The 57,671-nt window shown below is 70.2% G+C and carries 44 protein-coding genes and 3 pseudogenes (1 of these 47 running past the window's edge); 35 read left to right on the top strand and 12 right to left on the bottom strand.

What is annotated here, in order from left to right; translation table 11 throughout:
- Positions 1-1,187 carry the 5' portion of a lactonase family protein gene (locus OHT57_RS00845; RefSeq protein ID WP_328743858.1) on the bottom strand. It extends 40 nt beyond the left edge of the window, so 1,187 of the gene's 1,227 nt are visible here — the first part of the coding sequence; the start codon lies at positions 1,185-1,187; the stop codon falls past the left edge of the window.
- A gap of 463 nt (positions 1,188-1,650) precedes the next feature.
- On the opposite strand from OHT57_RS00845, the gene OHT57_RS00840 reads away from it, so the two are divergent.
- From OHT57_RS00840 to OHT57_RS00820, 5 genes and pseudogenes are all read left to right on the top strand, one after another.
- Positions 1,651-2,847 carry an RNA-guided endonuclease InsQ/TnpB family protein gene (locus OHT57_RS00840; RefSeq protein ID WP_328743857.1) on the top strand — a complete coding sequence of 399 codons (1,197 nt, stop codon included), beginning with the start codon at positions 1,651-1,653 and terminating at the stop codon, positions 2,845-2,847.
- Between the two features lie 99 nt (positions 2,848-2,946).
- Positions 2,947-3,795, top strand: a pseudogene (locus OHT57_RS00835) (NAD-dependent epimerase/dehydratase family protein); the annotation flags it as partial.
- Between the two features lie 423 nt (positions 3,796-4,218).
- Positions 4,219-4,998 carry a glycosyltransferase family 2 protein gene (locus OHT57_RS00830; RefSeq protein WP_443053401.1) on the top strand — a complete coding sequence of 260 codons (780 nt, stop codon included), beginning with the start codon at positions 4,219-4,221 and terminating at the stop codon, positions 4,996-4,998.
- Entirely contained in the window at positions 4,995-5,612 is a 618-nt protein-coding gene (locus OHT57_RS00825; RefSeq protein WP_328743855.1) for a TIGR04282 family arsenosugar biosynthesis glycosyltransferase, read from the top strand. Before OHT57_RS00830 ends, OHT57_RS00825 begins: the two co-directional genes overlap by 4 nt.
- Entirely contained in the window at positions 5,609-6,442 is an 834-nt protein-coding gene (locus tag OHT57_RS00820; RefSeq protein WP_443053400.1) for a class I SAM-dependent methyltransferase, read from the top strand. Before OHT57_RS00825 ends, OHT57_RS00820 begins: the two co-directional genes overlap by 4 nt.
- 337 nt (positions 6,443-6,779) lie before the next feature.
- On the opposite strand, the gene OHT57_RS00815 is transcribed toward OHT57_RS00820, so the two are convergent.
- Positions 6,780-8,012, bottom strand: coding sequence for a molybdopterin-dependent oxidoreductase (locus tag OHT57_RS00815; RefSeq protein WP_328743854.1), 1,233 nt, complete (start codon positions 8,010-8,012; stop codon positions 6,780-6,782).
- Positions 8,013-8,125: 113 nt separating this feature from the next.
- Between OHT57_RS00815 and OHT57_RS00810 the strand changes: the two genes are divergently transcribed.
- From OHT57_RS00810 to OHT57_RS00800, 3 genes are all read left to right on the top strand, one after another.
- The gene (locus tag OHT57_RS00810) at positions 8,126-9,472 is read left to right on the top strand and encodes a hypothetical protein (protein WP_328743853.1); all 1,347 of its coding nucleotides are present in this window, start codon (positions 8,126-8,128) and stop codon (positions 9,470-9,472) included.
- A gap of 331 nt (positions 9,473-9,803) precedes the next feature.
- Positions 9,804-10,559, top strand: coding sequence for a response regulator transcription factor (locus OHT57_RS00805; protein WP_328743852.1), 756 nt, complete (start codon positions 9,804-9,806; stop codon positions 10,557-10,559).
- On the top strand, positions 10,556-11,668 hold the full coding sequence (locus tag OHT57_RS00800; RefSeq protein WP_328743851.1) for a sensor histidine kinase: 1,113 nt from the start codon (positions 10,556-10,558) through the stop codon (positions 11,666-11,668). The genes OHT57_RS00805 and OHT57_RS00800 overlap by 4 nt, the downstream gene beginning before the upstream one ends.
- A gap of 346 nt (positions 11,669-12,014) precedes the next feature.
- On the opposite strand, the gene OHT57_RS00795 is transcribed toward OHT57_RS00800, so the two are convergent.
- Both OHT57_RS00795 and OHT57_RS00790 read right to left on the bottom strand, forming a co-directional pair.
- Positions 12,015-12,545 (bottom strand): TerD family protein, encoded by a 531-nt coding sequence (locus tag OHT57_RS00795; protein WP_328753079.1) that lies wholly within the window; start codon positions 12,543-12,545, stop codon positions 12,015-12,017.
- Between the two features lie 19 nt (positions 12,546-12,564).
- A pseudogene (locus tag OHT57_RS00790) lies at positions 12,565-12,771 on the bottom strand (IS3 family transposase); the annotation flags it as partial.
- 47 nt (positions 12,772-12,818) lie between these two features.
- On the opposite strand from OHT57_RS00790, the gene OHT57_RS00785 reads away from it, so the two are divergent.
- From OHT57_RS00785 to OHT57_RS00770, 4 genes are all read left to right on the top strand, one after another.
- On the top strand, positions 12,819-13,097 hold the full coding sequence (locus OHT57_RS00785) for a DUF5372 family protein (RefSeq protein WP_328743850.1): 279 nt from the start codon (positions 12,819-12,821) through the stop codon (positions 13,095-13,097).
- Positions 13,098-13,271: 174 nt separating this feature from the next.
- On the top strand, positions 13,272-13,751 hold the full coding sequence (locus OHT57_RS00780; protein WP_328743849.1) for a helix-turn-helix domain containing protein: 480 nt from the start codon (positions 13,272-13,274) through the stop codon (positions 13,749-13,751).
- A gap of 31 nt (positions 13,752-13,782) precedes the next feature.
- Positions 13,783-14,028: a hypothetical protein gene (locus tag OHT57_RS00775; protein ID WP_328743848.1), complete on the top strand. Its 246-nt coding sequence runs from the start codon at positions 13,783-13,785 to the stop codon at positions 14,026-14,028.
- A 27-nt stretch (positions 14,029-14,055) separates the two neighbouring features.
- Positions 14,056-16,125, top strand: a complete 2,070-nt coding sequence (locus OHT57_RS00770) for a recombinase family protein (RefSeq protein ID WP_328743847.1) — start codon at positions 14,056-14,058, stop codon at positions 16,123-16,125.
- Between the two features lie 31 nt (positions 16,126-16,156).
- On the opposite strand, the pseudogene OHT57_RS00765 reads toward OHT57_RS00770, so the two are convergent.
- Positions 16,157-16,759, bottom strand: a pseudogene (locus tag OHT57_RS00765) (DDE-type integrase/transposase/recombinase); the annotation flags it as partial.
- A gap of 44 nt (positions 16,760-16,803) precedes the next feature.
- Positions 16,804-17,112 (bottom strand): transposase, encoded by a 309-nt coding sequence (locus OHT57_RS00760; protein ID WP_328743846.1) that lies wholly within the window; start codon positions 17,110-17,112, stop codon positions 16,804-16,806.
- 469 nt (positions 17,113-17,581) lie between these two features.
- On the opposite strand from OHT57_RS00760, the gene OHT57_RS00755 reads away from it, so the two are divergent.
- The gene (locus tag OHT57_RS00755) at positions 17,582-18,151 is read left to right on the top strand and encodes a DM13 domain-containing protein (RefSeq protein WP_328753078.1); all 570 of its coding nucleotides are present in this window, start codon (positions 17,582-17,584) and stop codon (positions 18,149-18,151) included.
- 33 nt (positions 18,152-18,184) lie between these two features.
- Here OHT57_RS00755 and OHT57_RS00750 read toward each other — a convergent pair whose 3' ends face one another.
- Complete coding sequence (locus OHT57_RS00750) at positions 18,185-18,832, bottom strand: peroxiredoxin-like family protein (RefSeq protein ID WP_328743845.1); 648 nt, start codon at positions 18,830-18,832, stop codon at positions 18,185-18,187.
- 120 nt (positions 18,833-18,952) lie between these two features.
- Here OHT57_RS00750 and OHT57_RS00745 point away from each other — a divergent pair, with 120 nt between their 5' ends.
- Positions 18,953-19,543 carry a TetR/AcrR family transcriptional regulator gene (locus OHT57_RS00745; protein WP_328743844.1) on the top strand — a complete coding sequence of 197 codons (591 nt, stop codon included), beginning with the start codon at positions 18,953-18,955 and terminating at the stop codon, positions 19,541-19,543.
- A gap of 122 nt (positions 19,544-19,665) precedes the next feature.
- Here the strand turns inward: OHT57_RS00745 and OHT57_RS00740 are convergent, their stop codons facing one another.
- The gene (locus OHT57_RS00740) at positions 19,666-20,724 is read right to left on the bottom strand and encodes a PucR family transcriptional regulator (protein WP_328743843.1); all 1,059 of its coding nucleotides are present in this window, start codon (positions 20,722-20,724) and stop codon (positions 19,666-19,668) included.
- A 248-nt stretch (positions 20,725-20,972) separates the two neighbouring features.
- On the opposite strand from OHT57_RS00740, the gene OHT57_RS00735 reads away from it, so the two are divergent.
- The 14 genes from OHT57_RS00735 to OHT57_RS00670 all read left to right on the top strand — a co-directional run bounded on the left by OHT57_RS00735 (position 20,973) and on the right by OHT57_RS00670 (position 41,346).
- A complete protein-coding gene (locus OHT57_RS00735; RefSeq protein WP_328743842.1) occupies positions 20,973-21,461 on the top strand; it encodes a hypothetical protein in 489 nt (162 codons plus the stop codon).
- Between the two features lie 77 nt (positions 21,462-21,538).
- On the top strand, positions 21,539-23,572 hold the full coding sequence (locus OHT57_RS00730; RefSeq protein ID WP_328743841.1) for a flotillin family protein: 2,034 nt from the start codon (positions 21,539-21,541) through the stop codon (positions 23,570-23,572).
- Between the two features lie 87 nt (positions 23,573-23,659).
- Positions 23,660-28,552 (top strand): DNA repair ATPase, encoded by a 4,893-nt coding sequence (locus tag OHT57_RS00725; protein WP_328743840.1) that lies wholly within the window; start codon positions 23,660-23,662, stop codon positions 28,550-28,552.
- 306 nt (positions 28,553-28,858) lie between these two features.
- A complete protein-coding gene (locus OHT57_RS00720) occupies positions 28,859-29,074 on the top strand; it encodes a hypothetical protein (protein WP_328743839.1) in 216 nt (71 codons plus the stop codon).
- Positions 29,071-29,160, top strand: a complete 90-nt coding sequence (kdpF, locus tag OHT57_RS00715; RefSeq protein ID WP_037659531.1) for a K(+)-transporting ATPase subunit F — start codon at positions 29,071-29,073, stop codon at positions 29,158-29,160. Before OHT57_RS00720 ends, kdpF begins: the two co-directional genes overlap by 4 nt.
- Before the next feature lie 9 nt (positions 29,161-29,169).
- On the top strand, positions 29,170-30,834 hold the full coding sequence (gene kdpA / locus OHT57_RS00710) for a potassium-transporting ATPase subunit KdpA (RefSeq protein ID WP_328743838.1): 1,665 nt from the start codon (positions 29,170-29,172) through the stop codon (positions 30,832-30,834).
- A complete protein-coding gene (kdpB, locus tag OHT57_RS00705) occupies positions 30,831-32,978 on the top strand; it encodes a potassium-transporting ATPase subunit KdpB (protein WP_328743837.1) in 2,148 nt (715 codons plus the stop codon). The genes kdpA and kdpB overlap by 4 nt, the downstream gene beginning before the upstream one ends.
- A gap of 5 nt (positions 32,979-32,983) precedes the next feature.
- The gene (gene kdpC / locus OHT57_RS00700) at positions 32,984-33,595 is read left to right on the top strand and encodes a potassium-transporting ATPase subunit KdpC (RefSeq protein ID WP_328743836.1); all 612 of its coding nucleotides are present in this window, start codon (positions 32,984-32,986) and stop codon (positions 33,593-33,595) included.
- Positions 33,596-33,716: 121 nt separating this feature from the next.
- On the top strand, positions 33,717-34,400 hold the full coding sequence (locus OHT57_RS00695) for a response regulator (RefSeq protein WP_328743835.1): 684 nt from the start codon (positions 33,717-33,719) through the stop codon (positions 34,398-34,400).
- 46 nt (positions 34,401-34,446) lie between these two features.
- Positions 34,447-36,999 carry a sensor histidine kinase KdpD gene (locus OHT57_RS00690; protein ID WP_328753077.1) on the top strand — a complete coding sequence of 851 codons (2,553 nt, stop codon included), beginning with the start codon at positions 34,447-34,449 and terminating at the stop codon, positions 36,997-36,999.
- Between the two features lie 168 nt (positions 37,000-37,167).
- Positions 37,168-38,412, top strand: a complete 1,245-nt coding sequence (locus OHT57_RS00685; RefSeq protein ID WP_328743834.1) for a cation:proton antiporter — start codon at positions 37,168-37,170, stop codon at positions 38,410-38,412.
- Positions 38,409-39,713 carry an ArsB/NhaD family transporter gene (locus tag OHT57_RS00680; protein WP_328743833.1) on the top strand — a complete coding sequence of 435 codons (1,305 nt, stop codon included), beginning with the start codon at positions 38,409-38,411 and terminating at the stop codon, positions 39,711-39,713. The genes OHT57_RS00685 and OHT57_RS00680 overlap by 4 nt, the downstream gene beginning before the upstream one ends.
- 94 nt (positions 39,714-39,807) lie before the next feature.
- A complete protein-coding gene (locus OHT57_RS00675; RefSeq protein WP_328743832.1) occupies positions 39,808-40,242 on the top strand; it encodes an Rv1733c family protein in 435 nt (144 codons plus the stop codon).
- A 354-nt stretch (positions 40,243-40,596) separates the two neighbouring features.
- Complete coding sequence (locus tag OHT57_RS00670) at positions 40,597-41,346, top strand: DUF4118 domain-containing protein (protein ID WP_328743831.1); 750 nt, start codon at positions 40,597-40,599, stop codon at positions 41,344-41,346.
- 11 nt (positions 41,347-41,357) lie between these two features.
- Here the strand turns inward: OHT57_RS00670 and OHT57_RS00665 are convergent, their stop codons facing one another.
- Both OHT57_RS00665 and OHT57_RS00660 read right to left on the bottom strand, forming a co-directional pair.
- Positions 41,358-41,843 (bottom strand): CBS domain-containing protein, encoded by a 486-nt coding sequence (locus OHT57_RS00665; RefSeq protein WP_328743830.1) that lies wholly within the window; start codon positions 41,841-41,843, stop codon positions 41,358-41,360.
- Positions 41,844-41,936: 93 nt separating this feature from the next.
- Positions 41,937-42,818 (bottom strand): alpha/beta fold hydrolase, encoded by an 882-nt coding sequence (locus OHT57_RS00660; RefSeq protein ID WP_328743829.1) that lies wholly within the window; start codon positions 42,816-42,818, stop codon positions 41,937-41,939.
- Positions 42,819-43,100: 282 nt separating this feature from the next.
- Here OHT57_RS00660 and OHT57_RS00655 point away from each other — a divergent pair, with 282 nt between their 5' ends.
- Entirely contained in the window at positions 43,101-44,501 is a 1,401-nt protein-coding gene (locus OHT57_RS00655; protein ID WP_328743828.1) for an amino acid permease, read from the top strand.
- A gap of 591 nt (positions 44,502-45,092) precedes the next feature.
- Here OHT57_RS00655 and OHT57_RS00650 read toward each other — a convergent pair.
- A complete protein-coding gene (locus OHT57_RS00650) occupies positions 45,093-45,692 on the bottom strand; it encodes a hypothetical protein (protein ID WP_328743827.1) in 600 nt (199 codons plus the stop codon).
- A gap of 169 nt (positions 45,693-45,861) precedes the next feature.
- Between OHT57_RS00650 and OHT57_RS00645 the strand changes: the two genes are divergently transcribed.
- From OHT57_RS00645 to OHT57_RS00620, 6 genes are all read left to right on the top strand, one after another.
- Positions 45,862-46,095: a hypothetical protein gene (locus tag OHT57_RS00645; RefSeq protein WP_328743826.1), complete on the top strand. Its 234-nt coding sequence runs from the start codon at positions 45,862-45,864 to the stop codon at positions 46,093-46,095.
- Positions 46,096-46,584: 489 nt separating this feature from the next.
- Positions 46,585-48,186 (top strand): acyl-CoA carboxylase subunit beta, encoded by a 1,602-nt coding sequence (locus tag OHT57_RS00640; protein ID WP_328743825.1) that lies wholly within the window; start codon positions 46,585-46,587, stop codon positions 48,184-48,186.
- A 66-nt stretch (positions 48,187-48,252) separates the two neighbouring features.
- A complete protein-coding gene (locus OHT57_RS00635) occupies positions 48,253-50,067 on the top strand; it encodes a fatty acyl-AMP ligase (protein WP_328743824.1) in 1,815 nt (604 codons plus the stop codon).
- Positions 50,064-54,146, top strand: coding sequence for a beta-ketoacyl synthase N-terminal-like domain-containing protein (locus OHT57_RS00630; protein WP_328743823.1), 4,083 nt, complete (start codon positions 50,064-50,066; stop codon positions 54,144-54,146). Before OHT57_RS00635 ends, OHT57_RS00630 begins: the two co-directional genes overlap by 4 nt.
- Before the next feature lie 42 nt (positions 54,147-54,188).
- Positions 54,189-55,190, top strand: a complete 1,002-nt coding sequence (locus tag OHT57_RS00625) for an alpha/beta hydrolase (RefSeq protein WP_328743822.1) — start codon at positions 54,189-54,191, stop codon at positions 55,188-55,190.
- Between the two features lie 144 nt (positions 55,191-55,334).
- Positions 55,335-56,591: a PucR family transcriptional regulator gene (locus tag OHT57_RS00620; protein WP_328743821.1), complete on the top strand. Its 1,257-nt coding sequence runs from the start codon at positions 55,335-55,337 to the stop codon at positions 56,589-56,591.
- Positions 56,592-56,803: 212 nt separating this feature from the next.
- On the opposite strand, the gene OHT57_RS00615 is transcribed toward OHT57_RS00620, so the two are convergent.
- Positions 56,804-57,547 carry a TetR/AcrR family transcriptional regulator gene (locus OHT57_RS00615; protein ID WP_328743820.1) on the bottom strand — a complete coding sequence of 248 codons (744 nt, stop codon included), beginning with the start codon at positions 57,545-57,547 and terminating at the stop codon, positions 56,804-56,806.
- Between the last annotated feature and the right edge of the window lie 124 nt (positions 57,548-57,671).

Raw genomic sequence — 57,671 nt, 5'->3', positions numbered from 1 at the left:
GGGGGCAGTCCGGTGGCCGTGGTGACCTTGGTGAGGGAGCCGTTCCTGCCGATGCGGAAGCCGTCGATGGTGCCGGAGGTCCCGTTCTGTACGTACAGGAACTTCTCGTCCTGCGTCACCGCCAGGTCGATGACGCCCTGGGACATCGCTGACGGCGGGGTGGCGATACCGACCTCGTTGGTCAGTACCAGCTTGCCGTGCTGGTTGGTGCGGTAGCCGGTGACGGTCGAGTTGCCGGTGTTGCCGCCGTAGAAGAAGTCACCGGCGCGTTCCAGCCAGCACAGCGTGTTCTGCCCGTTGGCCAGCGGCTTCTGGACGACCTTGAGGCGGCCGTCGGCGAGCACCTTGTACGTACTGACCGTCGATTTCTCCGCTTCGGCCACCAGCATCCGGCCCGCCTTGTCGAAGGTGATCGCGAACGGCACGCCGCCGGCCGAGTCGTTGACCGTCGCCCGGTGTGAAGGACGTCCGTCGCGCCGCATCGGGAACACCTCGATGGTGTTGGCGGACTTCGTGGTGACGACTAGCTCACGGCCACTCGGCGTAAACGCGACCTGTCCCGGCGAGCTGCTGAACAACGGCACCTTGTCGTTCTTCAGCCTCAGGGAGCGATACGAACCGCCCAGCGGTTCGAGTCCGTTGGCGGTGATCTTGAAGCCCTGGACGCTGCCCTCGCCGCCCGCGTTCATGACGTAGGCGAGGTTGCCGGACACCGCGATGGACGAGGGGAAGTCCCCGCCCGAGCGCACCACCCGCCGGTCCGTCAGTTTCTGCCCCTCGACGCGAAACGAGGTGACGGTGCCACTGCCCGCGTTGACTGCCAGCAGCAGATGCGAGCGCCGGTCGTAGAGGAGTGAACCCTGGGAGGCGAGGGAGTCGGTGGGGGCGTCGACTTGGTCCCCGCCCTTGCCGCCGGTCGCGTAGGTGCCACCGGGGGTCAGTTTGCCGTCGTCTCCGCGCTTGAAGACGTGGATGGTGTTTCCGGCGAGCTCGTTGCCCTGTACGAAGACGGCGTGATCAGCTCCCGCCTTGGCGCTCTTCGTCGTCACGCTGTCGCGTGCGCGGGGCGCTTCTCCCGCCGAGGCGATGGCCACCGTGGTGGCGACGGCCGCCGTGGCCAGGATGCCGGCTCCGGCGATGGTCATACGGACCTGCGACGTCGACCTGCGCCTGGTATGCCTGCTCACGCCTGACTCCTCGCACCTCGCCGCCACCGCCGGTCGGTGACGTGCAGAGCCAGAGTTGCCTGTGAGGCGGGTGGGATGAAGAAGTTTCGGTCCTGCGTCAGCTTCTCGTAAGAACTTCGGTCGTCGGCTGCGGGTTTGATCGGTAGCTTCGGCCACAGCCTGAGTTGGCCCCAAAGCGATGTGCCATGGGCTGCTGCACTGGCGAGGTCTTACGGACCCGTGACGTGATGGGCGCGGCGCTGCCGTGCGGGGTGCTCAAGCTCCTAGCGTTCGCGTATGCGAGTACTGGTCACCGGCGGAGCCGGGTTCATCGGATACCTCCGAGGAAACCGCGGCCTTCAGGCCGGGGAGGAATCGGACTCCTGCGGAGCAGGGCAGGGAGCTGGGATTCGCCGCCAGGGCGGATCGCAGTGCTCTGACCCGCAGATTTGGGCTTAACCAGTAGTGATGCTAGCTTGTGAGCATGACCGTGAAGCAGGTGAAGCGGGCGTTCAAGTACCGCTTCTATCCGACGGATGTGCAGGCGGCTGAGCTGTCGCGCACCTTTGGATGCGTGCGGAAGGTCTACAACCTGGCGCTGGCGGCCCGTACGCAAGCGTGGGCGCGGCAGGAGCGGGTCAACTACAACCAGACCTCCGCGATGCTGACCGCGTGGAAGCGGACGGAGGAGCTGGGCTACCTGGGTGAGGTGTCGTCGGTTCCGCTCCAGCAGACGCTGCGCCATCTGCAGGTGGCGTTCACCAGCTTCTTCGGCAAGCAGGCGCAGTACCCGCGCTTCAAGTCGAAGAAGAAGTCCCGCAGGAGTGCGGAGTACACCACCAGTGGTTTCCGCTTGCGTGAAGGCCGGCTGACCCTCGCCAAGATGGCGGATCCGCTGGACGTGGTGTGGTCGCGGCCGCTGCCTCGGGGGGCGCGGCCGTCCACGGTGACGGTGTCCCAGGACGCGGCGGGACGCTGGTTCGTGTCGCTGCTCTGCGACGACACCATCACACCCGCCCCGGCCACCGCGAACACGGTCGGTATTGACGCGGGGATCACGTCCCTGCTGACGCTGTCCACCGGGGAGAAGATCACCAACCCGCGGCATGAGCGCAGGGACCGCGCCCGCTTGGCCAAAGCCCAGCGGGAACTGTCCCGCAAGGCCAAGGGTGACGGTGCGAACCGGGCCAAGGCGGGCCGGAAGGTTGCCCGTGTCCATGCCCGGATCGCCGACCGGCGCCGGGACTTCCTGCACAAGCTGACCACTCGGCTCGTCCGTGAGAACCAAACGGTCGTGATCGAGGACCTCACCGTCCGCAACATGGTCAAGAACCACACGCTCGCCCGCGCGATCTCCGACGCCTCGTGGAGAGAACTGCGGACGATGCTGGAGTACAAGAGCGACTGGTACGGGCGGGAGCTGGTGGTCGTCGACCGTTTCTTCCCCAGCTCGAAACTGTGCGGTGTCTGCGGCACGATCCGGGCGGAGCTGCCGCTGAACGTCCGCGTGTGGACGTGTGAGTGCGGTGCGGTCCATGACCGGGACGTGAACGCGGCGAACAATCTTTTGGCCGCCGGGCTGGCGGTGTCTGTCTGGGGAGCTGGTGTAAGACCTCAACGGGAGTCCTCCCGGACGGGGCAGTCGGCGATGAAGCAGAAACCCCCACGGCGCGAGCCGTAGGAACTTCCCCTCGTTCACGAGGGGGAGGAAGTCAAGTCGTCGAAGCGCTGACCCGGCAGAACGGCCGCGACCGCCCCCGCGTCGAGTACGCCCAGGCCGTCACGCAGTGTGGACGCCGTGTGCCATCAGGCGGCGATGGTGGGTCTTGGGAAGGGGTTCGGCGACGCGGTCGAGTAGGTGTCGCGCAACGACCTGGGTACGGCGGTGCTGCTTTCCGCCATGGCCGACGCGGGGGTGGGGCGGCTCGTGCTGGCCGGGTCGATGGTCGTGTACGGCGAGGGCTCGTACGGGTGTGAGCGGCGCGGGGCGGTACGACCCGGCCCCCGGGCCGTGGCCGATCTGGCTGCCGGGCGTTTCGAGCCCCGGTGCCCGCAGTGCGAGAAGCCGCTGACGCCGGGGCTGGGCGGCGAGGACGCTCCGGTCGACCCCCGGAACGTGTACGCGACGACCAAGTTGGCCCAGGAGCATCTGGCTTCGGCCTGGGCCCGGTCGACGGGCGGCTCGGCGGTTTCGCTGCGGCACCACAACGTGTACGGGCCGGGCATGCCACTCGACACCCCGTACGCGGGAGTCGCGTCCTTCTTCCGGTCCGCGCTGGCCTGCGGTGAGGCACCGCGTGTCTTCGAGGACGGCGGCCAGCGGCGGGACTTCGTGCACGTACGGGACGTGGTGGCGGCCAACGTGGCGGCGCTTGAGGCCGAGTCCCCGGCCGGAGCGCTGGGGGCGTACAACACCGGCAGCGGAGAGCCACACACGGTCGGCGAGATGGCGCGGGCGCTGGCGTCCGCGTACGGCGGGCCCGAGCCCGTGGTGACGGGGGAGTACCGCCTGGGGGACGTACGGCACATCACGGTGGACTCGTCGCGGTTGCGGGGCGAGCTGGGCTGGAAGGCCGAGGCCGGCTTCGAGGAGGGTATGTGGGAATTCGCGAGCGCAGGGCTGCGAGGAGTAGTGCTTGACCGGTCCTGGCGCGGCAGAGCGGGAGGCGGACGGCGCCCCGCCGAGGGATCGGCGGCCGAGCAGCAGCGCGGTCGCCGGAGAGATACCGGCTGCCACCGCGACGGCTGGGGTCGAAGCGGTGTGGGCCGGCAAGGTCGTCGCCTGCACCACGGCCGCCCGGCTCCGCGGGCATCGCGGTGACCTTGACAGCGACGGCGGATGAGGGAGACGGGCAGCATTCGCACGTCGGGTCTCTGTGTCCGGTATGCCGGTGACCCCGTGTGCGGTACAGCCGGTTGAGCATCGGAGGCGCGTGGCGCTCACACACGCAACCGGACTCCTGCCGACCGCACTTCGGTGCTCTGCTCCCTCCCTCGACGTCCGCGTTTCGTAAGGAGCCGAAGTCCCTTACATACCTTTTGTCTTCGTAGGGTGAAAGCCGTGACGACTTCTCCCGCAACGCAATCGGAAGCGGAGACGACCGCGGCGACCGTCGACGTGGTGCTCCCCTGTCTGAACGAGGCCGAGGCCCTGCCCGGGGTCCTCGCCCGTATCCCGCCCACCTGGCGCGCGCTGGTGGTGGACAACGGATCCACGGACGGCTCGCCGGTACTGGCCCGCGACCTCGGCGCGACGGTCGTGCGTGAGACGCGCCGCGGCTTCGGCGCCGCCTGTCACGCCGGGCTGACGGCGGGTACCGCGGACATCGTGTGCTTCTGTGACTGCGACGCCTCCCTCGACCCGTCCCTGCTCGTGCCCTTCGTCCGCGAGGTGTGCGACGGTGAGGCCGACCTGGTGCTGGGGCGGCGCCGTCCGCAGGGCCGGGGCGCTCGGCCCACGCACGCCCGGTTGGGCAACGTGGCGCTGGCACGGATGCTGCGCCGCCGCACGGGGCTGCGCCTGCACGACCTCGGCCTACTCCGTGCCGGCCGCCGGGAACAGTTGCTCGCCCTGGCACTCACGGACCGCCGTAGCGGCTACCGGCTGCAGATGGTCGCGCGCGCGGCCGACGCCGGGTGGCGTGTCGTCGAGCACGACGTGCCCTACCTGCCGCGCACTGGTGCCTCCAAGGTCACCGGTACCTGGCGCGGAACCTGGCAGGCGGTACGGGACATGGACCGCGTCCTGGCCGAACCACCGATACCCCAGGACGGGGCAGACGGGGCAGACACCGACTCATTCGCCGTACTTCCAGGAGGAACCGCTCAGTGACCACTCTCCTCGTCATCGCCAAGGAACCGCGGCCAGGACGGGTGAAGACCCGGCTCACTCCGCCGTTCACGCCTCGCGAAGCGGCGGCGCTCGCCGAGGCGGCACTCGTGGACACCCTGCGTACGGTGGCGGCCACACCCGCCCGCCGCCGTGTGCTGGTACTCGACGGCGCTCCCGGACCCTGGCTGCCTCCCGGCTTCGACGTCGTCCCGCAGTGCGCGGGAGGTCTGGACGAGCGGCTGGCCGCCGCCTTCGCCGGCTGTGACGGGCCCGCGCTGCTCATCGGCATGGACACCCCCCAGGTGACGCCCGCACTGCTCACCGTCGACTTCGCCGACTGCGACGCGTATTTCGGGCCGGCCGAGGACGGCGGCTTCTGGGCGCTGGGCCTCGCCCACCCGGACCCCGAGCTGCTGCGGGGTGTGCCGATGTCGACGCCCACGACGGGTGCCGTGCAGCGTGAACGGCTCGCCGTCGCGGGCCTACGCGTACGCGAGCTGCCCCGTCTGCGAGACGTGGACACCGTCGGCGACGCGGAGGCGGTGGCCGCGGCTGCGCCGGAGAGCCGTTTCGCCGCCGAACTGGGGCGTCTCGGGGCGGCTGTCGGTCGATGAGCACCGCACATGAGATCGCGTCGCCGAGGGTGAGCGCCCTGGATCGCCTCGCGTCCGTTGCGTCGATGGGCGTCCCGCGCCCTTGGGCTGCCGACCCCTACTCCGAGGCCCTCGTCACCGGCCGGGGCCCGCTCTTCCTTCGTCGCGCCGACGGCTGGCTGCTGCCGCTGGAGGTGGAACGCTGGTGTGCCAGGGCCGACGCGGTGGACATGGATGTCCTGGAGCACTGCGAAGGCGCTGTACTCGATGTGGGGTGCGGTCCGGGGCGGCTCGTCGCCGAACTCGCGGCCCGGGGCCGGCGGGTGCTCGGCGTCGACGTGAGCGAAGCCGCCGTCGCCCGCACGGTGCGGCTCGGCGGCCAGGCTCTGCAACGCTCCGTCTTCGAGCCGCTCCCGGCCGAAGGGCGTTGGGACACGGTCCTCCTCATCGACGGCAACATCGGCATCGGCGGCGACCCGACCGCTCTCCTCCGGCGGATGTCTCAACTCCTCAGCCAGAAGGGCCTGTTGATCGCCGAGACGGTCCCGGACAGTGAGGTCGACGAACGCGTCACCGTCCACGTCGTGAGCATTACCGCCGGCGCTCACGGCACGGCCGGTCCGCCCTTCCCCTGGGCCCGTCTCGGCACATCGGCCCTGCTCCGGCTCGCGACACGCGCCGGCTGGCGCCCGGAGCGTCAGTGGACGAGCGGCGGCCGCTCCTTCGTGGCCCTGCGTAACCGCAGGGACCGCAGCAGGAGCACCACCGCCGAGCCGCCGAACAGCACCGCGGTGATCAAAAGCCAGCGGGACAGGAACGCGTCGCCGGACAGGGTGGTGGCGGAGCTGTAGTGGTCCGCCACCTGCCCGCTGATCAGCGGAAACCAGATCAGCAGCAGCAGGCCGGAGAACGCCGCCGGGACGCGCACGTAGACCGTCCACTCCCGGCGGCCGACCGCGCCCAGCCCCCGCGCGACGACCCGGTCCGCGCCCGCGTACAGGGGCAGCAACACCAGGTCGTGCACCAGTGCCGCGCCCACGAACCACAGCGCGACCGAGAGCCAGTCGTCCGCGAGCAGTCGGACACCCGCGTACCCCGCCAGCGCGAACGAACAGGCGAGAAGCAGGAGCTGGAGCGGGCTGCCTACGTGCGGGCGCGTCACGAGCCGTCGCATCACATGTCGTCGCATCACAGCTCTCCGAAGGTCATCCGTGCCACCCACTTGGTGTTGAGCACGCCGGGCGCCGCGGGGACGATGATCCGCGCCGGGTAGCCGTGGTCCGCGGTGAGGGGCTCGCCGTTGACGAACAGGGCGAGCAGGGAACGCGGGTCGCGCACCTGGTTGTTGCGCAGGGCGGCCCGGCGGAACGACCCGTGCCGCTGGAGCGACTCCACCATGACATCGGGCGCCGCGCCGCTCTCGAACCCGACGAGCGCCGCCAGATCCCGCAGGCGTACGCCCCGCCACCACTGGTCGGAGGTTGACCAGCCTTCCACGCACGCGATGGGCAGCGCCGCGCTGTACAGGGGGAGTTGCAGCAGCTCTGCCCGCCTCAGCCGGACCGTCCGTCCCTGCCCCTCGACGACCAGCCGCCACGCCTCGTCACTCGTCTCCGTCATGCTGATCCCGCGCGACGCGGCCGTCTTGTTGATCTGGAAGCCACCGGATCCCGAACCCGGTTCGGGGCCGCCGTGCGGCGCGAGCAGAGCCGTTGCCCGCAGCGGTCCGTCGAAGCTCCGGCCCGCCGTCGTGGCCAGCAGGAGCAGGGAGCCGCCGCCGACGAAGGCGAGGGCGCCGCGGCGCGAGACGGTGGGCGGGGCGGGGTTCGGGGACACCAGCCCGCCCTCCTCGTCGTGCAGGTGGCGCAGATTGCGTACCGCGGCCGGCACCCGCAGCACCGCGTGAGTCACGAACGCCGCGAAGAACACCCAGGCGCCGTAGAAGTGCAGCGGATAGAAGGAGCCGGGGAAGAGGTAGTCGAGCTGGACGTTCAGCACGCCCGTGGTGAACTCGAACAGCGCGCCCCCGACCAGCAGAAGCAGCGAGATCCGCTCCAGCGCATGGGCGAGCGATCGCACGGGCGGCAGGGTGAACAGTCTCGGCAGGACCGACCACAGCTTCGCCAGCAGTACGGGGATCAGCGCGATGCCCAGGGTGACGTGGACGCCCTGGGTGAGCCGGTAGAGCCAGGGCGGGTCGGTCGGCCAGGCGAAGAGGTAGAAGCCGAGCAGGCCCTTGTCCGGGGTCTTGTCATTCACCGGCGACAGGTCCGGGTTGTAGGCGGCGTACGACACAAGGCCCGTCGCGAAGAGCACCGTGATCCCGCCGAGCAGCACGATACCGAGCACGGAGGTGAACCAGGGGCTGCGCAGCGGGCTGCGCCAGAAACCGGGAGAGGTGGGGAGTCGATGGTCGCGCATGTCCCGACCGTAGGCCGGTAAGGGCCGAGGGCGGGGCCCGCAACACATGACGAAACGCTGACGTCCAGGCTCACCGGAGTCGCATCCGGCCTTCCCTCGCCTAGCGTGCCGGTGTGAACCGCGATCTTCTCCGCGATCTGTCTGCGGCCCTGGCCGCAGCGCTGCTCGTCACGACGGCGGCTGTGATCGGCACCGTCCTGGAACACCGTTACGGGAACCTTCATGTCAGCTGGCCGCCGCTTTACGGCCATTGGGAGCCGCATGTCGGCCCCGGCACCCCCGCCGCGATCATGGTGGCCGTCGTGGTCGTCGCGTACGGGCCGCTCCTCGCCGCCCGGCTGCCCTGGCGCGCGCTGCTGTGCACCGCCTGGGGCACCGCCATGGCATGGACGTTCTCGCTCGCCCTGGTCGACGGATGGCAGCGCGGAATAGCCCGTCGGCTCACGACCAAATACGAGTACCTCCAGGTCATCGAGCCCGTCAACCGCTTCCACGACATCCCCGCCGCCCTGCGGGACTTCACCCACCACATCCTGATCCACTCACCCGACGCCTGGCCCGCGCACGTCGCCGGACATCCCCCCGCGGCGACCCTCACCTTCGTCCTCCTCGACCGGATCGGGCTGGGCGGCGGTGCCTGGGCGGGCCTCTGGTGCATCATCGTCGGGGCGACAGCGGCGGTGGCGGTCCTCATCACCGTACGAACACTGGCCGGGGAGGCGCTCGCCCGCCGTGCCGCGCCCTTCCTGGTCCTGGCCCCGGCCGCCGTGTGGATGGGCACCTCCGCGGACGGGTACTTCGCTGCGGTCGCCGCCTGGGCGATCGCGTTCCTCGCCCTCGCGGTCACGGGACACCGGCCCCGGTCGGCAGCTCTCGCCTCCGGGCTCCTCTTCGGCCTCACCGCGTATCTCTCGTACGGGCTGGCACTGTTCGCGGTGATCGCCGGCGGCGTCCTGCTGCTCGGCTCCCGACGGCTGTGTCCCCTCCCTTACGTCCTCGCCGGCTTCGTCGTCGTCCCGGCCGTCTTCACGATCGCGGGCTTCAACTGGTGGGAGGCGTACCACCTGCTGGTCACCCGCTACTACCAAGGGGCAGGCGGTGTCCGGCCGTACGGCTACTGGGTGTGGGCGAACCTCGCGTGCACGGCACTCGTCGTAGGTCCGGCGACGGTGGCCGGGCTGCGACGAGCCGGTGCGGCTCCCATCCGCCAGGGTCTTCGCACGTGCCTGCGCCGCTCCGCCGCCGAACCCCGCCTCGCCCTGCTCGTCCTCGCCGCCCTTCTCGCGCTCCTCACTGCCGACCTCACCGGCATGAGCAAAGCGGAAACAGAGCGCATCTGGCTGCCGTTCGCGATGTGGCTGCTGCCGGCATGCGCGTTCCTGAACCGACCCCGCGCCTGGCTCACGGCACAGGCCACCCTCGCCCTGCTCCTCAACCACCTACTGCTGTCGGGATGGTGACCTTGGAGACCCGGCTCAAGCCTCCGCGGAGGAGCGCCACCGGTCACCGCTTCTCCGGGCGGATCGTCCAGGCGCTCGCCGTCGACGCCGCCCTACCCGCACACAGGGCACCGCTCTGGTTTGTGCCAGGGGAGACAGGTAGGGGTGCTCGCGACGCCGGCGCCTTCCCGGCTCAGGCGCCGTCGAGTGACACGGCAGCCGTACGACGGGAGCGCTGGTCGCGAGAACGGCCAGATGCAGGAAAGGGCGAAACGGGCGTCGAGGTCTTACGAAAGGCGGACGCCGGGGCGGCCCTGCCGCACGGCAATGAAGCCGGTGGGATGCTGGGGGCATGCAGCAGCCGCACGAATCCCCAGACTCCGGACATGCTCCACGTGGGCAGGGAGGTACGACCCGCGTCCTGGTCGTGGACGACGACCCCACCGTCTCCGAGGTCGTCTCCGGCTATCTCGACCGCGCCGGGTACCAGGTGGACGTGGCCGGGGACGGGCACTCCGCGCTCGCGCGGGCCGCGGCGCACTGGCCGGACCTGGTGGTGCTCGACCTGATGCTGCCCGGCATGGACGGCCTGGAAGTGTGCCGCCGGATACGTGCCCGCGGGCCCGTGCCGGTCATCATGCTCACCGCCCGCGGCGACGAGGGCGACCGGATTCTGGGCCTGGAAGTGGGCGCCGACGACTACGTCACGAAGCCCTTCAGCCCCCGTGAGCTGGTCCTGAGGGTCGAGTCGGTACTGCGCCGGACCCGGCCCCCCGTCGCGGCTCATCCCATGCACGCGGCAGGCGTCACCGTCGACCCGGCGGCCCGCCGCGCCACCAAGAACGGCGCCGAGCTCAGCCTCACACTCCGCGAGTTCGACCTCCTCGCCTTCCTCCTGCGCAACCACGGCCGCGCCTACAGCCGTGAAGAGCTGATGCGCGAGGTGTGGGGCTGGGACTTCGGCGACATGTCCACCGTCACCGTCCACGTCCGCCGGCTGCGGGGCAAGCTGGAGGATGACCCGGCCCGGCCCCGGCTGATCCAGACGGTGTGGGGAGTGGGCTACCGCTTCGACGCCACGCCCTGCGAGGAGGCGGTCCGACCGTGAGCGACACCCTCCTCATTGCCCTCTTCGCCTTCCTCGGCGCTCTCGCGGCCGGACTGCTCGGGGCGGGCGTGCTGTGGCTGATCCGGCGACGCTCGCTGACCGCGTCCCTCGCCGTGGTCGCCGCCGTGGCCGTGACCGCCATGCTCGCGGGAACGCTGGCCGTGGCGCAGGCGATGTTCCTGTCCTCGCACGACCTGAGCGTCGTCACCACGGTCGTGGCGATGGCGGCCGTCGTCTCCCTGCTCACCGCGCTGCTGCTCGGCCGGTGGGTCGTCGCCCGCAGCCGGGCACTCACCGCCGCCGCCCGTTCCTTCGGCGACGGCGGCCATTTCGCGGCTCCCGAGGGCCCGGCGACCGCGGAACTGGCCGCACTCAGCCGTGAGTTGGCCACCACCAGTGCGAAGCTGACCGAGTCCCGGGACCGCGAGCGCGCTCTGGAGACATCGAGACGCGAACTCGTCGCCTGGATCTCGCACGACCTGCGCACTCCCCTCGCCGGGCTGCGCGCCATGTCCGAGGCCCTGGAGGACGGTGTTGCCGCCGACCCCCACCGCTACCTCCGCCAGATGCGCACCGAGGTCGAACGCCTCAACGGCATGGTCGGGGATCTCTTCGAGCTCTCCCGCATCCACGCCGGCGCGCTCGCCCTCTCCCCCTCCCGCATGTCGGTGTACGACCTTGTGGGGGACGCCCTTGCGGGAGCGGACGCCCTCGCCCGCGAGTACGGGGTGTGGCTGGTCGGCGACCGCGTCGAGCCGGTGCCGGTCGAGGTGGACGGCAAGGAGATGAGCCGAGTGCTGGGCAATCTGCTGGTCAATGCGATCCGCCGGACACCCTCCGACGGTACCGTCGCGGTCACCGCCGAGCTCTTCTCCGACGGAGTCGTCCTGTCCGTCACCGACGGCTGCGGCGGCATCCCCGAGGAGGACCTGGCGCGGGTCTTCGACACCGGCTGGCGCGGTACCCATGCCCGTACTCCTCCCGCCGGTGCGGGCCTCGGCCTGGCCATCGTCCGGGGCATCGTGGAAGCGCACCGGGGCCAGGCCGCCGTGCGCAACGTCCCCGGCGGCTGCCGCTTCGAAGTGACGCTTCCCCTGGCCGAGGCGTGATCGGGGGCTCCTGAGCCAAGCGAATCCGCCGACGACCGGAAGGGCATCCGGGCTGAGATCGATGGCGGTCGGCCATCCGGATCGGTCAGCAACTGCACGTGCACGGCATTCAGGCGGTGCGTGGCGGAGCAGTCGGCCCGGCCGTCGCCCAGGCGGTCGCACTCCGCGCGTCCCTGTGGGCCCGGAGTCCCGTCGGCCGCTGACGACGTGAGCCGCGCCGGGAGCGGATCTGCGGGGATACCGCGCACCAGTGGCTTCAGCCGTTTCCGGGTGCTTGGCGCTTCGGTTCCAGAAGTCCACGAGGGCACCACCATGACGGTCGTACGCTTCCTGCGCTGCTGCTTGGTCAGGGCTGTGGGGTGCTGCCCATCTCGGCGGTGAAGATCACGGGGTCGCTGTCGAATCCTCGGACCATCTCGCGGTACTCCCACGTTCCGGAGGCGTCCCTGGTGAACTCCGCGACCGTCGCGGCGGTGTATTCGGAGAGCTGTGCGAAGTCGTCCTTCAGTAGCTCCCTGTACCCCTCGACGACCAGAACTCCGGCGTTCGACAGGTCGCCGAAGGTTTTGGGGCCGCTGTTCTGGTGGATCGCCACACCCACCACCACCCGAGCGAAGGAGGAAGCGAGGCGATCGAGCTCCAGGGTCATCGCTTCGACGTAGCCGAAGCCCTGGCCGGTCTGGCTGTGCCGGCTCATGTTGATGGTGCCGTCCGGTGAGCGGCTGTCGAAGTGGACGACGTACACCGGCCGCCCGAAGGGGGCGTCCGCCGAGTAGGTGGCGGCGATGATGTCGAGATGATGGGGTGGCCGATCCCAGAGACTCGGGTCCCATTTGATCCGTACCTCGGCCTTCCCGACTCCATGGGTCTGGTGCAGCTTTGGGTGACAGGTTCGGTCACGCGGCCTGGAGGGCCGGTGTGGTCATGACGCTCTCGAATTCAACGGGGGTCAGCCGGCCGAGCGAGGCTTGTCTGCGGCGCCGGTGGTAGGTCCTCTCGATCCATGTCACGATCGCGATCCGCAGTTCCTCGCGGGTGGCCCACGATCGACGGTCGAGGACGTTCTTCTGCAGCAGGCTGAAGAAGGACTCCATGGCCGCGTTGGCATTCACCGTCGAATGCGCCCGTTCCCCGCGATGACGATGGACGTGTGCGGCTGATTCATCCGTTCCATCCCCGGTGCGGTGAGGCTTTCGAGTTTCTCGAGCGGCTCAACTCGTGGCGTGGAGATGTGGTGTTGGTCCTCGATGGGCAGGGTCGCAGGTGCTCGTTCCCACTGGAGTGGACCGATATGGCGCTGGTGGACGCGTTCGTCGCGGCGGCCGGTGAGGGTTGTCCGTATCGGACCGGGGATCTGGTCGAGTTGGCGGATCTGGTGGCCGGATTGCTGTCCGGCAGCCGGCACGGTGTCGGGGAGATGACGCCGTGATCGTCGTCGCATTGAGGCCGCTGCCGGGGGCGCTCGCGGAGGCTGTGGGGGGCGCGCGGACGCTGAAGCGAGTCCGTGACCTGCTTCTTTCGCTCTTCTGCTCGGCCTTTGCGCTCTTGGCTTGTGGGACGAGCGGTCTGATCCTGGTGACATCGGGATCGACGGGGAGGCGCGATGAGCCGGCAGACGGGCAAGAAGGCGGCGCTGAAGGAGTCCCGGGCACTCAATCCGCGGCCCGACGCGGTGACCGACGAGGACTTCGCGTTGTGTCCGTTCCTGGATCCGGACGATGTGGTGCAGGTCAAGTACGAGATGGTGCGCCGGGTGAGGGTGGACAAGGTGCCCGTCGCGCGTGCTGCGGCGGCTTTCGGGTTCTGCCGGCAGAGCTTTTATGTGATCGCGGCCGCGCTGGACGCGGGCGGGCCGGCCGCGCTGGTGCCGGGCAAGCCCGGCCCGAAGGGGCCGCGCAAGCTCACCGAGGAGGTCATGGAGTTCGTCGAACAGCTCCGGGCCGGCGATGCGTCCCTGCGGCCGGTCCGGCTGGCGGACGCGGTCCAGAGGCGGTTCGGGATCACCGTTCACCCGCGGTCGGTGGAGAAAGCCCTGGCCAGGCGGCGCGAACCGCGCACTGCGGAGGAAGCCCACCACTGCTGACGAGGCAGTGTCCCCGGCGGACGGGACCGAGGTGGCCCGCCGGTATGAGGACCTGCGGGCCGCGGTCCTCGGCGGCCCCGACCGAGGATCGCGACATGGCTGGGCAGTGCTGGCCCGCTCCGGCATGGCCGCCTGGATCAAGGCAGTCACCCGAATCCCCCTTCCGCCCAAGGCCGTTCAGCACCAGCCGCCCGAGCCGCTCGCGGTGGCAGAGGAGTTGGTGGACGTGCTGGCACTCATGGCATGGACGGCGGCCGGAGGCTGTCGCAGCGGATAACCACAACGACGTGGCGAGGAGGGTGCGGTGAGTATCGAGCAGACCGGGAAGGTCACCGTGGAGCATCTGCGGCGGGACGCGTATCTGTATGTGCGCCAGTCCTCGCTCAAGCAGGTCGTCAACAACAGCGAGTCCACCCAGCGGCAGTACGCCCTGCGCGGCCGGGCCGTCGCGCTGGGCTGGACCGACTCCCAGATCATCGTGATCGACTCCGATCAGGGCCGCTCAGGGGCATCGACTGCGGGCCGGGACGGCTTCCAGTACCTGGTCGCCGAGGTCTCCATGGGACATGCCGGGATCGTCCTCGGGCTGGAGGTGTCCCGCCTGGCCAGGAACAACACCGACTGGCACCGGCTTTTGGAGATCTGTGCGCTGTCCGGGATGCTGATCCTGGACGAGGACGGTCTGTATGATCCGCGGACCTTCAACGACCGGCTCGTGCTGGGCATGAAGGGCACCATGTCGGAGGCCGAACTCCACCTGCTGGCAGCCCGGTTGCGGGGCGGCCAGCTGGCCAAGGCCCGCCGCGGCGAACTGAAGCAGGGCCTGCCGGTCGGCTATGTCCACGACTATGCCGACCGGATCGTCAAGGACCCCGACGCTTCGGTGCGGGCCGTCGTCGAGCACGTCCTGACGGTCTTCGCGGCCACCGGCTCGGCCCGCGGCGTCGTCAAGACCTTCGCCGCCGGCCATCTCACCTTCCCCTCGCGTATCCGCACCGGCCCTCGCAAGGGCGAGCTGGTCTGGGGCCCGCTCAAGCACTGGCAGGTCCTCAACGTTCTCCACAACCCGCTCTATGCAGGGGCGTTCTGTTACGGACGGCGCAAGGTCGAGCGCAGTGCGGACGGCAGGACACACATCCGGCTGCTGCCGCGCGAGCAGTGGGACACCCTCATCCAAGACCATCACGAGGGCTATGTGACCTTCGCCCGGTGGGAGTTGAACCAGACCGCACTCGCCGCGCAGGCCGCCTCCCGCGGCCTCGAGCGGACCGCAACCGCACCGCGGGAAGGGCCTGCGCTGCTGCAGGGCCTGGTGATCTGCGGCCGCTGCGGCAGGCGCATGACCATCGCTTATCACCTGCGGCAAGGCCGCGAGGTCTCCGACTACCGGTGCATGACCCACGCCATCCAAAACGGCGGCACGGTCTGCCAGCGCATCCCCGGCCCCGGCATCGAACAGGCCGTCGCCACCCTGCTGTTGGACGAGCTGACCCCGCTCGCTGTCGAGGCCGCCCTGCGCGTCACTGACCGCCTCGCCGCCCAGGCCGCCGAGGCCGACCGGCTGCGTTCCGCCCACCTCCAACGCGCCCAGCACCGCGCCGACCTGGCCAAACGACGCTATCTCGCGGTCGATCCGGACAACCGTCTCGTCGCCGACAGCCTCGAAGCGGACTGGAACGCGGCCCTGCGCGAGGTCGCTGCCGCCCGCAAGGGCATCGAACGCGCCCGCACTGAAGCCGAACCCGTCAACGAGGCACTGCGGGAGAAACTGGCCCACCTCGCCAGTGACGTGCACCGGCTCTGGCACGACCCCGACACCCCGATGCGGGAACGCAAACGCATCGCCCGCCTGCTGATCACGGACGTCACCCTCACCAAGGCCGAGCAGATCACCGCCCACGTGCGGCTGTCCGGTGGCCGCCACCACACCCTCGACCTGTCCTTGCCTCTCGGCGGCGGGAAACTGTGGCAGACCCCGAAATCCGTCGTCGCAGCCATCGACACCCTCCTGGAGGACCACACCGACGCGGAGATCGCCGGCATCCTCAACCAGCGCGGCCTGACCAGCGGCAAGGGCCTGCCCTTCCACCGGCTCCTGGTCCGCGACATCCGCCAGGACTACCAGCTCACCAGCCGCTTCGACCGACTGCGGGACCGCGGCCTGCTGACCGCATACGAACTCGCCGAACTCCTCGACGTCAGCGTCCCCACCGTCTGGAAATGGCACCGGGCCGGACTGCTCGAGGGCGAGAAGTACAACGACAAGAACGCATGCCTCTACCCCCAGCCGGGACCCAACCCGCCCCGCGTCCAGCAAGGCGTACGCCTCGACCCCCGCCGACCAGCAACAACGACCTCAAAGCGAACCCGATAGGAGAAGAGGAGCACTGTGATGACAAGTGCTTGTCGCCTGCCGCCCCGACCCTCCCTATCGAGCCGACGATCCGCTGACGATCGAGCGCCCGGACGAACTTCCGTGACCGGAACTGCGACCCGCGATCGCTGTGCAGAATGCACCCGTCGACGTGTCCACGCCGGGCGACAGCGTTGTTGAGGGCTGTGACGGCCAGGCGGGACTTCATCCGCGTGTCCATCGAGTAGCCGACGATCCTCTTGCTGAAGACGTCCTTGATCGCGCAGAGATACAACTTGCCTTCGCCGGTGGCGTGTTCGGTGATGTCGGCGAGCCACAGCCGGTTCGGGCCATCCGCGGTGAAGTCACGGCGGACCAGGTCGTCGTGCACCGGCGGGCCGGCCTTCTTGGCCTTGCCGCGCTTCTTGCCGAACACGCTCCACCAGCGGTTGTCCCGGCAGATCCGCCACGCGGTCCGGTCCGCCATCACGGCCCCGGCGCCGCGCGCTTCGTCGGCCAGGAAGCGGTAGCCGAACTCCGGGTCGTCACGATGCGCGTCGAACAGCGCGTTCGCGCGGTACGCCTCCTCCAGCTTGGCATCGGTCACCGGCTGGTCCAGCCAGCGGTAGTAGGGCTGTCTGGCGAGCTTCAGCACCCGGCACGCAACCGTGACGGGCACCCCGTCCCCGGCCAGCTCCTTCACGAGCGGGTAGATCCTTTTCCCGGCAGATGCGCCTGTGACAGATAGGCCGCGGCCCGCCGCAGAACCTCGTTCTCCTGCTCCAGCAGCTTGATCCGTCGACGCGCTTCCCGAAGCTCTGCGCTCTCCTGGCTGGTAGTTCCGGGTTTGGTTCCGTCGTCGATGTCCGCGCGACGCATCCACTTCCACAGCGTCATCGGATGGACTCCGAAGTCGGTGGCGACCTGCTCGACCGTCACACCCGGACCGCGGTTCCTCGCGACCCGCACAACGTCCTGGCGGAACTCCTCCGGATAAGGCTTGGGCACAGCGACATCCTTCCCACCCGCCCCACAGGGCAAGCCAGTTCAGATGTCACCCGATCGTGCGGCAGACCCCATGGCTGTCGCTGCTCACCGAATTGCTGCCTCTCTCATTTCAAGCCACCACGCAATGCCACCTACATGAGCAAGTATGGCTCTCGGCCATTCTGTTGAAGCCTCGCGCGGCAGCTCGCGATCGGGCTCGCCCTGCTGTGGACGGTGGAGGCGTTTGGAGGATCCCTCCAGAGCGTCGCGGACGTTTTCTGTTTTCGAAAGGGGCTCTCGGCGACGGGCGCCGCTGGCCCCTGGTAGTAGCGCTCGAAAAGGAGGTGGGACGCCTCCTGCTCCCATGGCCGACGGCGCGACGGCGCGACGGCGCGACGTAAGTATTTCGTCATCAGCTGCGGGGTGGGGTACGGGCGCCCGTGCCCGTTGAATGGGAGCGCAACAGGAAAATCTCAGGAGGCGAGCGGGGATGGGGCGCGTGCGGAAGGCATTGACCGGGCCGTGGGTCATCGCGGTTGTGGTGGTGGCGGTTGGCGCAGTCGGCTTCGGGCTGTACTGGTTTCAGCCCTGGAAGCTGTGGCAGGACGAGACCGTCCAAGAGGCCCTGCCCGGGGTCGCGGACGTGTCCGCTCCTGCTGCGGCGCCCTCGGAAGAGACCCTCGCGCCGCCCTCCCCGGCCACCGGCCCGCAGGTGCTGGCCAGTGGTGAGCTGATCAGCCACGAGCATGCGACTTCGGGCGCGGTGAAGCTCGTACGGCTGGCTGACGGCTCCCATGTCGTCCGGCTGGAGAACCTCGACACCAGCAACGGACCGGACTTGCGTGTCTGGTTGACCGACGCGAAGGTGAAGCCGGGGAAGGCTGGATGGCATGTTTTCGACGACGGGAAGTACGTCAGCCTCGGCAAGCTGAAGGGCAACAAGGGAAGTCAGAACTACGCCCTGCCCCGTGACGTGGATTTGTCGAACTACCGCAGCGTGAGCATCTGGTGCGACCGTTTCGACGTGTCGTTCGGCGCTGCCGAACTCGCCCGTGTCTGACGGTGGTGCGGCCATGTCGCACCACGTCGGCACTCAGCCCATGGCATCGAGGGCGGCCAGGACGGCGGCGGGTTCGGCGCGCTTGGTGTAGTCGGCGTCGACGAAGGCCCAGCGGATCACGCCGTCGCGGTCGATGACGTAGGTGGCGGGCAGTGGGAGGGTGCGCGGGTGGCCGCCGTTGACGCGCTGGAGGTCGAAGCCGAGCTTGGAGTAGATGGTTGCGAGGTCGTTGGGGAGGTCGAAGGCGAGGCCGTACTGCTTGGCGGTGTCGGAGCCGACGTCGCTGAGGACGCTGAAGGCGAGCTGGTGCTTCTCGGCCAGGGAGAGGGACTCGTCGGGGACTTGCGGAGAGACCGCGACGAGGTGTGCGCCGCGTGCGGTGATCTCGTCGTGGTGCTGCTGTAGGGCGCGCAGGGCGATGTTGCAGTAAGGGCACCAGGCGCCCCGGTAGAAGGTCAGGACGACGGGGCCGGTCTTGACCAGGTCGGCCAGGCTCACGGGGTTGCCGGCCGCGGACGGCAGGTGGAAGAGAGGGGCCTGTGCGCCGACGGCCAGTGCGCGGTCGGCCTGCCCTGAGTTGGCGAGTTCCTGGCCGGCGCGCTGCATGATCTGCCGGATGTCGGCGGGGATCTGCTGCTGGCGGGCTGTGTAGAAGGCGTGCAGCTCGGCGTTGAGGGTCATCGGAAGGTTCCTCCTGGGGCGCCGGTCATGTCGTCTTCCGCTATCTCGGAACGACCGTTTCAAGATAGCGGGCGGGGCGGTATCTTGGAACCCTCATTTCAAGATGCCGAGGACTGAGACATGCCGGACGTCAAACACTTCGATCCCGACACGGCCCTGGACGCCGTGATGCGGCTGTTCTGGCGCGAGGGAGTGGAGGCGACCGGGATCCAGGACGTCGTGACGGCCACCGGCCTGAACCGTTCCAGCCTCTACGCCACCTTCGGCGGCAAGCAGGAGCTGTACCGTGCCGCACTGCGGCGGTACATCGAGCAACGCTCCCATCCGGCGTTCAGCCGCCTGGCCGGAGACGACCGCGGCCTGCCCGCCGTTCACGACTTCTTCGCCGCGCTGATCGAGGCCCGCTGCTCAGGCGCGTTTGCCCAATGGGGCTGCATGGTCTCCAACGCCCATGCCGGCGGCGAGAACTGTGACCCCGACATCCGGGCCGTCCTCGACAGGCACCACTGGGAGCTACGGGAGGCGCTGCGCACGGCACTCGTCGCCGCCGAGGCCAAGGCTCAGCTCAAACCCGGCGCCGACCCCGGGGCCGCGGCCGACCTGCTGGCCCTGCTCGCCTACGGAGTCAATCTACGTTCCCGTGCAGGCGCCGATGCCGGGGAGCTGACGAGGACGGTGACCGGAGCCCTCGACGCACTGGGGGCCGCGTAGCCGGGCCGTGCGGCATGCCGTGTCAGCGGGGTCGGGTGAGTGGATGCGGGCGCGACGAGGGCGGGGCGACGGCTGTGGACGTCGTACGCGCTGTCGGCGACCGGTCGTGGCGGCGGCCGGTGTCAGACGTCTTTGGCCGGCCAGTCCAGAAGCCGGGCTCCGATCACCGCGGTCTGGAGCATGTAGCGGTGGGCGGGGTCGGCGGGGTTGGCGCCGGTGAGTTTGTGGATGCGTTCCAGGCGGTAGGTCAGGGCGCGCACGCTGAGGGTGAGGCGGCGGGCGGCTTCGGCGGCCACGCAGCCGGAGTCGAAGTAGGCGGTGAGGGTGTCCAGGAGGGGTCGGGCGCCGCCGCGGGCGGTGGTGAGCGGGCCGAGGGTGTCGGCGACGAGGTCGGCCATGGCTTGGCGGTCGCGGGTGAGGACGGGGTAGACGAGCAGGTCGGCGGCGCGCAGGACGGGGTCGTCGAGGTCTAGGCGCTCGGCGAGTTCCAGGACGCCCAGAGCCTCCTCGTAGGACTGGACGACGCCTCCGGGGCCGGGCTGAGCGCGGCCGATGGCGACCCGGCCGCCGTCGGTGGCGGCGTGGGCCTGCTTGGCGAAGTAGGCGAGGACCTCGTCCTGGTGGCCGGGGGCGATGCACAGCAGCCGACCGTCCTTGGTGGTGAGCAGGACGTTGCGGTCGCCGAAGCGGGAGATGAGCGCCCGTTCCACCTGCCGGGGCACCGGGGCGCCCTCGTCGTAGGCGGCAGGCCCTTGGGCGACGGCGACCGCGTGCGCGTGGGAGAGGCGCAGGCCGAAGCGTTCGGCGCGCTCGGCGAGGCGGCCAAGGTCGCTGCGGCCGTAGAGGAGGTCGTCGATGAACTCCCGGCGGGCGGCCTCCTCCTGGCGCACGGCCAGGAGTTGGGCGCGTTCGTAGCCCTCGGCGAAGGCGTCGATGACCTGCTGTACGGCGGCAAGGGCGTCGTCGGCGGAGCCGGGCGAACCGGGCCAGGCCGTGCGGGCAGCGGTCAGATGCGCGCTGACGAGGGCGCGCAGCCCATGGCCGGCCTCGGCGGCCTGCTCACCCAGGGTGCGGCGGGAGGAGATCTCGTCCCGGGTGAGGCGTCGCCCGGTGGCCGACACCGCGGCCAGGATCTCGGCGTAACCGTCCAGATACTGCTCGGGAAGTTCCCGGTCCGTCACGTCGTCCCCCGGATTGTTGACGTGCCGCTGACAGTTTCTTAGCGGCCACCGGCATGCAGACCCTAATGAACGCTGCCGGGAACCGGCAATGCGCGGCCCGGATCGGATCGGGCAGCATGGCTCGTGGGGAGCACGGCGGATGGTTCCGGTGCCGGACACCGGCAGGTGCCCGGCGCCGAGGGCCGTAACGGCCGTGTTGCGTCGGAGGCGACTGGTGCGCGCCGCAGGTGGAGAGGGGGGACCGGGAGATGCGGACATTTTTGGCAGCGGCCACGGGTCTGCCCACGATCCTGCTGACCGCTGCCCTCGTCGTGGTTGTCTGCTTCTGGCTCCTGGCCGCCGTGGGCGCAGCCGCCGTCGCCAGCTTCGACACGGATGTGGACCTGCGGGCGTGGCGCATGGGCGGGGTGCCCGTGACGGTCGCCTTCTCTGTGCTGACGGTGCTCGCCTGGTGCCTGAGCGTCGGAGCAGCGGTTCTGCTTGCCGTGTACGCGTACCCAGGGCCGGTCGCAGGGATGCTGCGCCTTGTCGTACCCGTCGGGGCACTGTTTATCGCCTGGGCCGCGACTTGCCTGATCGTACGCCCGCTGCACCGCCTCTTCCCGGATGAACCCGTACCTTCCGTGCCGAGCGAGGCCCGCCCGGGTGACGGTGAGCCGTCGGATGCCGACAGCCGGGATCCCTACGGGGGCGTGTCGCGCGACGCTGCGCTCCGTTCGCGAGGCCGCGCCGCCTGAGCCGCTCCGCCGCCGGACCTCGTCTGCGGTTCTGTCTTCTTCACGCTCAACTCCCTTACGCCTGAAGGACGTATGCCATGGTTGCCATGCTCGTGGGCATCGGCGTGCTCGTCGCCGTCTGCCTCGTTGTCGTACTCGTCGTCTCCCAGCTCTTTCGCAAGGTGGAGCAGGGCAAGGTGCTGATCGTCTCCAAGCTGCGCAAGGTCGACGTGACCTTCACAGGACAGGTCGTCCTGCCGGTGCTGCACAAGGCCGAGGTGATGGACATCTCGGTGAAGACGATCGAGATCACGCGCTCTGGCCGGGACGGTCTCATCTGTCAGGACAACATCCGCGCGGACATCCGGATCTCGTTCTTCGTGAAGGTCAACAAGACCGTCGAGGACGTCATCAAGGTCGCCCAGTCCGTCGGCACCGCACGGGCGAGTGATCGGGACACGCTGCAGGAGCTGTTCCACGCGAAGTTCTCCGAGGCGCTGAAGACCGTCGGCAAGCAGCTGGACTTCACCGACCTGTACACCAAGCGTGAGGAGTTGCGGTACCGGATCATCGAGGTCATCGGCGTCGACCTCAACGGCTACCACCTGGAGGACGCGGCGATCGACTACCTGGAGCAGACGCCGCTGACCCATCTCGACCCGGCCAACGTCCTCGACGCCCAGGGCATCCGCAAGATCACCGAGCTGACAGCCGTGGAGCACGTGCGCACCAACGAGGCGCAGCGCACGGAGGAGAAGGAGATCACCCGGCAGAACGTGGATGCTCGCGAGGCCATCCTGGAGCTGGAGCGCCGTCAGGCCGACGCCGAGATCAAGCAGAAGCGGGAGATCGACACCGTACGGGCCCGTGAGGAGGCCGAGACGGCGCGGGTGATGGAGGAGGAGCGGCTGCGCTCGCAGGGCGCCTTCCTCAGGACCGAGGAGCAGCTCGGCATTCAGCGGGAGAATCAGGCCCGCGAGGTGGCCGTCGCCGCGAAGAACCGCGAGCGGGTCATCGCGATCGAGAACGAGCGCATCGAGAAGGACCGCCTCCTCGAAGTCATCGCACGGGAGCGGGAGACGCAGCTGACCCGGATCGCCGCCGACAAGGAGGTCGAGGCGGAGAAGCGGGAGATCGCCGAGGTCATCCGCGAGCGGGTCGCGGTGGACCGGACGGTCGCCGAGCAGGAGGAGTCCATCAAGACGCTGCGTTCCGTGGAGGAAGCCGAGCGCGGCCGCCGGACCGTGATCATCGCCGCCGAGGCCGAGGCGCAGGAGCAACTGGTCAAGGACATCAAGGCCGCCGAGGCCGCCGAGCAGGCCGCCGTGCACCGTGCCGCCGAGGAACTCACCCTGGCCGACGCCCGGTTGAAGACCGCCGACCTCGACGCGCAGGCCAAGCTGCGGCTGGCCGAGGGCGTCCAGGCGGAGTGCGCCGCCGAGGGGCTGGCCGCCGTCCAGGTTCGCGACAAGGAGGCCGAGGTCATCGAGAAGGCCGGCCGCGCGGAGGCCGAGGCGACGCAGGCACGCATGCTGGCGGAGGCCCAGGGCGCCAAGGCGAAAGCGCTCGCCGAGGCCGACGGCATCGGCGAGAAGCTCAAGGCGGAGGCCGCCGGTCTCACCGAGAAGGCCGCCGCGATGTCCGCCCTCGACGACGCCTCCCGCGGCCACGAGGAGTACCGGCTGCGCCTGCAGGCCGAGAAGGACATCCGCCTTGCCGGGCTGGACGTGCAGCGGCAGGTCGCCGAGGCACAGGCCACGGTGCTCGCCACCGGGCTGGAGAACGCCGACATCAACATCGTCGGCGGCGAGTCGGTCTTCTTCGACCGGCTGGTGTCCTCGATCGCGCTCGGCAAGAGCGTCGACGGCTTCGTCCAGCACTCCGACACGGCCCAGGCGCTTGTGAAGCCCTGGCTGGACGGCACCTCCAGCTTCACCGACGACCTCAGCCACGTCCTCGGCTCGGTCTCCACAGCAGACGTGCAGAACCTGACCGTCTCCGCCCTGCTCATGAAGCTCATGAACAACGGCGGCGCGAACGCCGGACAGTTCCAGCAGCTCCTCGACAAGGCCGGCGAACTGGGCCTTGCCGACACGTCGCTGGCCGCTCTCAACGGCAGCGTCAGGGCCTGACCTGTACTGCCCCGGCCCGTGGTCTGGAGCTGCCGCACAGGGGACGGCAACTCCGGACCACGTTTCTCCGACTTCCGAGAGGGACCCATGACCACCGGGACCACCGGTTTGGACACCGGCACGTACGAGGTGCTGCGCGACCGGCTCACCGCGCAGGCCGCCGAGCTCGCCCGCCGCGCCGAAGCGCTCAACGACAGGCGTGCCGAGGAGTTCGGCTCGACGCGATTCGAGCTGTCCGGCGCCAAGCGGCTGCGCACCGAGCACAACTGCGTACCCCGCGACATCGTCTCCGTCGGCGACGTGCTGCTTTTCGGCTACAACGTCCTCCTCGGCCTGAAGCCGGACACGGTCGTGGGCGACGTCTTCGCACTGCACGACCGCGAGCTGCGCCGGCTGCCCGACGACGCCGTGCCCGGTCTGCTCGACGACCCCGCCTTCGTACGGGAGTTCACGGCCCTCTACCGCTATTACCGCCAAGCCCATCTCCTCCAACTCCGCCACGTGGACGGGAAGTTGCTCGCCGTCTTCCAGACCGGCGAGCAGGCCGGTGACATCCGGGTCCTGCGCTGGGCCCTGACGGACGACGGCAGGGCATCTTTCCGCGACGCGCGCGGCGAGCGCGACCACGTCTTCCCGCCCTCTCACGACTTCGAGTGGACCGAGACGACCCGGGAGGACCACGTCCTTGGTCGCCACCCGCACGTCTGTGTCCAGGACGAGGTGTACGTCGAGACGCTCGGCGGCACCCTCACCGTCAAGGTCGAGAACAACACCGAGACCGGCGAGGGCATCTACAGCGAACCCGTCGACGAACCGCTCCAGTCCCTCGCCGACGCGGACATCGCGTACGCGCGCGTGGGTGCCCTGATCCTGCTGCGGATCCGCCCGTACAAGGAGGAGACGCTTCGCTACCTGGTGTTCAACACCCTCTCCAGGAGGGTGATCCGCCTCGACGGCATCGGGCAAGCGTGTCGCCGGTTGCCGGAGGACCAGGGGATCGCCTTCCCCGCCGGCTACTGCCTGGTTACCGGTACGCACAAGACCTTCGACGGCATCGACACCACCGACCTGGAAGTCGAGCGCGTGGTCCGCTCCCCGAACGGCGAGGACGTCCTGTTCGCCTTCCACGCACGCGTGGAGGGCCGCAGCCTCCTGCTGCCGTACAACGTGATCCGCAAGGAGGTCGCCACCCCATTGTCCTGCCACGGCTGGGCGCTCTTCGACGACGGCACCCTGATGGTGCTGCGTGCCGACAGCGACGAACCGCAGCGTGTCCACCCGCTCCAGCTGTGGAAGTCGCCGTACGTCTCCGACACCCACGCCGTTGCGCAGCCCGTCGGCACCGGACTGCTGGCCCGCATCGGCAACGCCGACCTCGTGCGCGGCATCTCCGACTGCCTCTCCCTCACCCAAGCCGTCACCGACACCACCCCGACGAGCGAGGTGTACGAGGCCCTGGCCGCCGCCTGCGTCCGGGCGGCGGACTCCCACTACTGGCTGGGCGAGCCCGGACTCGGCGACCTGCACAAGCCGCTCACGCAGGTGCGGGCCACCGCCGAGCAGGTCCTGGCCGAGTTCGAGACCGTTCAGGCCCTCACCCGGCAGGCAGCGGACGCACTCACCGAGGCCGCGGCGCGGGTCGCCGCCGTCGTTCGACGCCTGCGCGGCGAGGCCCCGCGCAGTGCCGCTGCCTGGGTGACCGGCCTGACCGAACTGCGCCACGCCCAGGGTCACCTGCTCACGCTCAAGGACATGCGGTACGCCGACACCGCCCGCATCGACGAACTTGCCGCCGATGCCGAGGCCGACCTCGCCGCCTTCGGAAAGCGGGCCGTCAGCCACCTCGCCCGCGAGGACGCCTTCGCCGGCCACCAGGACGACATCGAGCAGCTCGTCGCCGACGCGGAGGCGATCGCCACGGTGGCCGAGGCAGAGCCCGTCGCCGCCCGTCTTGACGAACACGCCGAAGCGCTGCGCACGGTGACCGAGGTCGTCGCAGGGCTGGACATCGGCGACGCCACCGTCCGTACGTCCATCCTGGAGCGCATCGCCGAGGTCCTCGGCGGAGTCAACCGCGCCCGCGCCACCCTCGACGGCCGCCGCCGCGCGCTACTGGATCGTGAGGGGCGGGCAGAGTTCGCCGCCGAGTTCGCGCTGCTCGGCCAGGCCGTCATCGGTGCGCTCGTCGCCGCCGACAGCCCCGAGGCGTGCGACGAGCAACTCGCCCGCATGCTGATGCAGGTGGAGAACCTGGAGGCGCAGTTCTCGGAGTTTGCCGAGTTCGACGACTACCTCGGCGAGCTGGCGGACAAGCGCGACGAGGTCCACGAGGCGTTCTCTGCCCGTAAACAGACCCTCGCCGACGCCCGCGCCCGCCGCGCCGAACGCCTCGCCGACTCCGCGACCCGCGTTCTCCAGACGGTTGCCCGCCGCGCCGCCACACTCGCCGACACAGACGCGATCGTCACGTACTTCACCTCCGACCCGATGCCCGCCAAGGTCCGCCGCCTAGTCGACGACCTGCGCGAACTCGGCGACCAGGTACGGGCGGAGGAACTGGACGGCCACCTGAAGGCGGCCCGTCAGGAGGCGCTGCGTGCCCTGCGCGACCGCACCGACCTGTACACCGACGACGGCCGCACCCTCCGGCTGGGCAGCCACCACTTCGCCGTCAACACCCAGGCGCCGGAGCTGACGCTGGTCCCGCATGGCGAGGGACTGGCCTTCGCGCTGACCGGTACCGACTACCGCTCGCCGGTCACGGACCCCGGCTTCGCCGCCACCCGGCCGTACTGGGACCGCTCGCTGCCGTCCGAGTCGCCCGAGGTCTACCGCGCCGAGCACCTCGCCGCCCGCCTGCTGGACGAACACGGCCCGGCCGCGCTCGCAGAGGCCGACCTGCCAACGCTGGTACGGCAGGCGGCGGAGTCGGCATACGACGAGGGCTACCAGCGCGGCGTCCACGACCACGATGCGACCGCGATCCTCGCCGCGGTGGTGCGCCTGCATGAGGGCGCCGGTCCGCTGCGCCACGAGCCCGCCGCCCGCGCCACCGCCCAGCTCTTCTGGGCGCACGGCACAACGGCCGAGGAGCGCGAGAGCTGGACCCGGCGGGCGGTGTCGCTGGCCCGCGCCCGGGACACGTTCGGGCTCGCGCCCGCCATCGACGACCTGCGGGCCGAACTGGCGGAGGCGATCGGCACCCAAGCGGCGGCCGCCTACCTCTTCGAGGAGCTGACGAGCAGCCCCGACGGCTTCGTCATCAGCGCCGGCACCCGCACGCTGCTGGACAAGTTCCGCCGCACGGTGGGCACGTCGGCCTACGACGACGACCTTGCCGTCCTCACCGACCCGGCCGCACGCAGGCAGCTGGTGCAGGCGTGGCTGACGTCGTACACCACCACGACCGGCTCGGAGATCCCCCCCGGCGACGTGGCCGAGGCGGTGGCCGCCGAGCTGTGCCCGGACCTGGCCCGCTACGAGTCCGACGCTCCGCTGACCGAGACCGTTGAGGGGCTGCTGGGCACTCATCCGCGCATCATCGGCCGTGGGCTCACGGTTCGCGTCGACGAATTCCTCGCCCGCACCAAGGAGTTCCGTGCCCACGAGGTCCCCGCCCACCGGGCGTACCAGCGTCGCCGGACGGCCTTGGTGGCCGCCGAGCGCACCCTGATCCGTTTGGACGAGTACCGGCCGCGGGTGATGTCGGCGTTCGTGCGCAGCAGGCTCATCGACGAGGTGTACCTGCCGCTGGTCGGCGACAGCCTCGCCAAGCAGCTGGGCACCACGGGCGAGTCCAAGCGCACCGACACCGGCGGCCTCCTGCTGCTCATCTCTCCGCCCGGCTACGGCAAGACGACCCTCATGGAGTACGTCGCCAACCGCCTGGGCCTGATCCTGGTCAAGGTCAACGGACCCGCGCTCGGCCATGCGGTGACCTCCCTCGACCCGGCGGAGGCGCCGAACGCGACTGCCCGCCATGAGGTCCAGAAGATCAACTTCGCGCTGGAGGCGGGCAACAACACCCTGCTGTACCTGGACGACATCCAGCACACCTCACCCGAGCTACTGCAGAAGTTCATTCCCCTGTGCGACGCCACCCGCCGCATCGAGGGCGTACGGGACGGCGAGCCGCGCACCTACGACCTGCGGGGCAAGCGCTTCGCCGTCTGCATGGCCGGCAACCCCTACACCGAGTCCGGCAGCCGCTTCCGCGTCCCCGACATGCTCGCCAACCGCGCCGACGTGTGGAACCTCGGCGACGTCCTGACCGGCAAAGAGAACGCCTTCGCGCTCAGCTTCATCGAGAACGCGCTCACCGCCAACCCGGTCCTCGCCCCGCTCGCCGGCCGCGACCGCACCGACCTCGACTTGCTCATCCGCCTGGCCGAGGGCGACGCGACGGCCCGCGCCGACCGGCTGGCCCACCCATACGCCCCAGCAGAGCTGGAGCGAATCCTGGCAGTACTGCGGCACCTGCTCGCGGCCCGTGAGACGGTCCTGGCGGTGAACGCCGCCTACATCGCCTCCGCCGGCCAGTCCGACGCCACGCGCACCGAACCCCCCTTCCAGCTCCAGGGCTCCTACCGCAACATGAACAAGATCGCCCAGCGTATCCAGCCGGTCATGAACGACACCGAGCTGGCCATGCTGATCGACGACCACTACCGGGCCGAGGCCCAGACCCTCACCACCGGAGCCGAGGCCAACCTGCTGAAGCTGGCCGAGCTGCGTGACACGCTCACCCCCGACCAGGCCGCGCGCTGGGCCGACGTGAAGGCGGCGTACGTCCGCACACAGACGCTCGGTGGCTTTGGGAGCGACCCCGTCACCCGCGCCGTCGCCGCCCTTGGCCTGCTCGCCGACCGCGTTGCGGCCGTCGAGTCGGCGATCAACCGCGCAGTCGACCCGCGCCACCTCATTGCCGACACTGCGGGCCGGCACGCGGCCCGCTCGACGCCGGCCCACGAGGAGCACTGAGGTGCCACGGCCCGGTCGGGAGCCGTTGCCGCGGGAGCTGCCCGACACGGGCACGACTCGCCGTCGTGCCCGTGCGGGCCTGGGCCTGGTCGTGGCGATACAAACTCGGCCCCGGCCTCTACGCCGCCACAGCATGGACCCCGACACCCCTTGCGTGACCTGCGGAAACGCTAACTACCCGGCCTTGAGGGAGGCCCCGGCGCGTGGGCCCGGCTGAGCCTGTCTGCCGGTCAGGGTGTTGCCCCGTCGTCGGCGTTGTCCGGACGTCGTACGTGATGCTGCGACCGGGTTGGCGGGGCTGGGCGTATGGGATGCGTCAAGGGTGTACGGGTCGGCGTAAGGGAGCCGTTAAGCACCCTCGAATCCGACCCGGGAGGCAGGTTTCCTGTAGCGGTCAGATCCTCTTACGGATTTCCGAACCTCTTCCAGGAGCTTGCGATGGCCGACCTGGCCTTCGTCGTCACCACCGTCGCGGTGTTCGCGCTGGTTGCCCTCGTCGCCAAGGGGGTGACGAAGCTGTGACCGCCGAGAACATCGTCGGCCTGATCGTGGCCGTCGCTCTGCTGGGCTATCTCGTCCTCGCCCTGATCTTCCCGGAGAGGTTCTGAGTCCCCGACATGAGCTCCGTTCTTGCTGATGTGCTCATGGTGATCGCGCTGGTCGGCGCGCTCGCTCTGGTGCACCGTCCCTTCGGGGACTACATGGCCGCCGTCTTCCAGTCCAGGAAGCACCTGCGCGTCGAGCGGTGGATCTACCGCTCGGTGGGTGCCGACCCGGACGCGGAGATGCGCTGGCCGGCGTACCTGCGCGGCATGCTCGTCTTCTCCGCGGTGAGCGTGCTGTTCCTGTACGTGCTGCAGCGCGTGCAGGACAAGCTGCCGCTGTCGATCGGCTTCAAGCCGATCAGCCCGGACCAGGCGTTCAACACGGCCGCGTCGTTTGTGTCGAACACCAACTGGCAGTCGTACTCGGGTGAGGTGGCGATGAGCCACGTCACCCAGACCGCCGGTCTGGCCGTGCAGAACTTCGTCTCCGCAGCCGTCGGCATCGCCGTTGCGGCGGCGCTGGTCCGCGGTTTCGCCCGGTCCCGCACGGGCGATCTGGGAAACTTCTGGGCGGACCTGGTGCGCTGCATCGTCCGCATCCTGATCCCGATCTCGGTGGTCGCGGCGGTCGTGCTGATCGCGGCGGGCGCCATCCAGAACTTCGGCGACATCCACACCATCACCACGCTCACCGGTGACAAGCAGGCCATCAGCCCCGGCGCGGTCGCCTCCCAGGAGGCCATCAAGGACGTCGGGACGAACGGCGGCGGCTTCTTCAACGCCAACAGCGCCCACCCGTTCGAGAATCCCAACGGGTTCACGAACCTGCTGGAGATCTTCCTGCTGCTGGTGATCCCGTTCTCGCTGCCGCGCACCTTCGGCAAGATGGTCGGCAACGTCAAGCAGGGCTACGCGATCGTGGCCGCGATGGGCATCATCTGGTTCGCCGGCGTGGTCGCGGTGACCTGGCTGGAGTACGCCCACCCGGGCACCGCCTCGCAGCTCGCGGGCGGCGCGATGGAGGGCAAGGAACAGCGCTTCGGCGAGGGCCCGTCCTCGGTGTTCGGGGTCTCCACCACGATGACCTCGACCGGGTCGGTCAACTCCTTCCACGACTCCTTCAGCGGCCTTTCCGGCGGAGTGCTGCTGCTGGGCATGATGCTCGGCGAGATCGCGCCCGGCGGTACCGGATCCGGCCTCTACGGCATGCTGATCATGGCGATCATTGCGGTGTTCCTCGCTGGCCTGATGGTCGGCCGTACGCCCGAGTACCTGGGCAAGAAGATCGGCACCCGCGAGATCAAGTTGGCGGCCTGCTACATCCTCGTCACGCCGGCGCTGGTGCTGATCGGCGCCGGGGTTGCCATGGCTCTACCGGACGGCAAGGAGGCCATGACCAACATCGGGGCGCACGGCTTCTCCGAGGTGCTGTACGCCTTCACCTCGGCGTCGAACAACAACGGCTCGGCTTTCGCGGGCTTCGGCGCGAACACCGACTTCTTCAACACGACGCTGGGCCTGTGCATGGTCCTGGGCCGGTTCCTGCCGATGGTGTTCGTGCTGGCGCTGGCCGGCTCGCTCGCCGAGCAGAAGCCCGTCCCGGAGACCGCGGGCACGCTACGCACGGAGAAGCCCCTGTTCACCGGCCTTCTCGTGGGAGCGATCATGATCATCACCGGTCTGACGTTCTTCCCCGCCCTCGCGCTGGGCCCGCTCGCTGAGGGGCTGGCGTCATGACCGCCGACATCAAGAAGCAAGAGGACTCCATGTCCACGGTTACCCCGACCCGGGCGCCGCACAGTGACGTACCCACCGGCCACAAGGAAGAGGGACGCGTCGGCGCGGGTCTCTTCGACCCGAAGCAGCTGCTGAAGTCGCTTCCGGACGCCGTCCGCAAGCTCGACCCGCGGGTGATGGTCAAGTCCCCTGTGATGTTCGTGGTGTTGGTCGGCTCGGTGCTGACGACGGTGTTCTCCTTCAAGGACCCGGGCGACTGGTTCGGGTGGGCGATCAGCGCCTGGCTGTGGCTGACGGTGGTCTTCGCGAACCTGGCGGAGGCGGTGGCCGAGGGCCGTGGCAAGGCGCAGGCGGACACCCTGCGCAAGGCCAAGACCGACACGGTGGCGCGGAGGCTGTCCAAAGACGGCACGAGCGAGGAGCAGGTGCCCGGCACCGAGCTGACCATCGGCGACCTGGTCGTCTGCGAGGCAGGAGACATCATTCCCGGCGACGGTGACGTCGTCGAGGGCGTGGCGTCCGTGGACGAGTCCGCGATCACGGGCGAGTCGGCGCCGGTCATCCGCGAGTCCGGTGGCGACCGCAGTGCCGTCACCGGGGGCACGAAGGTCCTCTCCGACCGCATCGTCATCAAGATCACGACGAAGCCCGGCGAGACCTTCATCGACCGCATGATCGCCCTGGTCGAGGGCGCGGCCCGACAGAAGACGCCGAACGAGATCGCGCTGAACATCCTGCTTGCGTCCCTCACCATCGTCTTCCTGCTCGCGGTGGCGACCCTGCCGCCGTTCGCGAACTACGCGGGCACGCACCTCACGATGGTCGTGCTGGTGGCTCTGCTCGTCTGTCTCATCCCGACCACGATCGGCGCGCTGCTCTCCGCGATCGGCATCGCTGGCATGGACCGGCTGGTGCAGCGCAACGTACTGGCCATGTCCGGCCGGGCGGTCGAGGCGGCGGGCGATGTGTCGACCCTGTTGCTGGACAAGACCGGCACTATCACGCTCGGCAACCGTCAGGCGTCGGAGTTTGTGCCGGTGACGGGTACGACGGAGGCCGAGGTGGCCGATGCCGCCCAGCTCTCCTCGCTGGCCGATGAGACGCCCGAGGGCCGCTCGATCGTCGTCCTGGCGAAGGAGAAGTACGGCCTGCGCGAGCGTCACCAGGGCGAGCTGGCGCAGGCTGAGTGGATCGCCTTCACTGCCCAGACCCGCATGTCGGGCGTGGACCTCACCGAGAACGGCGCCGCTCGCAAGGTGCGCAAGGGCGCGGCCGGTTCGGTCATCGCCTGGGTGCGGGAGGAGGGCGGCGAGGTGTCCGGCGACGCCGACACCCTGTCCAACCGGATTTCTGAGGCGGGCGGCACACCGCTGCTCGTCGCCGTCGAAGACACCGCCGGTGCTCGCATCCTGGGGGTAATCCACCTCAAGGATGTCGTCAAGGAAGGCATGCGGGAGCGGTTCGACGAGCTGCGCCGCATGGGCATCAAGACCGTCATGATCACGGGCGACAACCCGCTGACGGCCAAGGCGATCGCGGACGAGGCAGGTGTCGACGACTTCCTCGCGGAGGCCACTCCCGAGGACAAGATGGCGCTCATCAAGCGGGAGCAGGCGGGCGGCAAGCTCGTCGCGATGACGGGTGACGGCACGAACGACGCGCCGGCGCTCGCGCAGGCGGACGTCGGGGTGGCGATGAACACGGGTACGTCGGCCGCGAAGGAAGCCGGCAACATGGTCGACCTCGACTCCAACCCGACGAAGCTCATCGAGATCGTCGAGATCGGCAAGCAACTGCTCATCACCAGGGGTGCGTTGACGACGTTCTCGATCGCCAACGACGTGGCGAAGTACTTCGCGATCATCCCGGCGCTGTTCGCGGCGGTCTACCCGGGCCTGGACAAGCTCAACATCATGGGCCTGTCCTCACCGGACTCCGCGATCCTGTCCGCCGTCATCTTCAACGCGCTGATCATCATCGCCCTCGTGCCGCTCGCCCTGCGGGGTGTGCAGTACCGGCCGATGAGCGCCGACAAGATGCTGCGGCGCAACCTCGGGATCTACGGCATCGGCGGACTGATCGCCCCCTTCATCGGCATCAAGATCATCGACCTGCTCATCTCCCTCATCCCCGGAATCGGCTGATCAGCATGAACAACTCCGTAGTCAACACCGGGCGCATGGTGTGGGCGGCGCTGCGCATGCTGCTCGTCCTCACGGTCGTGACCGGTGTCATCTATCCGCTGGTGGTGACCGGCATCGGACAACTCGCCTTCCACGACAAGGCCAACGGCTCGATGGTGAAGGTCGACGGCAAGGAGGTCGGCTCCAAGCTGATCGGCCAGAGCTGGAACATCAAGGGAACCGACAAGCCGGACCCGAAGTGGTTCCAGGGCCGCCCCTCCAACAGCGGCTACGACCCGCTGTCCACCGGCTCCAGCCAGCTCGGCGCCAGTGACCCGACCCTCGTCAAGAACGTCAAGGCGGCCAAGAAACAGGTCGCCGAGTTCAACGACGTACCGCAGTCCGAGGTCCCCAAGGACGCGGTCACCGGCTCCGCCTCGGCAATCGACCCGGACATCTCCAAGGAGTACGCGGACATCCAGGTCAAGCGGGTGGCCGAGCACAACGGTCTGACGGTCGCGCAGGTCCAAAAGCTGGTGAAGGACCACACCGACGGCCGCACGGCCGGGTTCCTTGGCGAGCCGACGGTCAACGTCCTCGAACTCAACATCGCGCTCAAGGAACTGGCCAGGAACTGATGGCGTTAGCGGCAGAGACGACTGGGAGCCGGCGGGGCTGGGCTGGGAATCCCCGCCCCGCCGGCTCCCGCCGCCGACTCGAAGGCCCTGACCCCACCGATGACAGGAAGGCCGCACGCCGATGACCCGGGTGCTGGTGGTGGAGGACGATCCACAGCTCGTACGAGCCCTTGTGATCAACATGCAGGCCCGGCATTACGGAGTGGACGCGGCGCCGGACGGCGCCACCGCGCTCCGGCTGGCCGCCGCGCGCCAGCCCGACGTGGTGGTGCTCGACCTCGGTCTGCCCGACATGGACGGCGTCGAGGTGATCAAAGCGCTGCGCGGCTGGACCCGGGTGCCCGTCCTGGTCCTGTCCGCACGTCGCGCGTCCGAGGAGAAGGTCGCAGCCCTCGACGCGGGCGCCGACGACTACATTACCAAGCCGTTCAGCATGGACGAACTCCTGGCCCGGCTGCGCGCCGCCGTGCGTCGCACCGAGGCCCTGCCGCTGGCCCCCGAGACGACCGTGGTCACCACGGACGGCTTCACGGTCGACCTGCTGGCCAAGAAGGCGACCCGCGGCGGACGCGACGTACGCCTCACCCCGACGGAGTGGCATCTGCTGGAAATCCTGGTCTGCAGCCCCGGGCGCCTCGTCACACAGAAGCAGCTGCTCCAGGAGGTCTGGGGCCCCTCCTACGGAAGCAAGACCAACTATCTTCGGGTCTATATGGCGCAGCTGAGGCGCAAGCTCGAAGCTGACCCCGCCCACCCGCGCTATCTGATCACCGAGCCGGGAATGGGCTACCGCTTCGAGTCATGACGCTCTCACCATGCTCCTCACCGCACACGACCGCAGAGGCGAGACGATGGCACGCGGCAAGCTACGGATTTATCTCGGCGCGGCACCGGGCGTCGGCAAGACGTACGCGATGCTGTCCGAGGCGCACCGCCGTATCGAGCGGGGCACCGACTGCGTCGTGGCCTTCGTCGAGCACCACAACCGGCCCCGCACCGAGGTGATGCTGCACGGCCTGGAGGAGGTGCCGCGCAAGGAGCTCGAATACCGCGGCGGCGTCTTCACCGAGATGGACGTGGATGCCGTGCTCGCCCGGCGTCCCGCGGTGGCCCTCGTCGACGAGCTGCCCCACACCAACATCCCCGGCTCGCGCAACGCCAAGCGGTGGCAGGACGTCGAAGAGCTGCTCGCGGCCGGGATCGACGTCGTCTCCACGGTCAACATCCAGCACCTGGAGTCCCTCGGTGACGTCGTCGAGTCGATAACCGACGTCCGGCAGAAGGAGACCGTCCCGGACGAGGTGGTGCGCCGCGCGGACCAGATCGAACTGGTCGACATGTCACCGCCCGCGCTGCGCCGCCGCATGGCGCACGGCAACATCTACAAGCCGGACAAGGTGGATGCAGCCCTGTCCAACTACTTCCGGCCCGGCAACCTGACCGCGCTGCGCGAGCTGGCGCTGCTGTGGGTGGCCGACCGGGTCGACGAGTACCTGAACGAGTACCGCAGCCAGCACCGGGTCTCGAAGATCTGGGGCTCGCGCGAGCGGATCGTGGTCGGACTGACCGGCGGCCCCGAGGGCCGCACCCTGATCCGCCGGGCCACGCGACTGGCGGAGAAGGGCGCCGGCGGCGAGGTGCTGGCCGTCTACATCTCCCGCAGCGACGGACTCACCTCCGCCTCGCCCAAGGAACTGGCAGTCCAGCGCACCCTGGTGGAGGACCTCGGCGGCACCTTCCACCACGTCGTCGGCGACGACATCCCCGTGGCGCTACTCGACTTCGCACGCGGCGTGAACGCCACCCAGATCGTCCTCGGTGTGTCCCGCCGCAAGAGCTGGCAGTACGTCTTCGGGCCCGGCGTCGGGGCCACGGTGGCCCGCGATTCGGGGCCCGACCTGGACGTCCACCTGATCACGCACGACGAGGCGGGCAAGGGACGCGGCCTGCCGGTGGCCCGGCGCGCACACCTTGGCCGCTCCCGCGTCCTGTGGGGCTGGCTCACCGGCATCGGCGGCCCCGCACTGCTCACGCTGCTGCTCACCCACGTCGACGCGAACCTCGGCCTCACCAACGACATGCTGCTCTTCCTGACGCTGACGGTGGCATCCGCCCTGCTCGGCGGCCTCTTCCCAGCGCTCGCCTCGGCGGCGGTCGGCACGATGCTGCTGAACTGGTATTTCACGCCGCCGGTGCACCGCATCACGATCGCCGACCCCAAGAACATCCTGGCTCTGGTGATCTTCGTGGGGGTGGCGGTCTCCGTGGCCTCCGTCGTGGACCTGGCCGCCCGCCGCACCCACCAGGCGGCCCGGCTGCGCGCCGAGTCGGAGATCCTTTCCTTCCTCGCGGGCAACGTGCTGCGCGGTGAGACCGGTCTGGAGGAGCTGCTGGAGCGGGTTCGCGAGACCTTCATCATGGAGTCGGCGGCCCTGCTGGAGCGCACGAGTGACGTCGAGCCGTGGACCTGCGCGGGCCGGGTCGGCCCCGGGCAGCCGGTGAAGCGGCCGGAGGACGCCGACGTGGACATGCCGGTCGGCGACCACATGTCGCTGGCCCTGTCCGGCCGCGTGCTGCCCGCCGAGGACCGCCGCGTACTGGCCGCCTTCGCCGCCCAGGCCGCCGTCGTCCTGGACCGCCAGCGCCTGCAGTCCGAAGCGGACCAGGCCAAGGAACTGGCCGAGGGCAACCGCATCCGCACCGCCCTGCTCGCCGCCGTCAGCCACGACCTGCGCACCCCGCTCGCCGGGATCAAAGCCTCCGTCACCTCCCTGCGCTCCGAGGACGTGGAGTGGTCCGAGGAGGACCAGGCCGAACTCCTCGCCGCGATCGAGGAGGGCGCCGACCGCCTTGACCACCTGGTCGGGAACCTGCTGGACATGTCCCGCCTCCAGACCGGAACCGTCGAGCCGCTGATCCGCGAGGTGGATCTGGACGAGGTCGTCCCCCTGGCGCTCGTCGGCATCCCCGACCCGGAGTCGGTCGTGGCCCTGGACATCCCCGAAACCCTGCCGATGGTCGCCGTCGACAAGGGGCTGCTGGAGCGCTCCGTCGCCAACGTCGTGGAGAACGCGGTCAAGTACAGCCCGGACGGCGAGCCGGTGGTGGTGTCGGCCAGCGCGCTCGCCGACCGCGTGGAGGTGCGCGTCGTCGACCGGGGCCCGGGCGTCCCGGACGAGGCCAAGGACCGTATCTTCGCGCCCTTCCAGCGCTACGGCGACGCCCCGCGCGGCAACGGCGTCGGCCTCGGCCTCGCGGTCGCCCGCGGCTTCGCCGAGGCCATGGGCGGCACCCTCACCGCCGAGGACACCCCCGGCGGCGGCCTCACCATGGTCCTCACCCTCCCGGCCGCCCTCAGGCACGCGCCCACCCCCACCGACCTGTCGGCGACGGCCACGTCGTAACTCCCTAGACGGTGTTCCTTGCCGGAACCCGGCAACCTGTACGCCCGGGTGGTGCGCATCAGCGACCTGTCAAAGACGTGCCAAGAGCAGGTAGGGTTCCCAACGGTGTGCCGGGAAGCCTGGTCGGCGAGCAGAGGTGTGATCTCTCTTCCGATCGGGGCGTTTCCGGTGGTACTCGTTGCTGTCTTCGGGGTGGCATTGCTCGTCGCAGTGCTGCTGTCCGGGCTTGCCGCCCGCACCGTGCTGTCCACCTCCCTCCTCTTCCTCGCCGGCGGCGCGCTGGTCAGTGATGGCTTCCTCGGACTGATCCACATCACGCCGGACAGCGAGATCGTGTCGGTCACGGCCGACCTGGCGCTGTTCGCGGTGCTGTTCACCGACGGCCAGCACGTCTCCTTCGCCAAGCTGCGCGCCAACTGGCGTAACCCCGCAAGGGCGCTGGGCCTGGGCATGCCGCTGGCGTTCGTGTTCATGGCATTGGTCGCCCACTACCTGGTCGGCCTGGACTGGACGACGTCGTTCCTGGTCGGCGCGGTACTGGCACCCACCGACCCGGTGTTCGCCTCTGCGATCGTGGGCCGCAAGGAAGTGCCGGCCAAGCTGCGGGAACTGCTCAACGTCGAGAGCGGCATCAACGACGGCCTCGCACTGCCGGTGGTGGTACTGCTGATCGCGGCCGCAGGCCCGGTCGCCGGTCACACGAGCGAGGCGTCGCTCGGGACGATCGCGCTGGAGCTGGCCCTCGGCCTCGCCTTCGGCATCCTGCTGCCGCTGACCGTCAACGGCCTCGTACGGTTCCGGCTGCCGGGCGCTGAGCCCAAACTGCAGCAGCTCTTGCCGCTGGCGACTGGGATCAGCCTGTACGGCCTGTGCCACCTCACCCACGCCAACCCCTACCTGGCCGCGTTCTCCGCCGGCGCCGTGCTCACCGCCACCGCACCGGAGGCAAAGGAGGCGTTCGAACCGCTGGGCGAGGCCCTGGCGGAGCTGGCGAAATTCGCCGCACTGCTGGTGTTCGGCGCGCTGCTGACGCCACGTCTGTTCGCGGACCTTACGTGGCAGGGGTACGTGGCGGTGGTCCTGGCGATCTTCCTGATCCGCCCGGCCTCGCTGCTGATCTCGCTGGTCGGTACGCGGTTCGAGCGGCGCGAGAAGCTGACCGCGGCGTGGTTCGGACCGAAGGGCTTCGCGTCGGTGGTGTATGGGCTGCTGGTGCTGCAGTCCGGCATCCCGCAGGCAGAGGAGGCGTACACGCTGATCGCGGTGTGTATCGCGTTCTCGATCGTCGCGCATTCCAGCACCGACGTGCCCATCGCCCGCATGTTCGACGTCGAGGACCTGGTCGGCCTCCCCGACGACGCACACGACACGAACACCGGTGAGAACGACCAGGAGAGAAAGACGGCCGTATGAGTGATTGGCACAGCTGGGCGGCCATGGCCGTGTTCGTCGGCGCGTACGTACTGATCATCACCGAGCGCGTCCACCGCACGGCCGCGGCCCTCGGCGGCGCCGGGTTCATGCTCGTGATCAGTGCCACCGACGGCAAGGCGGCGTTCTACTCCGAGCACACCGGCATCGACTGGAACGTCATCTTCCTGCTGCTGGGGATGATGGCGATCGTCGGCGTACTGCGGCAGACTGGCCTGTTCGAGTACCTGGCCATCTGGTCGGTCAAGCGGGCCCGCGGCAGACCGTTCCGCGTGATGGCGATGCTCGTCGTCATCACCGCGGTCGCCTCCGCGCTGCTCGACAATGTGACCACCGTGCTGCTGATCGCCCCGGTCACCCTGCTGGTGTGCGAACGGCTCGGCCTGGCCTCCGCGCCGTTCCTGATCGCCGAGGTGTTCGCCTCGAACATCGGCGGCACCGCGACCCTGGTCGGTGACCCGCCCAACATCATCATCGCCAGCCGGGCCGGGCTGACCTTCAACGACTTCCTGGTCCACCTCGCTCCGATCGCAGCCCTGCTGACGGCGGTGCTGCTGGTGCTGTGCCGGGTGATGTTCCGCAAGGCGTTCGTCTACGACGAAGAGCGCGCCGGGCAGGTCATGGCGCTGACCGAGCGCGAGGCCATCCGCGACCCGCGGCTGCTGTGGCAGGGCCTTGCCGTCCTGGCCCTCGTCGTCGCCGGGTTCGTCCTCCACCCCGTCCTGCACTACGAGCCGAGCGTGGTCGCCCTGCTCGGCGCCGGACTGCTCGTCGCCGTCTCCAGAGTGGAGACCCGGCAGCTTCTGGGCGAAGTGGAGTGGCCCACCCTTGCCTTCTTCGCCGGCCTGTTCGTCATGGTCGGCGCGCTGATCGAGACCGGCGTCATCGGCGATCTCTCCAGCGCCCTCGCGGACGCCACCGGCGGCCGCGAACTCGGCGCCACACTCACCCTGCTGGGCGGCTCGGCCGTGCTGTCCGGCATCGTGGACAACATCCCCTACGTGGCCACCATGGCGCCCATCACCGCAGACCTGGTCAAGGACATGGGCGGCGCGGCCGGCGGCCACCACGTGCTGTGGTGGGCCCTGGCCCTCGGCGCCGACCTGGGTGGCAACGCCACCGCGATCGGCGCCAGTGCCAACGTAGTCGTCCTCGGCATCGCCGAGCGCAACCGGCAGCCCATTTCCTTCTGGCAGTTCACCAAGTACGGCCTCGTCGTCATGCTCGTCACGGTCGCTATCAGTGCGCTGTACTTGTGGCTGCGGTACTTCGTGCTCGCCTGAGCCGTGACGGGCGTACACGCGGGCGGCCAGGCCACCCGAGGGGGAGCACACCGGAGGCGGGTGCAGTCTGTCCCCTTGCGAGGGGGTGTCGGCGGTGGCGAGTACACCACGTGGGACGGTGCGGTGGTGGCGTTGGAGGCGCAACCCGCTGCGGCGGCGCAGCGACGTCGTCGAAACCTGGGCGGTGCTCGTCGCCTGGGCGCTCGCCGTGGCTGGGGGGCTGCTGGCGGGCCTGGTGACCGCGGTCACCGTCGAGCGGGGCCTCGACCGGGAACGGGCCGAGCGGCAGGGGGTGTCGGCCGTCGTCACGAAGGACGCGGTGGACGAGGTGTCCGCGCGGCCGGACGGGAACCGGCGGGCGTGGGCCCCCGTTCGCTGGGTTGCCCCCGACGGCTGGTCGCATACGGACCGGACCCGGCACCCGGACCCGGCACCCGGGCAGGCACCCGGGTCACCGTCTGGACCGACAGGCGCGGAGGTCTGGCCTCCGCGCCGTTGTCCCCCGCGGATGCGGCCTTCCGCGCGGTGATGATGGGCGGAATCGTCGCGGTGGGGGCGGGCGCAACGATGTGGGGCAGCGGACGAATCGTCCGCGTGTGCCTGGCCCGGCAGCGCCTGCGGCAGTGGGACGAGGAGTGGGAACGGGCCGACACGCGGAGGGGCGGGAAGACGGGCTGACCGGCCGCCCAGTACCGGATCGCCCGGTGACTACGTACGCCCTGGTGTATGCGGTGTCAGAAGTGCGTCAAGATCGGCCCTGGCAGTAGCCCGGAGAGGACGGCAGCGGGATTCTGGCCTTGTCGACCGTCGTGCCGTGTCGACCCCCTACCGGGCGGCCCCTTGGCAAGGAGGGCCGCTCCTCGCTCCCGTGAGGTGGTGGACCATGCGGATGTCCCTGCGTAACCGGATCGCCCTGGCGGCTGCTCTGCTCGCGCCGCTTGTCGTCGCGCTCGCCCTGGTGCCCTTCCGTACCCACATGACGTCCGCGAACCTGGCGCTGATCCTGGTCGTGGTGGTCGTGGCGGTCGCCACGCTGGGCAGCCGGGCAGGCGGGGTGGCGGCCGCACTGTCGGCGGCGGCCTGGTTCGACTTCTTCCTCACCCGACCCTTCCAGCGGTTCACCATCTCCCATGGCGACGACATCACCACGACCTTCCTGCTGCTGGCGGTGGGCGTGGCCGTCTCCCAACTGGCGGCCCACGCCCGCACCTTGAAGCTGGTCACCGTCACCGACGCGGCGCATCTGGCGCGGATCCACGAAACTGCCTCCCTGGTCCAGGCCGGCGGCTCGCCGTATGCGGTGGTGGACCAGGTAGGGCATCAGCTCACCGAGATTCTGGGACTGCGTGGCTCCCGGTTCGAGCACGGCACGCTGCTCGGCCGACATCCCCGCCTGGAACAGGACGGTTCAGTGACCGTCGGCCGGGCCCACTGGGACCTGGACAAGGACGGCTGGCCCGGCGAGGAGATCGAACTGCGCGCCCAGGTGGGCGGCCGCTACCTGGGCCGCTTCATGCTGGAGCCGGAACCCGGCACGGTACCGCCGCCTCTACAGACGCGCCTGGTAGCGGTGAGCCTGGCCGACCACGTCGGGGCAGCACTGGACACCACCGGGCCGGTGCTCGACCGCTGACCCGACAGGTTTCAGTCGCTTGGCGTGCAGCTCAACGTGCCCGTCTTTCCCAGGAGTTCGTGCAGCAGGTGCGAGGCGGTGATGACGCCGAGGAGACGCGTGCCGTCCTTGGCCTTCTCTGCGACCGCCACCAAGGGACTGCGCACCTGCGCCATCAGCGCGGCGACCTCCAGCGCGGTGTCGTCCGGGTCGGCGATCGGCGGCGGGGCCGCGGTTTTGGGGAGACAGTCGCCGACGCGGCGGCCGGCCAGCGCCTGGCACAGCCGGTCGGCGTGCTGCTCGTCGACTACCGCGGCGAGCGTGGGGTCCTCGATGACGTAAGCGGGAACCAGCACCTTGATCATCTGGGAGGCGGGCAGGATGGCCTTCGGCTCCCCGCGCTCGTCCAGCACGAGCAGCCCGGGCAGCTTGTGCTCGGCCATCAGCCGAGCCGCGTCCAGGGCATCGCTGTCGACGCTCACCGACTCGTATTCCACCGCCAGGTCACGTGCGCGCACGGTCGGCTCCTCGTCTGCCTCAAAACGTCCCTGCGCCCAGCGTCGTACGGCCCCGCCCCATACGCCAGGTCATCGAAGGGAAACATGCGCAGCCTATGCGCCATCCCTGCCCGACGCGGCCAGTGCCCGCCCCACCAGCCTGACGATGTCGTCGGGCGCCTCGTCCAGCAGCAGATGCCCCGAACCGTCCAGGACGTGCAACCGGGTGCCCAGATGCCGATAGGCGGCAGGCCCCACCCGCCGCGGCGGCAGGAAGACGTCGTAGCGGCCGGTGGCCACCAGACAGGGCACCGCCCGGCGCTCGTCCAACAGCGCCGGAGGCAGCGGGGGAGGGGCAAGGCTGCTGCGGCAGCAGCGGGCGACCAGGGCCATCCACTCCGCCAGCTCATCCGGCACGCGACCACCCGGAGCCACCATGGGCCGCAGCATCCGGGCCGCCCGTGGCACGGTCGGCCGGGTCAGCCACGGCACCGTCGCGACCATGACGGCCGGCGGGACGAGCAGCCGCACGAGCCCGGCGCTGGACAGCACGACCCGCCAGGCGATCCGCGGGGAGGCGGAGGCGAGCACGATGGCTCCGCCGAGCGAGTGCCCGACGACCAGGGCATTGCCCGGCACCGTCTGCTCCAGTGCCTCGGTGAGCCACTGCCCGTACCACGCCGACCGCCTGCGGCGCGGACGGATGTCCGCGCTCAGCCCGGGCTGCCCGGGCACATCGAGCACCACCGTGGGCCAGCGGGCGGCCAGTGCCCCGGCAATGTGCCGGTAGACGGCACCGTTCGTGTTCGTACCGGGCACCAGCACCACCGTCGGCGACGCGGCTGCTGGGGCCGGGCCGACCGTGACGACGCTGGTGGCACCGGCCGCTGTCGAGATCTCCTGCCGGTGGTGCGGGACGTCCCACTCATCGAGTCGCTTAAGACACCATTCCCGCACCTGCTGACGGCACTTGGGGTCGCGATAGACGGAGGGCACGTCGGCAGCGTAGCCCTGCAGGCCGGTCTCGGAACCTGGCTGACGTCGGCGTACAGGGGGAGCCGTGAAGCGGCCCGGATCGGCCGACTACCTGGCAGCCGTGTCGCGCCGGCCGTCGTCCCTGGCAACGGGCGGTGCCCGGCGGGGAACCCTGACGCATCCTTAACGCCTTACTTGCGCTTCCCTGACGTAGTGTCGGGGGCGGAGTGCCGGGAAGTCTGGTCGGCGAAGTGTCCTGTCCTCGACGAATGCGTCCGCAGGGACGCCAAGGAAGGTCTTTGCGTGACCGTCTCGAAGTCGGCCGCCGCCATCGCGGCTGCTCCGTCTGCTGTCGTGGGTGGCCGTGGCCCGCGCCCTTCCGTTCTCTTCTTCGCGTTCGCCTTCGCGGTGATCGCCGACCCCGTCTCCTCGGTGGCGTACGCGATCGAGGCGGCGCTGCGCGCCCTGGACGGCGACCTGGCGCTGCTGTTGCCCACGATGAGCCTGGTCATCGGGCTCGTCGTGGTCGTCACCGCCAACTACTGGCAGCTCGTCCGGCGCTTTCCCCAGGGCGGCGGTGCGGCGGCCGCGGCCGGGCGGGCGTTCGGCGCGCGCTGGACGTTCCTGCCCATCGGCGCGCTGGTCGTCGACTTCGTCCTGACCATCGGCATCTCGACCGCGGCCGCGGCCAGCGCGGTCATCGCCCTCTTCCCCGGGCTTGCTCCGCTGCGCATCCCGATGGCGCTTTTGCTGCTGGTCGTGGTGGCGGGGCTGACCTGGTTCGGGCACGGCGGACGGCTGCTGTTCGCCTTCATGACCGTGGCCTTCGTCATCATCTCCGTGGCCGTACTGATCCTCGGCTTCACCTCGCCCCATGCCACCGGCCACGCCGCCACCTCGGCCGACCCAGGCCGTTCGGCGATGCTCGCGGTGGTCCTGGCGTTCCCGGTCGCGATGGCGCTGGCCACCGGAATCGAGGCGCCGTCGACCGCCATCGCCCAGCTCGGCCAGCTCGACGACACCCACCGCCGCCGCTTCGGCCGCGGCACCCTCGCGCTGCTGGTCGTCATCGTGGGAGGGCTGACTCTGGCTCTGACGGCGCTGGCCGTTCAGCTGCACATCGGGATCCCCGGCACGGACTCCACCCAGATCGCCGACATCGCGCACGCAGCCGCAGGACCCGGCTGGCTCTACAGCGCCTTCCAGCTGACCAGCTCGATGCTCCTGCTCGCTGCGGCCAGCTCTTCCTTCCAGGCCGGCCCCGGACTGCTCAAGGCCCTGTCCGGCACGCCCGAACGGCCCGGAGTGCTGCCGCCGGTCCTCGGCCGGGTCAACCGCCATCACACCCCCTACTGGTCGGTGGTGGTCTACCTCGCCGCCGCCGGGCTCATCATCGTCGCCGCGGCGGGCAAGGAGCAGGAGCTCGTGCTGTTCTACGCGGTCGCCGTCTTCGTCAGCTTCCTCGTCGGACTCGTCGCCATGGCCCGCTTCGCCCGCCGCGAGGACAAAACGGCCCTGGCCTGGGCGAACGCCCTGGCCGCCGTGGCCGTCGCCTTCACTCTGGCGGTGAACCTGCTGCGCGGCTGGCCGGTGCTGTCCCTGGTGGCCACCCTGCTCATCGCGGCCGGCCTGTACCTGCGGTGGAAGCGGGCCGGGCGCCCCACCGGTATTGAAGACGTCGAGGCGCGCGCCGAGGCGGAGTGACGGCGTGATGCCTACGGCACGGTCGTCGGAGCGGTAGTCGTGCCCTGCGACACCGGCTGACCATTCCCCGTGCCAAACAGACGACCAAGATCGCGATCGTCAGCACAAATCCGCGCCCACCACGTGACCTCGGACCGGTTCGCCGAGGAGGCCGGCTGCGGGCTGCGGCGACGATGGAGGGCCAGCCGGATCACAAGGCAGCACCAGGCAGCCCCGTCACGACCTGAACCGCCCGACGCGGAGACGCCGGCCGCGGAGAGCCGGCCGCGCACTCGTGACCACTGCATCCAAGAGAGGTGTCGTCTCGTGGCGAGTTGTGCTCGGCGGAACAGCACAACCCCTGGGAAGGATCAGCTGTCTTCCCTACGGGCACCGGGTGTCCCAGGGGTCGAAGGCAACGACCGGTCACGCATCCGACTCTCGAGATGCGTCGGCGGTGAGAGCCGCGCTCGTCCGTTCATGAGGAGGCATGTGGGGCGACCGCACGTCATCGTGATCCCGGGGGCCCGCCGCCTGAGCGTTGCCTGTTCCCGATGGCTACTGGATGTCGCTTGATCAATGACCGGAGCGGGGAGGTCTGTCGGACAGGCCTCAGACCAGAAAGGGAGGGGTGGGGTGCCGAAGTGGTCGGTCGATGTTCTTCATCAGAGGCATCACCCGTTCATGGGTGTCTCCCGCGCGGTCGAGCACCCTGACTTCCACGAAGAGGTCCTGGACCTCCTGCATCGCCCTCTCCGAGAGCCAGCCGATGCCGGTCATACGGTCCGCGCTGATGAAGGCACCGCGTCCCAGGTGCTTGAAGTCGAAGTCGTCACCTTTCGCCAGCTGCCGGCTCTTGATGGCTGCCACCATCTCCTCCTGCGACAACCAGCGACCGGGGCTGACTGCGCCGGCGGCGATGGCGGCCGGGCTGAAGACGATCCAGTAGGCGACGCTTGAACTGAGCGCGGGCCGCACGGTCTGCGCGTACTGGGCCCGCGCGAGCGCGGCTCCACCCGTTCCCAGCACCGCCGTCAAAGCGCTGCCGGTGTCCAGCAGCCGCAATCTCCACGGCCATGACCGTGCCACGTGGTCAGGAAGGTTCTCCCTGACCAGGCAGAAGGCCAGGAGAATCACCGCGACCGCGGCCAGGACCCACAACAGCCGGGAAAACAGCCAGTTGCGGTTCACCACACGCTGCTCCGTCTCCACCCGACACCTCCTCGACTTCCATGGTCCAGCTCCGGCCTGCTCGGACGCCGTGCCCGGTTTCTAAGACGGCAGCGGACCCGAGCGGGTTTGCAGCGACGGCTTTGACGTCCTTCAGGCAGGGACGGCCAGGTAGCGTGATCACAACCGGTCGTCGATGAGGGGGGAGTTCGTGGCGAAGGCGCCGGTCCCGCAGCTCTACATGACGCTGATCCAGAAGGCCCACGCCATCCTGTGCGACGCGAGCCGCGCGGGCCTGTGCCTGTACTACCCGGGCGGTGACGTGGAACAGGTCACCCCGCAGGTCCGCGCCAGCGTCCACGCCGCCATCACCACCGGCCTTGAACGGGACTGGCCGCCCTACATCCAGGGCCTCATCGACCGCGGCGCCATCCAGACCAACTAGCCCCGCACCACACCGTCCACGGGCCCGGCCACCACTCAGGCCGGGCCCGTTGCCATCTCCATGCCCTCGTTGTCGGTGACGGCTGGAAAGCTGATCAGATGAACGGCGATGAGCAACTGCTGAACGGCCGCGTCTACCCTTTTGGAACCCCGTGAGTCACCGGAGCATAAGTCCGAGGTAGCCCAGCCGGCGTTTCCCAAGGGCTGCTTATGCATGCGGATCCGTGAGGTCTCGGACCGCTGTTTCGATACTGACGAAGTTCTGCGATCGCCATCTCGCGGGCAGCGGACTGTGCAGTCCAATGGCGGTGGAGCCCAACCCTGCGCGTGCGAGGACCACCATGACCGTGGCCGGAGCGAGGACCGCCGTCCGTTTGTAGTCCGTCTATGAACGCGGGCCCCAGGTCACTCAAAGACTTCACATTGGCAGCGGAAAGGAAGACCGCACCCGTCTGAGCTGCCATGCTCACAAGCCCCGACGGAGGTGGCTGTGACCTCGATTGCGGAAACCCTGGGATCGCCCGCGCCCGCTGCGCGTACAACGGCGGAGCGTCTCGCGGACCTTGCCGCCCGACACCAGCGAGCCCTGGCTGGCGGCTCCGCGGCGGCCGTCGCCCGGCAGGCCGCCCGTGGTCGGCTCACCGCCCGCGAACGCGTCGACCGGTTACTGGATGCGGGGTCCTTCGTTGAGACCGGCGCCTTGGTGTGTGCCCGCGGCGGCGCCGAAGCGTACGGCGACGGAGTGGTCACCGGCTCCGGCACTGTCGGCGGGCGCCAGGTGTGCGTGTTCGCGCAGGACGCCACGGTCCATGGCGGGAGTATGGGCGAGGCGTTCGGTGAGAAGGTCGTCAGGACGATGGACCTGGCTCTGAGCACGGGGTGCCCGGTCATCGGCCTCAACGACTCCGGTGGGGCCCGCATCCAGGAGGGCGTGGCCTCCCTCGCCCTCTACGCCGAACTGGCCCGCCGTAACGTCCAGGCGTCGGGCGTCATCCCGCAGATCTCCGTGATCATGGGGCCGTGCGCGGGCGGCGCCGCCTACTCGCCGGCCATCACCGACTTCACCGTCATGGTCGACGGCACCTCGCACATGTTCGTCACCGGCCCGGACGTCATCGAGGCGGTGACCGGGGAACGTACGACGGCCGAGGAACTCGGCGGTGCCCGCGTCAGTAACTCCGGCAACGGCAATGCCCATTTCCTCGCCGAGGACGAGGACGACGCCCTCGACCTCGTCCGGGTGCTGCTCTCCCACCTCCCGGCGAACAACCGCGAGAGCCCGCCCGAGTACGCCTTCGCACCGCGCACCCTCGACGCCACCCCCGACGACCTGCGCCTCGACCGCATCGTTCCCGACCGGCCGGAGGCCGCGTACGACATGTGCGAGATCCTGCGCACCGTCGTCGACGACGGCGAACTGCTCCAGGTGCACGAGCTGTTCGCACCCAACATCATCTGCGCCCTGGCCCGCGTCGAGGGCCGCACCGTCGGGGTTGTCGCCAACCAGCCGCTGCACAGCGCCGGGGTGCTCGACATCGACGCTTCCGAGAAGGCCGCGCGCTTCGTGCGGTTCTGCGACGCGTTCGGCATCCCGCTGCTGACCTTCGCCGACGTCCCCGGCTATCTCTCGGGCACCCGTCAGGAGCAGGCCGGGATCATCCGGCGCGGCGCCAAACTGCTGTACGCCTACGCCGAGGCCACCGTGCCCAGGGTCACCGTCGTGGTCCGCAAGGCCTACGGCGGGGGATACGCCGTCATGGGCTCCAAGCACCTCGGAGCCGACGTCAACCTCGCCTGGCCCACCGCCAGGATCGCCGTGATGGGCGCCGAGGGCGCGGTCAGCGTGCTGCACCGCCGCGAACTCGCCGCCGCGGCGGCCGTCGGAGAGCAGGCCGCGGCGGAGCTGAGGGCGAAGCTCGTGGAGGAGTACGAGACGGCCTGCGCCACCCCCTACGCGGCTGCGGCGCGAGGCTACGTCGACGCCGTCATCGCACCGAGCACCACCCGGGCGTACATCACCCGGGCCCTGCGGACACTGCGCGGCAAACGAGCCGCCGTCCCCGACCGGAGGCACGGCAACATCCCGCTGTGAGTGTGGAGCAGCCATAACAGCACCCCCTGACCAGGGGACACGACCAGTGACGTGAGGAGCTTCCCCATGCCCGCGCGCGCCCTTCCGCACGCCCCCAGCACCTCCCCTGCAGCACCGGAACACCTGCCTACCCTGTCCGCCCATCTCGCGCACTGGGCCCACCACACGCCCGGCCGCCGCGCGTTCACCTTCGCCGAACACCCCTCGTCCGGCCTGCGTGGCAGCCTCCGTACGCTCACCTGGCACCGCCTCGACATACGGGCCCGCGCGGTCGCCGCCCGGCTGGCCGAGACCGTGGCTTCCGGTGAACGCGTCGCGCTTCTCTGCCCCCAGGGCGCCGATTACGTCGTCGGCTTCCTTGCCGCGCTCAGGGCCGGCTTTGTCGCCGTCCCCCTGTTCACTCCCGATCTGCCGGGACACGACGACCGCCTGGCCGGAGTCCTGGCCGACGCGCGGCCCTCCGCCGTACTCACCACCAGCGGCGCAGTCGACTCCGTACGTGCCTTCCTGGACGCGCACGGCCTGCGGCCCCGCGTGATCGTCACCGACCTCGTCCCCGACGATCAGGCCGGTGCCCCGCTGCCACCCGCTCCGGACGATCAGGCGACCGCCTATCTCCAGTACACGTCCGGCTCCACCCGATTCCCCGCCGGCGTCGAGATCTCGCACGCGAACGTCGTGGCCAACGCCCGCCAGGCGCTCACCGCGTACGGCGCCGACACCCGCCCCGTCACCATGGTCGGCTGGCTGCCGCTCTACCACGACATGGGACTGGTGCTCAGCGTCGCCGCTCCCGTCGTACGCGGACTGCTGTCCGTCCTGATGGACCCCGTCGCCTTCCTGCGGCGGCCCGCCCGCTGGCTCCAGTTGCTCTCCGACCATCCGAACGCCCTCACGGCGGCGCCGAACTTCGCGTACGACTATTGCGCGGCCGTCGTCAGCGACGAGGACAAGGCGGGTCTGCGGCTGGACCGGGTCGCCGTGCTCGCCAACGGCAGCGAACCGGTACGGCCCGAGACCGCCGACCGCTTCCACGCGGCCTTCGCCGGTCAGGGCCTTGCGGCCGACGTCCACTGTCCGTCGTACGGGCTCGCCGAGGCCACCGTCTTCGTCAGCGCCCACCGGCCGGGCCGGCCGCTGTGCCGGTATGCCCTGGACCGCGAGGCCCTGGCGGCGGGCAAGGCCCTGACCGTCGCTCCCGACGACCCCGTCGCGGTCCTGCTCGCCTCCTGTGGCGAACCCGTCGGACAGTCGGTGCGCATCGTCGATCCGGCCACCGGGATCCTCCTGCCGGCAGGGGAGGTGGGCGAGATCTGGGTCCAGGGACCCAACGTTGGGCGTGGTTACGCGGGCCGTGGGCCGCAGACCCGCCGGACCTTCCACGCCCGGGTGGGGCGGCTGCCCGGCCGCTGGCTGCGCACCGGCGATCTCGGCACGATGCTCGACGGGCAACTCCTGGTCACCGGCCGCCTGAAGGACTTGATCATCGTGGACGGCCGCAACCACTACCCCCAGGACATCGAGGCCACGGCGCAGGCCGCCCACCGGGTGATACGCCCAGACCGCCTCGCTGCCTTCGCCGTCCACGCCGGTCGGACCACCGGTGACGGCACGGCGGCCGGAGCCGCCATCGCCGCGGAGCGCGCGGTGATCGTGGCCGAGCACGCGCGTGGCCTGACCCCGAAGGCCGGCGACCGCAAGGAGGTCGCCGCCGCCGTGCGCGCCGCCGTGTCCGCCCGGCACGGCCTGCGACTGTCCGAGGTACTGCTCGTCCCGCCAGGGGCGGTGCCCCGAACCTCCAGCGGGAAGGTCTCCCGTGCGCTGACCTGCTCACGCTACCTCGACGGCTGCTATGAGAGCCTCGAACAGGGCACGGCGTGAGCGCGCTTCCGGCCGACCGCGCCGGCCTGCTGCGGCTGGTCGTCGAACGGATCGCCCACTGGTCCGGGGTACCCGGCGCGGACATCGAGGGGGACCGGCCGCTGGCGGAGCTGGGGTTGTCCTCCCGGGGCGCGGTCGCCATCGCCGGTGAGCTGGCTGATGCACTCGGCCGGGAACTGCCTGCGACGCTGCTGTGGGAGACGCCCACCGTCAACGGGCTGGTCACCCTGCTCAGTGGTGGTACGGCCCCTGGTCCGGAGGCCGTGCACCTTCCTTGGGCCGACACGGAAGAGCAGCCGGTCGCCGTGGTCGGCATCGGCTGCCGCCTCCCCGGCGGGGTGCGCGGCCCCGACGAGTACTGGCGGTTGCTCGTCGAGGGCGCCGACGCCGTCGGCCGGGTGTCAGAGGAGCGGCGGCGGGACTTCGTTGCTCCGGCGCCGTCGGACGTCAGTCCCTGGGGCGGATACCTCGACGACGCCACCCTCACCGGATTCGACTCCGCCTTCTTCCGCATCCCCCCGCGCGAGGCCGACGCGATGGACCCGCAGCAGCGCATGCTGCTGGAGGTCGCGCAGGAGGCTCTGGACCACGCGGCCATCCCCGCCGCCTCTCTGGCCGGAACCGCCACCGGGGTCTTCGTCGGCGTCTCCGCCCCCGACTACGGCCGGCTCACCGGCGCCGACCCGGCGGCCGTCGACGCCTGGGCGACCACCGGGGCCGCGACCTCGGTCGCGGCGGGCAGGCTCAGCTACGTGTACGACCTGCGTGGCCCCAGCGTCGTCGTCGACACCGCCTGCTCCTCCTCCCTCGTCGCCGTCCACCAGGCCTGCGTCGCGCTGCGCGGTGGCGACTGCGACTCGGCGCTCGTCGGCGGGGCCAACGTGCTGTTGTCACCCGTCGTCACGGTCGCGTTCGGCCAGGCCGGTGTGTTGGCGCCCGACGGCCGGTGCAAGCCGTTCTCCGCCTCCGCCGACGGCATCGGTCGCGCCGAGGGCTGTGCCGTGGTGGTCCTCAAGCGGTTCAGCGACGCGCTGCGCGACGGCGACCGGGTCCTCGCCGTCATCACGGCCACCGCCGTCAACTCCGACGGCCGCTCCAACGGCCTCACCGCGCCCAACCCGGCGGCCCAGCGCGCCCTTCTGGAGACGGCGTACGCGCGCGCCGACATCGATCCGGCGATCGTGGACTACGTGGAGGCGCACGGCACGGGCACCCCGCTCGGCGACCCCATCGAGGCCGGTGCGCTGGCCGCGGTCCTGGGTCGGACCCGTCATCCCGACCAGCCGCTGCTGCTCGGCTCGGTCAAGAGCAACCTCGGTCACCTGGAGGCAGCCGCCGGGCTGGCGGGGCTGGTCAAGGCCGTTCTCGCCCTCCACCACGGCGTCATCCCCGGCTCGTTGCACTGCGACCAACCGGCCCTGGACGAGCAGTCGTTGAGGGTCGTCACCGAACCCGAACCGTGGCCCCGCTACGGCGGCACCGCGACCGCCGGAGTCTCCGCGTTCGGCTTCGGCGGCACCAACGCGCACGCCGTACTGGAGGAGTGGCAGCCCTGTCGGCCCGCCCCGGTGCGCACCCCCCTCATGCACGGCACCGCCACCCTGGTGCAGTTCAGTGACGTCGATCCGGCCCGGGTCCGGCACACCGCCGGACGGCTCGCCGACTGGCTCGACACACCCGACGGCAGCGCCACCCGGCTCCAGGACGTCGGACGCACCCTCGCCGGGCGTGCCGGCCGCGGCCCCGCCCGTGCGGCCGTCGTCGCCCCCGACTGCCTCGCACTCACCGCCGCCCTGCGCGCGCTGTCCGCCGGCCGCCCCCATCCGTACGTGAGTGCCGGCAACCGTGACCGGCTCGGACCCGGCCCGGTGTGGGTCTTCTCCGGCTACGGCACCCAGTGGCCCGCGATGGGCCGCCAACTGCTCGGCTGCGAGCCCGCGTTCGCCGCCGCCGTGGAGAAACTGGAGCCGGTCCTCGCGGCCGGGTGCGGCATCTCCCTGCACGAACTGCTCGACGGCTGCACGGAGGACGACCTGCGACGGGTGGAGACCGCCCAACCCCTCCTCTACGGCACCCAGTTGGCGCTGGCCGAACTCTGGCGCTCCTACGGCGTCGAACCCGCCGCCGTCATCGGGCACTCCATGGGCGAGGTCGCGGCGGCCGTCGTCGCCGGGGCGCTCGACCCCGCCGACGGCGCCCGCGTCATCGCCGTACGGTCCCGGCTGCTCGCCACCCTGCGCGGCGGGGCGATGGCGGTCGTGGATCTGACCGACGACGAACTCGGCGACCTCGTAAGGCAGTTCCCGGGCGTGCATGTCGCCGTGCACACCTCGCCCGGACAGAAGACCGTCACCGGTGCGGCACCGGCCGTCTCCCGGTTCGTCGAACACCTCACCGCGCACGGCCGCACAGCTCGCGTCATGCCCGTCCAGGGCGCCGGGCACTCGCCCCAGGTCGAGCCGCTGCTGGCCGAACTGGTCACCTGTCTCAGCGGCGTCCGGGGCCGGACCGACGGCGCCGTACGGGTCTACTCCACCGTCTACGAGGACCCCACCGGCCCCTGCGACTTCGACGCCGCGCACTGGGCGGCGAATCTGCGCAACCCGGTCCGGCTCGCCGGTGCGCTGGCCGCCGCCGCGGCGGACGGGCACACCACGTTCATCGAGATCTCCCCGCACCCCGTGCTCCTGCACCCGCTCGCCCAGAACCTGCCTGACTCGCTCCCTCTGCCCACCCTGCGCAGAGGCGACGACCCCGCCCTCACCTTCCGCGGTCAGTTGGCTGCCCTGTACGCCGCGGGCCACCTCTTCCCGGCCCGCCTCCTCCACCCGCACGGCGAGGTCGTCGACGTTCCCCTCCCGTCCTGGCACCACACCCGGCACTGGTGGACGCACGGGCCTGGCAGCCCGTCGGCCGACGTCACCCACGACGAGCGCGCGCTTCCAGCGGCCGAGTCCGTACCACCGCCGGAACAGGGGAGCGGTGGCGGTACGGTCGCCGAACGCTTCATCCGCCATATCGCCGCCGTCACCGGCCACCTCCCGGAGCAGATCACCCCCGACACTCCGCTCACCGACTTCGGCCTCGACTCGCTCATGGCTGTACGGCTGCGCGAGGCCGCCGTGCGCGAGTTCGGCGTCCCGCTCTCGCTGAGCGACCTGCTCCTGGCCGGCACCGTGCAGGCCGCCGCCAACGCCATCACTCTCTCCGCCCAGGACGACCGGCGCGTACGCCTGCCCAGCGCTCCGGTCGCTCCTCGCCCGGCGTCCAGGTCCATGCCGTACCCCCTGCGGGCCCTCCGGCCGGACGGCGACCGCCCGCCGCTGATACTGGTGCACGCCGCGGGCGGCACCCCGGACGTCTACCGGCCGCTCGCCGGGCTGCTGGCTCCCGGGCTGCCGGTGTACGGCCTCGACCGGGTCGAGGAGGCGGACACCGTCGCCGCCAAGGCTCGGCTGTGCGCCGAGGCGATCCGAAAGGCGTGGCCCGACGGCCGTTACCGGATCGGCGGCTGGTCCTTCGGCGGGTTCGTGGCCCAGGAGACCGCCCGGCTGCTCGCCGCCGAGTTCGCACCCCCCGACGCGGTGGTGCTCATCGACGCCGTACGCCCGCTGCCCCGCCCGCCCGGACGGACCGCGTGGGACGTGGCACGCGAACACTTCGAGGGATTCACCGCGTATGTGTCCCGCACCTACGGCGCGCGACTGGACCTGCCGTACGGGAAACTCGCCGGGCTCGACGACCGGGCCCGCATCGATCTCGTGCTGGACGCCCTGAGCGCGGTCGCCGACATCGCGCCCGCCGCGCTGGAGCACCAGCGCACCTCCTACCTCGACCTGCGGACCGGCGAGGCGCACACCCCCCGCTCCTACGACGGCCGGGTGATCCTCTACCGGGCCACCGAACCCGCGCCGCACACCGTGCGCGACCCGGCGTACGAGCGTGCGGACGACGCCCTCGGCTGGGACGAACTCTGCTCGGACCTGGAGATCGTCCGCGTTCCAGGACACCACCTGTCGCTGCTCGACCCGCCGCACGCCCAGGTCATCGCAGACCACCTGAACGGGGCGCTCGGCTGAACACACCGCTCCCCGACAACACCCCACAAGGAGCCGCCCGCCATGTCCGACCGTCCGTCCGTCCCTCACCGCTGCCTGTCCCGCCGCACCCTCGCCAAGGCCGCCGCCCTCGGCGTCGCGGGCGCCCTCGCCGGAACCCCGAGAGCCTCGGCCGCCGACGTCACCGTCACCCAACTGGGGCCGCGTACCTATGACTTGGGCATCCCCTCAGCCGCACTGGGCCGTACCTCGCCCGTACGGATCATCCTGCCGACCTCCTACGCCGCCCGACCCGACCGCACCTGGCCGGTACTCCATCTGCTGCACGGCGCACACGACGACTACAACTCATGGACCCGTGAGACGGACATCGAGGAGTTCACGGCGAACCGGGATCTGATCGTCGCCATGCCGGACGGTGGGCCCACCGGCATCCCCACCCGCTGGAAGACGGGCCCCGACTACGAGACCTTCCAGCTCCAGGAGGTCACCGCGGTCCTGCGCGCCACCTGCCGGGCCTCCACGGTCCAGGCCGTCGCCGGGGTCTCGACCGGCGGATACGGCGCCATGGCGCACGCCGCCCGCCATCCGGGCATGTTCGTGGCCGCAGCGTCGTACAGCGGAATACCCGCCACCACCGTGACGAACATGCCGACGATCGTCCAGGCAATCGTGGGCCGGGAGGGCCTCAACCCCCTGTCGCTGTGGGGCGCGCCGACACTCGACTCCGCCACCTGGCAGGACTTCGACCCCCTGGCCCGCGTGAGCGCCCTGCGCGGCACCGCACTCTACGTCTCCGTCGGCACCGGCAGCCTCACCGGCGGGCTCGGCACCATCCTCGCGCTGGCGCAGGTCATCAGCGGTGGCATCGGAGCGCTGCTCCCCGGCGTTCTGGAGAGCCTGGTGGCACCCTCCACACAGAGCTTCGTCACCGCTCTCGGTCAGCTGGCCATCCCGGCCACCCAGCACCTCTACCAGGGCGGAGGGCACCAATGGAGTGACTGGCAGCGGGAGTTCACCGCCTCGTGGCCGGTCCTCGGTGGAGCGCTCGGCCTGCCGGTCTGAGCCGTAGGGAGGTGTCCATAGGGCTTTGTCACGGAAGGACAACACGCAGTATCCGTCTTGTAACGCCTGGACAGAACAGGAGACTTGGGCGGGGGGATATCGTCGTCGGTTGTGCCGCTTGAGCGACGGCTAGGAGCAAACCGCATGGATCCCTTCGTGGTTGTCCCCCACCGGCTGGCAGATTTTCTGCGCCCGCATCTCGACGACATCGCCGCCGAGGTCGAGCGCGAGGTGCAGTTACAGGTCCCCGAGTACGCGCGGCCCGCCGACGACGCATACGTGCGGACCATAAGAGCCGGCGTCAAACAGGCCCTGGCGCTCTTCGTGGACCGCATCGCCGGCACCGGCCGGGAGCGCGACCGTGAGCACGTCGTCCGCACCTACCAGGAGATCGGGCGTGGTGAGTCCGGCGAGGGGCGCGGCCTCGAAGTGCTGCAAGCCGCGCTCCGGCTCGGCGGTCGGGCCGCGTGGCGGCGCATGATGAAGGCTGCCGACGAACTCGCCCTGGACTCCGGCGAGGTGGCCGCGCTCGCGGACGCGGCCTTCACGCACATGCACGAGATCATGCAGGCGGCCACCGAAGGCCACACCGAAGCCCGACTGCGCAGCACCGGTGAGTTGCAACGGCGCTGCCAGCGCCTCCTCGACCTGCTGTTCGCCGAATCGTCGGCTTCGGCGGAGGCGGTCGAGGAGCTGGCCCGCGCCGCACGCTGGCCGCTGCCGCAGCGGGTCGCCGTCATCGCCGTGGGCGGGACCGAGCGGGAGGACGGCGAACGGCTGCTGCTGCCCGCCGGAGTGCTGGCGGACATGACCGCGCACCCGGCTCGGCTGGTCGTCCCGGACCCGGACACGACCGGCCCCTCGCACGGGCGCGCCCTCGCCGCGGCACTCCCTGGCCGGCCCGCCGCGGTCGGGCCGACGGTCCCGCTCGCCCAGATCGCGGACTCACTGCGCTGGGCGGCCCGCGCACTGTCACTCATGAGGCGTGGTGTGCTGCGCGGCGAGGGCGTCATCCGGTGTGCCGACCACCTCTCGACGCTGGTCCTGTATGCGGACGAGCCGCTGGTCCGGGCCCTGTCGTACCGGGCTCTCGCACCGCTGGCGGGAATTCCCACGCCCCAGCGCTACCGGCTGGCTGAGACGCTGCTGGCGTGGCTGCAGAGCGAGAGCAGCGTAGGGGGTACCGCCCAGCGGTTGCACATCCATCCGCAGACCGTGCGGTACCGGATGCGCCAGCTGGAGAAGCTGTTCGGCGATTCCCTCCGGGATTCGGAGACCCGGTTCGAGCTGGAGCTCGCTCTGCGGGCCGACGCGGCCCCCGGGCCGCCCCGCGAGCTTTCCCGGCCGGTATCGGAACCCGTTCTTCCGCCGGTTTCGCGCGTGCGCTCGACCGGCGGCTGACTCTGCCCGCACCCGTGCCCTTGGCTTCCCCATTGCTCATCCGCCGAGGAATCCCGGGACCGCATTTGTCAATCCGGTGGCTAACGCTGGTCTTCCGCGGCGGTCTAGGTTTCTTTGGAGCAGTCCATTCGCTGCGCGGTCACGGCAGCAGCCTTCGCCCCCGGCAAGGTCCGACCCCGGGATCGCGGTCCCGGTCGAGTACTCCCTCCTCGTCAGGCCTCCGCCGCCAGACAGTCCGGCGGCGGGTTGGTGGAGGGTGCCGGGTCGGCGAGGCGTACGGCGGCGCGTTGCGGGCCGAGGAAGGGGGCCAGTACGGAGAAGGTCAGGCCGGGCAGCAGGCCGGGCAGTTCGGCAGTCCGGCCGGCGGCGATCCGCCGGTGGATGGCGGAGTACACCCCACCGACCACGATGTCGACCAACTCCTCGGTGGGGATGGGCAGTCCGCTCTCGGGCACGTCGGTGAAGAAGTCCCGGAAGCGGGCCAGCAGCTCCTCGCGCGCGTCCCACCCGGCAGGGCCGACCGCGTCGATCTCCACGATGGCCATGGCCGCGAACGCGGGTGCCTCGGCGAGGGTGCCGAGCAGCGCGCCGAGTCCGGCACGCACCGCGCCGGGCCAGTCGGAGGTCCGGGCATGCGCCTCCTCCATGACGTTGATGACCATGGCGGTGCCATGGCGGTGGGCGGCGAGGAAGGCGTCCTCCTTGCCCTTGAAGAGCTCGTAGAAGACCGGCCTGGTCACACCCGCCGCCTGGCAGATGTCGCTGACGCGGGTCTGGGCGTAGCCGAGCTGGGCGACGGTCCGGACGAAGCCGTCGAGCAGCCGGTCGCGCTGGTTGGCGGCGACGGCCTCGGCAGAGTCACGGCGCGGTCCGCGCCGTAGAGAGCGCTCCGGCTCCCGCCCCGTACGCGTACCGGGCAGCACCGGCGCGGGCGTCGCCGACGGACCTGTTGCCATTCCGCATCCTTCCTCGGGAAATCGCGCGCACCGACTTGCACGCAGTGTCTTGACTTGAATACCCGTCAGGTTTACAACTCTCACAGGTTTTCATCTAGGGCGGACCTGCGGTCGGAGACCCGCT

It is taken from the genome of Streptomyces sp. NBC_00285, from assembly GCF_036174265.1.
In the GTDB taxonomy this organism is placed as follows: domain Bacteria; phylum Actinomycetota; class Actinomycetes; order Streptomycetales; family Streptomycetaceae; genus Streptomyces.
Note: the sequence above shows the minus strand (reverse complement) of the source record. Positions and strands in the feature narration are given on the sequence as shown.

Excerpts from the sequence above, each read along its gene's own strand:
- OHT57_RS00840 (WP_328743857.1), top strand. The coding sequence starts at position 1,651 with ATGACCGTGAAGCAGGTGAAGCGGGCGTTCAAGTACCGCTTCTATCCG.
- OHT57_RS00820 (WP_443053400.1), top strand. The coding sequence starts at position 5,609 with ATGAGCACCGCACATGAGATCGCGTCGCCGAGGGTGAGCGCCCTGGAT.
- OHT57_RS00815 (WP_328743854.1), bottom strand. The coding sequence starts at position 8,012 with ATGCGCGACCATCGACTCCCCACCTCTCCCGGTTTCTGGCGCAGCCCG.
- OHT57_RS00805 (WP_328743852.1), top strand. The coding sequence starts at position 9,804 with ATGCAGCAGCCGCACGAATCCCCAGACTCCGGACATGCTCCACGTGGG.
- OHT57_RS00780 (WP_328743849.1), top strand. The coding sequence starts at position 13,272 with ATGAGCCGGCAGACGGGCAAGAAGGCGGCGCTGAAGGAGTCCCGGGCA.
- OHT57_RS00755 (WP_328753078.1), top strand. The coding sequence starts at position 17,582 with ATGGGGCGCGTGCGGAAGGCATTGACCGGGCCGTGGGTCATCGCGGTT.
- OHT57_RS00750 (WP_328743845.1), bottom strand. The coding sequence starts at position 18,832 with ATGACCCTCAACGCCGAGCTGCACGCCTTCTACACAGCCCGCCAGCAG.
- OHT57_RS00745 (WP_328743844.1), top strand. The coding sequence starts at position 18,953 with ATGCCGGACGTCAAACACTTCGATCCCGACACGGCCCTGGACGCCGTG.
- OHT57_RS00735 (WP_328743842.1), top strand. The coding sequence starts at position 20,973 with ATGCGGACATTTTTGGCAGCGGCCACGGGTCTGCCCACGATCCTGCTG.
- OHT57_RS00730 (WP_328743841.1), top strand. The coding sequence starts at position 21,539 with ATGGTTGCCATGCTCGTGGGCATCGGCGTGCTCGTCGCCGTCTGCCTC.
- OHT57_RS00725 (WP_328743840.1), top strand. The coding sequence starts at position 23,660 with ATGACCACCGGGACCACCGGTTTGGACACCGGCACGTACGAGGTGCTG.
- OHT57_RS00720 (WP_328743839.1), top strand. The coding sequence starts at position 28,859 with ATGGGATGCGTCAAGGGTGTACGGGTCGGCGTAAGGGAGCCGTTAAGC.
- kdpA (WP_328743838.1), top strand. The coding sequence starts at position 29,170 with ATGAGCTCCGTTCTTGCTGATGTGCTCATGGTGATCGCGCTGGTCGGC.
- kdpB (WP_328743837.1), top strand. The coding sequence starts at position 30,831 with ATGACCGCCGACATCAAGAAGCAAGAGGACTCCATGTCCACGGTTACC.
- kdpC (WP_328743836.1), top strand. The coding sequence starts at position 32,984 with ATGAACAACTCCGTAGTCAACACCGGGCGCATGGTGTGGGCGGCGCTG.
- OHT57_RS00695 (WP_328743835.1), top strand. The coding sequence starts at position 33,717 with ATGACCCGGGTGCTGGTGGTGGAGGACGATCCACAGCTCGTACGAGCC.
- OHT57_RS00690 (WP_328753077.1), top strand. The coding sequence starts at position 34,447 with ATGGCACGCGGCAAGCTACGGATTTATCTCGGCGCGGCACCGGGCGTC.
- OHT57_RS00680 (WP_328743833.1), top strand. The coding sequence starts at position 38,409 with ATGAGTGATTGGCACAGCTGGGCGGCCATGGCCGTGTTCGTCGGCGCG.
- OHT57_RS00670 (WP_328743831.1), top strand. The coding sequence starts at position 40,597 with ATGCGGATGTCCCTGCGTAACCGGATCGCCCTGGCGGCTGCTCTGCTC.
- OHT57_RS00635 (WP_328743824.1), top strand. The coding sequence starts at position 48,253 with ATGCCCGCGCGCGCCCTTCCGCACGCCCCCAGCACCTCCCCTGCAGCA.
- OHT57_RS00625 (WP_328743822.1), top strand. The coding sequence starts at position 54,189 with ATGTCCGACCGTCCGTCCGTCCCTCACCGCTGCCTGTCCCGCCGCACC.
- OHT57_RS00620 (WP_328743821.1), top strand. The coding sequence starts at position 55,335 with ATGGATCCCTTCGTGGTTGTCCCCCACCGGCTGGCAGATTTTCTGCGC.
- OHT57_RS00615 (WP_328743820.1), bottom strand. The coding sequence starts at position 57,547 with ATGGCAACAGGTCCGTCGGCGACGCCCGCGCCGGTGCTGCCCGGTACG.